Genomic DNA, 56,146 nt, shown 5'->3' with positions numbered 1-56,146 from the left:
GCCGGTTTCGACGGAGTCGAACTCCACGGCGCCAACGGCTACTTGATCCACCAGTTCCTCTCCGCCAACGCCAACCTCCGGACCGACGAGTGGGGCGGCGACACCGTCGACAACCGCATCCGGTTCGCCGTCGAGACCGTCCGGGCCGTCGTCGCCGAGATCGGCGCGGGCCGGACCGCGATCCGCCTCTCCCCCGGCAACGCGTACAACGACATCACCGAGACCGACGTCCCCCGGACGTACGAGGCGCTGGTCGACGCCCTCTCGCCGCTGGGCCTCGCCTATCTGCACGTCACCGAGGCGACCGACGCGTTCCGCGCGCTCACCCCGGTGCTGCGGGCGAAGTTCGACGGGGCCTTCGTGCTCAACCCGTTCACGGACGGGCCGACCGACCACCGGGCGCTCGGGCTCATCGACGAGGGGGCGGCGGACGTGCTCGCGTTCGGCGCGCTGTTCCTCGCCAACCCGGACCTGCCCGCCCGGCTCGCCACCGAGGGCCCGTACAACACCCCTGACCCGGCCACCTTCTTCGGCGGCGACGAGAAGGGCTTCACGGACTATCCCGCACTGAACAAGTAGTCCCGCAAACGACGTCGTGGGGCCGGTCCTCCCCAGAGGACCGGCCCCACGACGCACGACCAGAGCCGAACGAGCAAACCAAACAGAACGAGCAGAACGAGCTACCGCACCGGCGTGAAGTCCCCCGCCCCGATGAAGTCGGGACGCCGGACCGGGGCCGCGAAGGGCTCCACCGCCGTGTTCTCCACGCTGTTGAACACGATGAAGACGTTGCTGCGGGCGTACGGGGTGATGTTGTCGCCCGAGCCGTGCATGCAGTTGCAGTCGAACCAGGTCGCCGACCCGGCCCGGCCCGTGAAGAGCCTGATGCCGTGCGCGTCGGCCATCCGGGTCAGCGCCGCGTCGGACGGGGTGCCCGCGTCCTGCATCTGGAGCGACTTCTTGTAGTTGTCCCTCGGCGTCTCGCCCGCGCAGCCCAGGAAGTGCTTGTGCGAGCCGGGCATGATCATCAGCCCGCCGTTGGTGTCCAGGTTCTCGGTCAGGGCGATCGAGACGGACACGGTCCGCATGTTCGCGAGGCCGTCCTCGGCGTGCCAGGTCTCGAAGTCCGAGTGCCAGTAGAAGCCGGAAGCGCCGAAGCCGGGCTTGACGTTGATCCGGGACTGGTGGACGTAGACGTCCGAGCCGAGGATCTGGCGGGCCCGGCCCACCACCCGCGGGTCGCGCACCAGCTGGGCGAAGACCGTGCTCAGCTTGTGGACCTCGAAGACCGACCTGACGTCCTGCGACTGCGGCTCGATGATGGAGCGCTCGTCGGAACGTACCGCCGGGTCGGTGACCAGTCGGTCCAACTCGGCCCGGTACAGGGCGACTTCCTCGTCCGTGATCAGCTGGTCGACGGTGAGGAATCCGTCCCGCTCGAAGCCGGACAGGTCCTGCGCGCCGATCGGCCCCCCGGCGCCGGGCGCCGACCAGACCACCGGGTCCTGGCGGGGCGTGGTGACCTCGACGGCTCCGCGCGTGGGGTAGAGATCTCCGGTGGCGGAGCCCGCGGGGTTCGTCAGTACGTCAGTCATACGGCTCAGACCTCCTCGGTCAGCAGCGGGTAGACGCCGTTCTCGTCATGGTCCTCCCGTCCGGTCACGGGCGGGTTGAACACGCACACGCACCGGAAGTCGGTCTTCGGGCGCATGGTGTGGCGCTCGTGTCCGTCCAGCAGGTACATGGTGCCGGGCTCGATCCAGTGGGTCTCGCCCGTCTCGTCGTTGGTGAGCTCCGCCTCGCCCTCGACGCACAGCACGGCCTCGATGTGGTTCGCGTACCACATCTGGGTCTCCGTACCCGCGTAGAGCGTCGTCTCGTGCAGGGAGAAGCCGACCTTCTCCTTGGCGAGCACGATGCGCTTGCTCTCCCAGGTGCCGGTCTTCGCCTTCACATGGCGGTCGGTTCCTTCGATGTCCTTGAACGAGCGGACAATCACGGTGACGTGGACCCTTCTCTCGCGTGAGTACGTACGGCGTGCGTACGTACGGAATGTGTGGGGTGACGAGGCGTCAGGCGGTCTCGCGGACCGCGCGCGCCAGGATGCGCAGCCCCTCGTCGAGTTCGTCGGCCGGGATGGTGAGGGCCGGGAGGAGCTTCACGACCTCGCTCTGCGGGCCCGAGGTCTCCAGGAGCATGCCGAGTTCGAAGGCGCGGCGGCACACGGCGGTGGCGCGGTCCTTGTCGGTGAACTCGATGCCCCAGACCAGCCCGCGGCCCCGGAAGCTGACGCCCGCCTCGGCGTTCTCGTCGGCGATGGCGAGCAGCGCTCGCTCGACCAGCTCGCCGCGCGCCAGGGTCTGCTTCTCCATCTGGCCGTCGGCCCAGTAGGCGTCGAGGGCGGCGGCGGCCGTCACGAAGGCGGGGTTGTTGCCCCGGAAGGTGCCGTTGTGCTCGCCCGGCTCCCAGACGTCCAGCTCCGGCTTGAACAGGCAGAGCGACATGGGCAGGCCGTAGCCGCTGATCGACTTGGAGAGGGTGACGATGTCCGGCGTGATGCCCGCCTCCTCGAAGGAGAAGAACGCGCCGGTACGGCCGCAGCCCATCTGGATGTCGTCGACGATCAGCAGCATGTCCTGGCGGTGGCACAGGTCCTGGAGGGCGCGCAGCCACTCGGCGCGGGCGACGTTGATGCCGCCCTCGCCCTGGACCGTCTCGACGATCACGGCGGCGGGCTTGTTGAGGCCCGAGCCCTGGTCCTCCAGGAGGCGCTCGAACCACAGGAAGTCCGGGACCTGGCCGTCGAAGTAGTTGTCGAACGGCATCGGCGTGCCGTGGACGAGGGGGATGCCCGCCCCGGCGCGCTTGAAGGCGTTGCCGGTGACCGCCAGCGAGCCGAGCGACATGCCGTGGAAGGCGTTGGTGAAGGACACGACCGACTCGCGGCCCTTGACCTTGCGGGCCAGCTTCAGCGCGGACTCGACGGCGTTGGTGCCCGTCGGGCCCGGGAACATCACCTTGTACGGGAGGTCGCGGGGCCGCAGGATCACGTTCTGGAAGGTCTCCAGGAACGCACGCTTGGCGGTCGTCGCCATGTCGAGGCCGTGGGTGACCCCGTCGCGCTCGATGTAGTCGATCAGGGCGCGTTTGAGGACCGGGTTGTTGTGCCCGTAGTTGAGGGAGCCCGCACCCGCGAAGAAGTCCAGGTAGGTGTGGCCGTCCTCGTCGTACATGCGCGAGCCCTGCGCACGGTCGAACACGGCGGGCCAGCTGCGGCAGTAGCTGCGGACCTCGGACTCAAGGGTTTCGAAGACGCTGAGGGCGGGGGGTGTGATGGTCACTGCGGTCTCCTGGGATGGGGAGAGGGCGGGTGTACGAAGAAGGAGTTCAGGGGGTCCCGGAGCGGACGCACGTCCGGCGGGACGGCGCGCGACGGTGCGCGGACGGCTCAGGCCACGGGCACGGGGGTGCGCGGACGGCTCACGCCACGGGCGCGACGGTGCGCGGACGGCTCAGGGCGCGACCGGCGTGATCCGGTACAGCACCTCGGGCAGGTGGCTCTCGCCCGTTTCGGCCGGGAACACGCCCTCGTCGAAGAGGACTTCGCGGCTCACGGTCGCGCCGCGGCGCTCCGCGTACGAGGTGAACAACCGGTCGGACGGGACGTTGTCCGGGGTGATCGTCGTCTCGACGGTGCTGATGCCGTGGCTGGCGGCGACCTTCAGGGTCAGCGCGTCCAGCAGGGTCCCGGCCAGCCCGCGACCGCGGTGCTCGTCGTCGACCGCGACCTGCCAGACGACCAGCGTCTCGGGGCGCTCCGGGCGGACGTAGCCGGTGATGAAGGCGATCGGGTCGCCGCCGGGCCGGTCGCGGGCGACCACCGAGGTCGTCGCGAAGTCGCGACACCACAGGAGGTAGCTGTACGAGGAGTTCAGGTCCAGGACCTGGGAGTCGCGGGCAATGCGCCAGATCGCAGCTCCGTCCTCCACTCGTGGGCTGTCGATCTCCAAAACTGACGTGGTTACTGGGTCTGCTTGTGCGGCAGTCATGTCGGTGAAATTTACCGAGGGAATTCAAAAAATGCATGGAGGGACGGGGTTGGCCAAAAGCGCCGAATATGTTATCGCGCGAGCGCGAGGCGGCGGTGAACCGGTCGCAAATGAAGCCGATTTGCCCGGTAATTTCCGGGCAAATCGCCTTGCGTGTGGGGTCGGTCACACGTGCGAAACACCCGCGAACCCCTGTCGAAACCTTGGCGTTTAACCTTCTTGATCGCGGGCATAAGAAAACGGGAAGCTGCGGTGAATAAGCAGCTTCCCGTTTTCTGTGAACTTCTTTGAATTACGGGGAATGCGCCGTAATCCCATCACCCATTGCTGGTGAATTATTCGCCCGGCCAGGTTTCCGTCACGGCACTCCGGGCAGAAGCGGTCTCCACGCCCGGAGCGCCGAGCTCCTCCAGCGCACCGGCCAGCGCCTCCAGCGAGGCGAGCACCGCCCCGCGCGTGGCGTCCGCGCCGTAGTGGTTGACCCGGATCATCTCCTTGGCGAGCGCGCCCCCGCCCGCGATCAGCGGTGCCGAAGGGGCGAGGGCCAGGGCCTTCGCGACGACCTCGGACGCGTCGAGCCCGCCGGTCACGCGCAGCGTGGTGGCGACGGGGGCCGCGTCCCGGGCCTCGTGCACGAACGGCTCGATCCCGCCGCCGAGCGCGAGGGCACCCGCCCGCGTCGCGGCGGCGGCCCGGGCGTGCCGCGCCATGACGGCGTCGAGGCCCTCCGCCTCGATGCGGTCGAGGCACGCCTCCAGCGCGAGCATCTCCAGCTGAGCGGGGGCGAACATCAGCGCCTTGCGTCCGCCGTCGATCCAGCGCGCCTTCCAGTCCAGGAGCGAGAGGTACGAGGCGCGGGGCGCGTCCGGGTTGGCGGCGAAGCGCTCCCAGGCGCGGGCGCTCACGGAGACGGCGGACACCCCGGCGGGGCCGCCCATCGCCTTCTGCGCGCCGATGACGCACAGGTCGACGCCCCACGCGTCGGGGCGCACCGGCTCCGCGCCGACCGAGGCGACGGCGTCCAGGTAGAACAACGCGCCGTGGGCGCGCACCACTTCGCCGATCGAAGCGACCGGGTTGGTGTTGCCGGTCGCGGCCTCGGCGTGCACCAGCGACACGAAGCCGATCTCGGGGTGGGCGGCGAGCGCCTCGCGCACCGCGTCGGCGGTGACCGCCGTCTGGAAGGGCACCGCGAGGTCGTGGACGGTCGCGCCGCAGTCGCGCAGCCAGTTGCCGAAGGTCTGTCCGTAGGGACCGGTGACGATGTTCAGCGCGTGCGAGCCGCGCGGTGCGCCCGCCCGGATGCACGCCTCCAGGGGCAGCAAAGCCTCGCCCTGCATGATCACGACGTCCTGCCCGGTGCCGAGGAAGGCGGCGACCTTGGCGTCGATGCGCGCGACGTCCTCGGCGGTGAGGGCGGGCAGGTCCAGCAGGTTCGGCTTCAGCGGAGGCTGTGTCACGGCGGCGCTCTCTTCGGATCAGTGTTCGGCCTTACCCGGCCGAGGGTAGTCCCCCCTTCCGGACCCGGGCGTGTGCCTGTCCGCTGAGCCGCTCGACGGCCGCCCGCAGCCACCGGTGCGCCGGGTCGGCGTCCACCCGCAGGTGCCATGCCTGCGCGGACTCCGCCTCCGGCAGGTCGAGCGGGATGTCCAGGGCGACCAGCCCCATCTCCCGTACGGCGTGCACGGCGTACCCGGACGGCACCAGCGCGAGCACGTCCGCGCCGAGCGCCATGAAGCAGGCCGCGCCGTACGTGGGCACGGTCGCGCGGACGTCCCGGGTGAGCCCGAGCGCGCGCAGCCGGTCGTCGACGACGCTGTGGGCGCGGCCGTGCCGGGAGACGGTGACGTGCGGGACCGCCGCGAACTCCTCGACGCCGAGCGGCCGTCGGGCGAAGGGAGCGCTCTTCCTGGCCACCGCCGTGTAGCTGCCGCTGCCCAGCGGGCTGCTGCGCACGTCGGGCGGCAGCGGGGGCAGCACCCCGACGTCGAGGTCGACCCGGTCGCGCAGGTCGGCGGGGTCCTCGTCACCCTCGGGCAGCAGGCGCAGCCGTACCCCGGGGGCCGCTTCGGCGGCGTACGCCACGAGCCCGGAGCCGACCGACACGCAGAAGGCGTCACTGCACCGGATGGTGAACTCCCGCTCCAGCGTGTCCAGTTCGAGGGGCAGTGGCGGCTGGAGGGCCGCCGACGCCGCCTCCAGCGCGGCCCGTACGCCCGGCCGCATGGCCCGCGCGGCAGGGGTCAGCACGAGCCCCCGCCCGGCCGGCACGAGCAGGGCGTCGCCCACCACCCGGCGCAGCCGGCCCAGCGTGCGGCTCATCGCGGAGGCGGAGACCCGCATCTCGGCGGCGGCCCCGGCGACGCTGCCGGTGCGCAGGAGGGCGTCCAGGGCGGGGAGGAGGTTCAGGTCCGGGAGCTGCATGGAACGCAATCCTAGGTTGCTCATTCGGAACTTGTGGTCAGCAGTCACGGAGCCGACGATGGACATCTCCCGACGGCCGCGGGGACATCCGCCTCTTCCTCACTCCTCCCTTCGGAGAGTCATGATCGACGCACGTCAACGCAGCATCGCGCTCCTCGTCGCGGGCTGCTTCTTCATGGAGAACCTGGACGGCACCCTGGTGTCGACGGCCGCTCCCGACATCGCCGCCTCCCTGCACACCACCCCCGCCACCGTCGGTCTCCTGGTCACCGCGTACCTGGTGACGCTGGCCGTCCTCATACCGCTCAGCGGCTGGCTGACCGTACGGCTGGGGGCCCGGCGCGTCCTGCTCGGCGCGATCACCGTCTTCACGCTCGCCTCGCTGGGGTGCGCGCTGGCCACCGACGTGGGGCAGCTCGTCGCGCTGCGGGTCCTCCAGGGGGCGGGCGGCGCGATGATGGTGCCGGTCGGACGCCTGGTCGTGCTGGGCGGGGCGGCGAAGCCCGACATTCCGCGCCTGGTGGCGTTCATCGTGTGGCCCGCGCTGATCGCGCCGGTGATCGCCCCGCTCCTGGGCGGTCTCCTCACCACGTACGCGAACTGGCGCTGGCTCTTTCTGATCAACGTGCCGCTCGGGCTGCTCGCCCTCCTGGTGACGCGCCGTCTGATCCCGGCGGGCGGACGCGGCACTCCCCCGCCGCTGGACCTCGCCGGAACGGTCCTGGTCTGTGCGGGCCTCGGCGGGATCACCTGGGCCGCGCACCTGGTGTCGGAGCCGGTGGGCCCGTGGGGCACGACCGTGGCGGTGGCGGCGGCCTCCGCGCTGGCCCTGCTCTTGGTCGTACGCCATCTGCTGCGCACCCGGCACCCCCTGATCGACCTGCGGACCCTGCGCGTGGCCACCTTCCGGGCGTCGGTCACGGGCGGCTCGCTCTTCTGGATCGTGGTCGGGGCGGTGCCCTTCCTGCTGCCGCTCCTCTTCCAGGACGTGTTCGGGTGGAGTGCGGTGAAGTCGGGGGCGGTGGTCCTCTTCGTCTTCGTCGGCAACATCGGGATCAAGCCGTCGACGACGTGGCTGCTGCACCGTTTCGGCTTCCGGACGCTGCTGGTGGTGGCGACCGTGGGTCTGGCCGCGACGACCGCCGCCTGCGGCTTCCTGACGGCGGACACCCCGGTCGCCGTGATCGCCGCACTCGCCGTGCTGAGCGGGGCGGCCCGCTCCCTCGGCCTGACCTGTTACATGACGATCTCGTTCGGCGACGTGCCGCCGGAGCGGATGCGGGACGCCAACACTCTTTCCGCGACGAGTCAGCAGCTGATGGCGGGCCTCGGCGTCGCGGTCGGCGTGCTGGCACTGCGGGCGGGCGGCGCGGTGAGCGCGGAGGCCGCGTACCCGGTCGCCTTCGGGCTGCTGGCCGTGGTGGCGCTGGCCGCGACGGCGGGGGCGCTGCGGCTGGGCGGGGACGCGGGCCGGGCGGTGCTGGGCGGGCGCGAGAAGGCCGCCGTCGCAGCGGACTGAGGGGCAGGGGCGGGGGCTCGTACAGTGCTGGGCATGAGCGATCACGAGGTGCTGCACGTGAAGGGCCGGGTACTGGCCGGACCCGACGACGTACGCGACGAACTCTGGGCGGTGGACGGCCGGATCACGTACGAACGCCCGCCTTCCGCGACGGAGTTGACCACGGTCACGGGCTGGGTGATGCCCGGGCTGGTCGACGCGCACTGCCATGTCGGGCTCGACCGGCACGGTGCGGTGGACGCCGGGACCAGCGAGAAGCAGGCGCTGACCGACCGGGACGCGGGCACGCTGCTGATCCGGGACGCGGGGTCGGCGGCGGACACCCGCTGGATCGACGACCGGGACGACCTCCCGAAGATCATCCGGGCGGGCCGCCACATCGCCCGCACCCGCCGCTACATCCGCAATTACGCGCACGAGATCGAGCCAGGCGACCTGGTCGCGTACGTCGCGAGGGAGGCCCGCCGCAGTGACGGCTGGGTGAAGCTCGTCGGCGACTGGATCGACCGCGAGGCGGGCGACCTGACCCCCTGCTGGCCGCGCGGCGAGGTCGAGGCGGCGATCGCGGAGGCGCACCGCCTAGGCGCGCGGGTGACGGCGCACTGCTTCGCCGAGGACTCCCTGCGCGACCTGGTCGAGGCCGGGATCGACTGCGTCGAGCACGCGACGGGCCTGACCGAGGACACCGTCCCGCTCTTCGCCGAGCGGGGCGTGGCCATCGTCCCGACCCTGGTCAACATCGCGACGTTCCCGCACCTCGCGGACGGCGGCGAGGCCAAGTTCCCGCGCTGGTCGGCGCACATGCGGGAGCTGCACGCGCGCCGGTACGACACGGTGCGCGCCGCGTACGACGCGGGCATCCCGGTCTTCGTCGGCACGGACGCGGGCGGCTCCCTCGCCCACGGGCTGGTGGCGCAGGAGGTGGCGGAGCTGGTGAAGGCGGGCATCCCGCCCCGGGACGCGCTCGGCGCCACGGCGTGGGCGGCGAGGGAGTGGCTGGGCCGCCCGGGGCTGGCGGAGGGCGCTCCGGCGGACCTGGTGGTGTACGAGGCGGATCCTCGGGCGGACGTACGGGTGCTGGGCGCGCCCCGGCACGTGGTGGTGAACGGGCGCGTACTGAGCGGGCGTTGACGCGCCGGTGACGCGGGGACGTCCGCTGTCGTTGTACGCCCTCATGAACTCCTGGGCGCTCCCCCACTCGGGGGTGACGGGCACCTCAGCGCCGAACTCCCGTACCCAACACGACACTTCGGCCCGAACGCACTCCCGAGAACAACCCGTTGGAGTGAACTCACGCTCTGCGCCTCCCCCTTCACCCTCCGTGCGTAAAGATTCCCCTGTCTCGGTCGCCCGACCGCGGCCTCCCCGGTGTCCCCCGTGACGGACGGCCGCCGGTCGGGCGACGTCATTCACTTGTGGGGGTTCCACCGCCTTGAACAGCTCTCTCTTCCGCATGCCCGCGTTCGGTCCCGTCGCCGGGGCGGTGACGCTGCTGGCCCTGACGGCGGGCCCCGCGCAGGCCACCGACCACCCCTCGGAGAAGGGGACCGCCCAAGCCTCCGTGCTGAAGGCGGGCCTGGAGGTCTCGCTCCTCAACAAGACGCTGCACGTGCCGGTGACGACGTCCCTGAATGAGGTACGGGCCCCGGGGAGCGCGGCGCGGACGGCGCTGACGGTCACCGTCGACGGGGTGAACCAGGGGCAGCCGGTGTCGATGCTGCGGGCGGAGGTGGCGAAGGCGGCGGCGGACGTACAGGCGGAACGGGCGGAGGCGCGGGCGGAGTTGGCGCGCGCGAAGGTGCACGTCCCGGGCCTGCCCCTGCTCTCCCTCATCGAGGTCGAGAAGGTCACCTCGCGCTCCTCGTGCGTGGCGGGCGCGCGCCCGGAGGCGGAGGCGAACGCGCTGGGGCGGGTGACCGTACTGGGCAAGCGGGTGACGCTGACGGCGGGCGGCCCGACCCGGGTGCGGGTCCCGGCGGTGGGCGAGGTGTCCCTGACCCTCTCGAAGACGCACACGACGACCCGGGAGGCGGCTGCGGCGGCGCTGGAGCTGAAGGTGTCGGTGAACCCGCTGAAGCTGAACGTGGCGGAGGTGGAGGGCGTGGTGACGCTGGCGTCGACGGCCTGCACGGTGCCGAACGTGCAGACGCTGAAGTCGCCGCCGTCCGAGGCCCCGCTGCCGCAGACGGTGACGGCGGACCCGGTCAACCTGGCGGAGACCGGCGGCAGTTCGACGACGCCGTACCTGGTGGGCGGGGGCCTCCTGCTCCTGGCGGCGGGCGGGGTGGCCGTGGCACGGGGCCGGAGGGGCTAGCGGGCCCCCTGCCCGAGCACCGCGAGTACCCGCTGCACGTCCCCCACCCGGTTGTACAGGTGGAAGGACACCCTCAGGTTCCCCGCCCGCGCGGACACCTTCACCCCGGCCTTCCCCAGGCCCTGTGCCCGCTCTCCCAGCCCCGGCACGGCCACCACCGCCGACCCCGGCGCGGGCACCGGAAGGTGCCCGCGCTCAAGGAGCCCCGCCCGCAACCGGTCCGCCAGCGCCACGTTGTGCGCACCCAGCACCCCGACGCCCACCGACTCGACGAGGGCGAGCGACTCCACCGCGGCCTCGTAGCAGAGGAAGGGAACCGACGTGTCGTACCGCCGGGCCGACCGTGCCAGTTCGGCGATCGGCCCGTACGTGCTGTTCCAGATGTCCTCGGCCGCCGACCACCCCGCCTGGACCGGCAGCGTGACCTCCTGGGCCTCCTGCGACACCGTCAGGAAGGACGTCCCGCGCGGGCACAGCAAGTACTTGTACCCCACCGACACCGTGTAGTCGTACGCCCCAGCGTCGACCGTCAGCCACCCCGCCGCCTGCGACAGGTCGGCCAGCGTGCGCGCACCGTGCGCGGCGGCGGCCGCCCGTACCGCCCCGTCGTCGGCGAGGCGGCCGTCCGAGGACTGCACGACCGACCACGCCACCAGTGCGGTCTCCGGCCGCACCTCGGCGGCGAGTTCGTCGAGCGGAACGCAGCGCACCTTCAGATCGGGACGCACCACGAACGGCTGCACCAGCGACGAGAACTCCCCCTCCGGCAGCAGCACTTCCGCCCCCGGAGCCAGCGAGGCCGCCACCACCGACACCTGCGCCGACGCCGAAGCGCCGACGGCGACCCGCTCCGCCGCGACGCCGACCAGGCGTCCGTACGCGGCCCGGGCCCGCTCGACGGACTCGTACGTGCTCGCGTCGGGCCGGACGCCGAGGGCGCACCGCTCGGCGAGCGTCGTGACGGCCTCGACGGTGCGGCGCGGCAGGAGCCCGGCCGAGGAGGTGTTCAGGTACGTGCCGTCGGGCGCGAACTCACCGGCCGCGAGCTCCACGCCGGCGGGGGAAACACTGGAACGGGAAGGAGAGGTCATACGGCAGACTCTGCCCCGCCCCCGGCCCCCCGTCCACAGCGTTTCACCCAACGGCCCCGTGCTCAGGAGCAGTTGCCGTCCACGTCACACGTCTCCCCCTCGGCAGCCCCCGTCGCCCCCGTCACCTGGACCAGCGGGGAGCGCCCCCGCCACGCCTGCTCCAGCGCCTGCGTGAAGACCTCGGAGGGCTGCCCGCCGGACACCCCGTAGCGGCGGTCGAAGACGAAGAACGGCACGCCGTTCGCCCCCAGTTCGGCCGCCTCGCGTTCGTCGTCGCGCACGGCGTCGGCGTACGCGGCCGGGTCGGCCAGCACCGCGCGCACCTCGGCCTCCTCCAGGCCCGCCCGTACCGCGAGGCCCACGAGGACCTCGTCGTCGAAGACGGACTCGGTCTCGGCGAAGTTCGCACGGTAGGCGAGGTCGAGCAGCTCGCTCTGGAGGCCGCGCTCCTTGGCGAGGTGCAGGACGCGGTGGATGTCGAAGGTGGAGCCGCTGTCGCGGCCCTCGGTGACGTAGCCGAGACCCTCGGCGTGCGCGTTGGAGGCGACGGTCTCCTCCATGGCGCGCACCTGCTCGTGGGTGCGGCCGTACTTCTTCGCCAGCAGGTCGACGACGGGGACGACGTCGCCCTTGGCCCGGTTCGGGTCGAGCTCGAAGGAGCGGTGGACGACCTCGACGTCGTCCCGGTGCGCGAAGGCTTCGAGACCCTTCTCGAAACGGGCCTTTCCGACATAACACCAAGGGCAGGCGATGTCCGACCAGATCTCTACGCGCAGGGGGGCGGCGGGCGTGGTCATGATTCTTCTTCTCCCGGTCTCATACAAGTACAAGCGTCAACAAAGGGACAACCCCGCCGCCGCCTTCCTCATTCCCGCCCCACCCGCTCCTCTGTTCGATAATCTGCGGGATCCGCGTCTCGTGCCGTACCGCCCGGAGGAACATCGTGCTTCCGTCGAATCCGCCGCCGCATCTCCCGCCGAACGCCCGGTCCCGGCCCCTGCGGATCTCCCTGCGCGAGGTCCGCGACAGCGACCTCCCCGTCTTCTTCCAGCAGACCAACGACGCCGCCGCCGCCGCGATGGCCGCCTTCACCGCCGAGGACCCCGCCGACCGGGAGCACTTCGCTGCGCACTGGCGGCGCAACCTCAGCGATCCGCGGGTGGTGGCGCTGACCGTGGTGGGCCACGCGGAGGACGGCGAGGAAGTGGTCGTCGGGAACGCGGCCGTGTTCGGACCGCCCGAGGAGCGGGAGATCACGTACTGGATCGGGCGGGAGTACTGGGGCCGGGGGCTGGCCACCCAGGCACTGCGAGCCCTCCTGGAACGGGTGCCCGACCGGCCGCTGTACGGGCGGGCCGCGGCCGACAACAGCGGGTCGATCCGGGTCATGGAGAAGTGCGGCTTCGTGCTCTCGCACCGGGAGAAGGGGTACGCGAACGCGCGCGGCGCGCGGATCGAGGAAGCCGTCTTCACCCTCTCCTCCTGAACGGTCTCCCCCGCCCGGGGGAGACGGTTCCGCCAGCAGCAGGACGTGCGGGAACGGCCGGGACGGGAGCGTGGAGGCATGACCTCGACACCGCTCGCCCCGACCGGCCGCGCCGTACCGGCCCACCGGCCCGCCTCCACGACCCGCCGCGTCCTGCGCGTCCTGTCGGCCGTCGCCTGCCTGCCGTACCTCGCGATCAAGATCACCTGGATCGCGGGCGGCCGGCTCGGCATCCCCGACGGCAGCGCACTGCTCGACAACCGGGCCCTGATGATCATCGCCAACTCCGCGACCGTCCTGATGGACGCCGGCGTGATCGTGCTGGCGATGCTGCTCACCCAGGCATGGGGGCGGCGGGTGCCCGCCGCGCTCCTCGCACTGCCGATGTGGGCGGCGTCCGGGCTGCTCGCCCCGATCATGACGGGCTTCCCGCTGCAACTGGTCTTCGGCGAGTCCGGCGGCGTCGAGGCGGAGGGGCACCCGCCCTTCCTCGACCCGTGGGTGTTCACCGTGGTGTACGGGGGCTTCCTCCTCCAGGGCATCGCCCTGGGCGGGCTGTTCGTCCCGTACGCGAAGGAGCGCTGGGGGCACCTGTGGCAAGGCCCCGTCGCCCGCGCCCCCCGGCCGGGAGCGGCACTGCGCACCCTCGGGATCACGGGCGCCGTACTGGCCCTGGCCTGCGCCGTACCGCACTTCATGACCGCCTTCACCGGGAACGGGGCCGGGGTCGTGGAGCCGGTCACCGTCAACGCCCGCCTGGTCTCCGGCTCGCACGGCGCCTTCGCCCTGGCCGCCTGCGCCGGGCTGCTGATGCTCGCGCTGCGGATCGGCGGCCGTACGCCGCTGAAGGCGGCGCTGGCGATGGCCTGGACGGGGTCGGGGGCGCTCGGCTGCTGGGGCGCGTGGATGCTGGTCACCGGCAACCTCCTCGGCAACCGGGAGCCCGCCCCGCTCCCGGACCTGCTGACCTACGCTGTCCAGGTGATCATCGGTCTCCTCGCCCTGGTGGGCGGCACGCTCCTCTTCGCCCGGCTGAGGCGCGCGGAATGAGCCAACGGCGCCTGTGGGCACGGCTGTTCGGGTGGGCCGCGCGCATCGGCTGGCTCCATCTGGTGGTGGGCGGTGCGCTGTTGATGCCGTTCCACCTGCTGGCGACCGTGGCCGTGGGCCCGTTGACGGGGGGCGACGGCCTCTTCCGCTCGATGTCGGGGCAGCTCTGGGCGTTCGCTGCGGCGCTGCCGCTGGTCGCCGTGTTCGGCCTGCTGGCCCCGGCCCGGCCGCTGTCGGTGGCGACGATCCGTTCGCTGGGGCTGCTGCCGGGCCGTCCTGGCCGGGGCGACGGCTTCCCGGAGGGTCCGGCCAGGACCCGGGCCGCGCGGGTGCGGACCTCGGGGTGGTTCACGCTGCACCTCGCGCTCGGCGGCGTCATCAGCGGGGCTTCGCTGGCGCTGACGCCGTTCGTGGGCCTGCTGATCGCCCTGCCCTTCGTACCCGCCCTGCGGAACGCCGACTGGGGCCTGACGGAGGTCGCCGGGAAGCCCTGGCTCGTGGCGCTCATGCCGCTCGCGGGAGTCCTGGCGTTCCTGCTGCTGGCCGCGGCGAGCGCGGGGGCCTCGGCGCTGCTGGCCCGGTGCGCCCCCGTCCTGCTCGGGCCGACCCCCGCCGACCGTCTCGCGGCGGCCGAGCGCAGGGCCGCCGACCTCGCCGTGCGCAACCGGCTGGCCCGCGAACTGCACGACTCGGTGGGGCACGCACTGAGCGCGGTGACCCTCCAGGCGGGGGCGGCCCGCAAGGTCCTGGACAGCGGGCGCGTCTCGGACGTGGAGTTCGTCCGGGAGGCGCTGGCCGCGATCGAGGACACCACGCGGCGCACGGTCGGCGAACTCGACGCCGTACTCGGGGTGTTGAGACGGGCCGAGGACGCCCCCGAGGGGCAGTCGGACCTCATGGGGCCCACCCTCGGCTCGCTGGAAGGACTGCTCGCCCGCAGCGGCGTCCCGGTGACCCGCACCGGAGACGGGGACGACGCGCTGGCGAAGGTGGCGGACGCGGTGTCCCGGGAGGCGTACCGGATCGTTCAGGAGGGCCTGAGCAACGCGCTGCGGCACGGCGGCGGGCAGCCCGTGGCGCTGGCCGTGCGGCTGAACCATGACGCCGTACGCGGCGAGGAGCTGGAGATCGAGATGGCGAACCCCCTGCCGGAGCGCCCCGCCCCGGTCCGCCCCGGCGGCGGCCGGGGCCTGCGCGGCATGGCCGAGCGGACCGTGCTGCTGGGCGGGCGCACCGAGGCGGGGCCGCACGAGGACGAGGGTGTCTGGCGGATCACCGCCCGGCTGCCGCTCGCCGACGACACCGCAAGAGGCACCCGATGAACACCCCGTCCGCCGCGCAGGCTCCCGACGGGCGGGCTCCCGTCCGCGTCGTCCTCGCCGACGACGAGCGCATGGTCCGCACCGCCCTGCGCGTCATCCTGGACGCCGAACCCGACCTGGAGGTCGTCGGCGAGGCCGCGACCGGCGCGGAAGCCGTGTCCGTGGTGCGCTCCGTGCGCCCCGACGTCGTCCTCATGGACGTACGGATGCCCGAGATCGACGGCATCCGCGCCACCGAGCAGATCCTCGCCACGCTCCCCGACCCGCCCCGCATCGTCGTCGTCACGACCTTCGAGAACGACTCCTACGTGTACGACGCGCTGCGCGCGGGCGCGGCCGGGTTCCTGCTGAAGCGGGCGGCGGCCGAGGACCTGGTGCAGGCGGTGCGCCTGGTGGCCAGGAGCGACAGCCTGCTCTTCCCGGCGGCGGTGCGCTCGCTGGCCGCCGAGCACGGCCGCAGGGAAGCGGCCCCGCCCGCGTGGGCGGCCAGGCTCACCGAGCGGGAGTCGGCGGTCCTGCGGCTGATGGCGAAGGGCCTGACGAACGCGGAGATCGCCGCGTCGCTGGGCTTCGGGGCGGCGACCGCCAAGACCCATGTGGCGGCGGTCCTCGCGAAGACCGGGGCGAGAGACCGGACGCAGGCGGTGATCGTGGCGTACGAGACGGGCTTCATCCAGCCGGGCTGACCCGCCTCCCACGGGACTCCGACCGCACCACACGCCCCTCCCGCACCTGAGAAAAGGATAAGAACCACCACAGAACGGAACTCCCGCCCGATCTCCGTTCGTCCTCCCCCACAGGATGAACAAGACGATCAGGCGCGCCGCCGTGTTCTGTCTGCTCCTCGTCCTCGCGCTGCTGGTGCGGGTGACGTGGGTGCAGGCGTACCAGGGAAAGGCGCTCGCAGACGACAAGCACAACCGGCGGAACGTGATCGCGCAGTACGCGAACCCGCTCGGGAACATCATCGTGGCCGGTTCGCCGGTCACCGGATCGGCGAAGACGTCGGGAGGCGACCTCGCGTACAAGCGCACCTACACCGACGGGCCGCTCTACGCGCCCGTCACCGGCTACACCTCGCAGGTGTACGGATCGACGCAGCTGGAGGGCATCTACGGCAAGGTCCTCGACGGCACGGACGACCGTCTGAAGAACCCCTCCGACCTGCTCCAGGGCAAGGCCACCCGCCCCGGGAACGTCGTCACGACCATCGATCCGGCGGTCCAGAAGGCCGCGTACGAGGCGCTCGGCAAGAAGAAGGGCGCCGTCGTCGCCATCGACCCGAAGACCGGCCGCATCCTCGGCATGGTCTCCACCCCGTCCTACGACCCCTCGACGATCACCGGTTCGCACGACGGCGACGCGTGGAAGAAGCTGACGGCCGGGGACGACGAGGACAAGGCGATGACGAACCGGGCGATGCGCCAGCCGCTGCCGCCCGGCTCCACGTTCAAGCTGGTCGTCGCGTCGGCCGCCCTGGAGGACGGCCTGTACGGCTCGGTGGACACGGCCACGGACAGCCCCGACCCGTACACCCTCCCCGGCACGCGCACGGTCCTGCACAACGAGAACCGGTCCGCGCCGTGCGAGAACGCCACCCTGCGCACCGCCCTCAAGTACTCCTGCAACAACGTCTTCGCGAAGCTCGCCGTGGACCTGGGGCAGGACAAGGTGAAGGCGACGGCGGAGAAGTTCGGCTTCAACACCGACAAGCTGGACGTGCCGGTACGGGCGTACCCGAGCGTGTACCCGAAGGGCATGGACAAGGCGCAGACCGCCCTGACCGGCATCGGCCAGTTCGACGTGACGGCCACCCCGCTCCAGATGGCGATGGTCTCGGCCGCCCTGTCCAACGGCGGCGAGCTGCCCGCCCCGCACATGGTGTCGGAGGTGACGAGCGCGGGCGGTGACGTCTTGGAGAAGCACGAGGACGGCGCGGACGCCAAGCGGGTCGTCTCGGAGCGCACCGCCGAGCAGCTGCGCAGCGCGATGGTGACGGTCGTCGAGGACGGCACGGGCACGAACGCCCGCATCGCGGGGGCTGAGGTCGGCGGCAAGACCGGCACCGCCCAGCACGGCGTGAAGAACAGCAAGACGCCGTACGCCTGGTTCACCTCGTACGCGAAGGACAAGCGGACCGGCAAGGAGGTCGCGGTGGCGGTCCTGATCGAGGACTCGGGCGCGGCCCGCTCCGAGGTCAGCGGAAACGGTCTGGCCGCGCCGGTCGCACAGAAGACGATGAAGGCCGCGCTGGGCGGCTGAACCGCCCCGCACGACGGCCGACGGACCGTGCCCGAGGGAGACGAGTTGAGCGCGGCCTCGTGTGCCGCGCTCAACTCCGTTGCCCAGCGGGCTACTTCACGCCCGCCCAGCGCTTGACCGTCGCCTCCGCCTCAGCGCGCTGCTCCGGGACCAGCTTGGAGATGAGCGCGCCGTGGTTGGTGTTCGGGGCGACGTACAGGTGCGAGTCGCGCTTCGAGGGGCGGTAGCGCTCCGCGCTCCACGGGTCGTTCTGGCCGTACACGAACATCATCTGACGGCCCTTCCTGTTCACCCAGCGGTCGACGTCCTTGGCGTCCCAGCCGCTGTAGCGGGTGCGCATGTCGGCGGGGAGCAGGGAGTTGGGCTGGTAGATGTCCGGGTAGTTGCGGACGTCGCGCAGGTGCTTGAACTTCAGGTCGGCCCAGCCCAGTTGGGCGGCTGCCTGGCGGTAGTACGGGCCGGTTCCGGCGGGGCCCGCGTCGGCGTCGGAGTAGATCGACAGGCCGTGGCCGAGCGACCAGTCGTACAGCTCCTTGTCGGTGGCCTTCTTGGCGTCCGGGACGGTCGGGCAGTCGGTGTACGTGCCGGACTGCCAGAAGTTCCAGACCTGGTCCAGGACGGAGAACTCGTAGGCGCGGTCGGTGGTGCCGAGCTGCTGGAAGGTGAGGCCCTGCTCCTTGGAGGTGGCCTCGAACATCGGCAGGAGCGCCTTCCGGCGGACCAGCATCTCGCGCTGCACGGCGTCCAGCGCGGTGCGGCACTCGGCCGTGCCTACGGTCTTGAAGAAGTCGTCGTAGACCCGGTCGTCGCGGTTGTCGGCATCGTTGGGGGCGACGTACGCGACGACGGCGTCGAGGTCGTCCGGGTAGAAGCGCTCGTGGTAGGTCTGCGTCATGCCGCCCTTGCTGGCGCCCGTGCCCAGCCACTTCGCCGGGTAGATGCGCTTCATGGCCTGCACGATGTTGTGCTCGTCGGCGGCCTGCTGCTGGATGGTGAGCTTGCTCCAGTCGGTCGTGCCCGCCGGGACGGACTTGCCGAAGAAGCGGTGCTCGACGCTGATCTGGTTCGCCCCGAGGAGGGTGGTGATCTCGCGGGTGCCGGAGGAGAGGGTGTAGCCGCCGGTGTAGTGGACCACGGGGGCCGTCTCGGCCTTGTGCCACAGGGTGAACTGCTGCTCGAAGCTGCCGCGCCACGGCTTGTCGTGGTCGATGGGCTGTCTCAGCATGAGCGTGAAGAAGGGGCGGCCCTCCTTCTGGGCCTCCGAGACGATCCGCAGGCCGGGGATCTCCTCCAGCTTCTCGCGGAGGGTGGCGTCCTGGGCGGCGGCCTCCTGGGCGGCGGACGCGCCGCTGGGCGCGGCGCTGGCTGCACTCCCTGCGAGCACGCTGGTGGTTGCTATGAGTCCGGCACAGAACAGGGCGGGAAGTACCTTCGTACGCACGCTGATTCCCCTCGGGCGGCTGGTGACGCAGTGATGTATGCGCCACAGCCACGCATCGTATGCACGGCGGCCCGCCCCACGTCAGCCCTTGGTGACCCCCTGATCGGATTCCGGTGTCCGCTATGTGCGGTGCCGGGCGATGCGGGCGGTCCCCGGGTGCGTCCCCGGGTGCGTCACTGGGTGGATCACTGGGTACGTCACCGGGCGCGTCACCGGGTGTGCCTCTCCGCCGCCCGCGACGACCACCGGGGGTCCCGGCCGCCCAGCCCCACCACCCGGTCCAGGAAGGAGGATCCGTCCGGTACGTCGACGACGGGGCCGAACATCGGGGCGCGTGCCGGGTTGTCCGCCTCGGGGGCGAGCAGCGCGTACACCACCTGGAGGCTCGACCGGTCGCAGGCGAAGGTCTGCCCGGTCGCCCGCGCCAGGTCCCAGCCGTGCAGGACCAGTTCGTCCAGGGCGATCTGTGCGGCGACCCCGGCGGGCACGACGGTGCCGCCGACGGCGGTCTCACCGGCCCAGGAGTCCCGCTGGTGCCAGGCGTCCACGAGTGCGGCCAGCTGCTGGGGCAGCAGCCACCGCCAGCTCCCGGGAAGCACCGGGGGCGCGGGCGTCCGGGGCAGCCCAGGCTCGGACCCGGGTCGCTTGCGTGCGGCGTCGCGGAACGCCGCCGTCAGGTCGACGAGATGGGCGAGGAGGTCTCGTACGGTGAACTCTTCGCACGGGGTGGCCGCTTCCAGATCCGCGTCGGTCACGCCGTCGAGGAGGCGGTCCAGACGGCGGGCCGCAGGTTCGAGGTCGAACACGACGCAGGTGGGGGCGGCGGTCGCGGTGGTCGTCATCACGGTCCCTCTCCTCAAGCACCCGGAGCCGCTACGGCAACCGGCGTCGCGGCAGCGACGAAGGGAAGACCCCGAGCGTCCCGGAAACTCATCGACCGGGGCCGGGATTCTTCAAGATTTCCGCGAAACCCCTTGCCACCATGGGTCCATGAACGACACTTTCGCGATACGCCGCCTCGACCTGGGGCACTTCGTGCGCCCCGCGAGCGAGACCGGCACCGGCCGTCCCCGCACCGAAGCCGTCCTCGCCTACCTGGTGCGGCGGCCCCAGGGACTGCTGCTCTTCGACACCGGAATCGGCCGGGGCTGCGCGGAGACCGACGCCCACTACCGCCCGCAACGGCGGGAGTTGACCGACGCCCTGACGGACGCGGGAGTGTCCCCCGGCGACCTGTCCGCGGTCGTCAACTGTCATCTCCACTTCGACCACATCGGCGGCAACCCCGCGCTCGCCGGTCTCCCCGTCTTCGTGCAGGCGCAGGAACTGGCCCTGGCCCGGGCGGGCGACCACACGATCGACGCACTGGTGGACCCGCCAGGACCACCCCTCGCGTACGAGGTGCTGGACGGCGAGGCGGAGGTGTGGCCCGGGGTGCTGATCGTCCCCACGCCTGGCCACACCCCGGGCCACCAGTCGCTGGTGGTCTCGGGTCCCGACGGTGCGACCGTGCTGGCGGGCCAGGCGTACGACGTCGCCTCCGAGTACAGCCACGCGGAACTGGAGGCCCGCACCGGGACGGCCCCGGCGGAACGGCCGTGGCTGGACCGGCTGGCGGAACTCTCCCCGCAGCGGGTGCTGTTCGCCCACGACCGGGCGGTGTGGACCCCGTAACGCGCGGGAGGCGATCCCGATCGCACCGGGCTCCGTCCAGGAAACGCCGTACACCGCCCATCACTTGACTCGCCCCGACCCGCTCCCTAGCGTCGCGACGGTCGCCGCCCCCACACCGGCGTACCGTCGCGGAACCTCCCGAGGAGCCCCTCCCATGCCCGCTGCTTCCCGCACACTCCTGCTCACCGGCGCGGCCGGAGGCATCGGCACCCTGATGCGCGGGCTGCTCCCCGCGTACGGCTACGCGCTGCGGCTCTTCGACGCGACGCCCATCGAGGGCGAGCCGACGGCGGTGACCGCCGACCTCGGCGACAAGCACGCCCTGCGCGAGGCCGTCGAGGGCGTGGACGCGATCGTGCACCTGGCGGGCATCTCCCTGGAGGCCCCCTTCGAGAAGATCCTCCGCTCGAACATCGAGGGGACCTACAACCTCTACGAGGCGGCCCGCGAGGAGGGCGTGCGGCGGATCGTGCACGCCTCCAGCAGCCACGCGATCGGCTTCGCCCCGCTCCCGCGCCCCGGCGGCGCTCCGCTGCCCGTCGAGACCCCGCACCGCCCGGACACCTTCTACGGTCTCTCCAAGGCGTTCGGCGAGGACCTGGCGCAGCTGTACTGGGACCGGGACGGCCTGGAGACGGTGTCGGTGCGCATCGGCGAGTGCGCCATGGAGCCGTCGACGGTGCGGACGCTGGCACTGTGGCTGAGCCCCGGTGACGCCGCGCGCCTCTTCGACGCGGCGCTGACCGCTCCGCGCGTGGGGCACACGGTGGTGTTCGGGTCGTCGGACAACACCCGTCTCGGCTGGGACCTGTCGTCGGCGCGGGCGCTGGGTTACGTACCGCAGGACGACTCGGAGCAGTACGCGCAGAAGCTCCTCGCCGAGCACGGAGAGCCGACTCCCGGCGACCCCGAACACGACTTCCTGGGAGGGGTGTTCTGCACCGATCCGCCGCAGTGGCCGTACTGACGCGTAGGCGCCTCGGGCCAAATTCACTCGCGCGGGGGGTCTCCGGCACGAAACCATCACCCCATGCCGAAACCTCATGGATTCCGATACGAGCAGCGTGGCGACGGAACCGTCGTGATCACGCACCACCAGCGCGCCGCCTCCACCCTGCGCGGCGGCCGGGCCGAGAAGTTCCTCGCCGAGGTGACGGGCGGCGACGAGCAGCTGGTGATGGCCCGCTGGACGGGCGCGTACAAGTTCGGCAACGAGCGGATGGCCCGCAACCACCCGCGCAACCGCTGAACACCCTCGGCGCCGCTGCTCCGGCCGCGAAACCGCTGATCACGGCGCTGCTGCCGGGCCGGGCCCGAACAGTGCGCTGGGCCGTCCGGGCGGCTCCGCAAATTCGTCCGAAGGTAAGGGAACGGCAAAGCCGTCCCGGTCGTTACCTGTGACATGACCGCAATGACCCCTGGCTCGAACATTCCGCTTCCCACCGCCCGCGTGGCCGTGGACGTCGCCGCCCCGGTGCGGCTCGACGTGTCGGGCCTGCTGCTCACCGCCGACGGCAAGGTGCGCTCCGACGACGACTTCATCTTCTACAACCAGCCCGCCGGGCCCGGTGTGACGTACCGCTCGGGCGGCGGTACGGCCCCGGACGCGATCGTGGTGGACACGGGCGCGCTGCCGCCGGGCATCGAGCGGGTCGTGGTGACCGCGAGCCCGGACGCGGCGGGCCAGACCTTCCAGGGCGTCGAGCCCACGGCCACGGTGCGCGGCGCGGACGACAACGCCGTGATCGCCACCTTCACCCCGCCGCAGCTGGGCACCGAGACCGCCCTGGTCGTGGTCGAGGTCTACCTCCGCAACGGCGCGTGGAAGGTCCGCGCGGTCGGCCAGGGGTACGCCAACGGGCTGGCGGGCATCGCCACCGACTTCGGCGTCTCGGTCGAGGAGCCCGCCCCGGCCCCCGCGGCCCCGGCCGCCGCCCCGGTCCCGCAGGCCGCCTCCGCCCCCGCAGCCCCGCCGTCGGCGCCCATGCCGTCCTACGACCCGAGGGTGGCCGCCCCGGCGGCCCCGGCCGCTCCCCCGGCCCCGGCTCCGGCCGCCCCCGCCCCGGGCAACGGCAAGATCAACCTGGACAAGGGCCGGGTGAGCCTCCAGAAGAACCAGACGGTGTCCCTGGTCAAGGGCGGCCGTCCGCTGCTCTCGCAGGTCAAGATGGGCCTGGGCTGGGAGCCCGCGTTCCGGGGCAAGGACATCGACCTGGACGCCTCGGTCATCGCCTACGACGGCAACCGCAAGATGATCGACAGCTGCTACTTCGGCAAGCTGTCCATCCTGAACGGTGCGATCAAGCACTCCGGCGACAACCTCACCGGCGAGGGCGCGGGCGACGACGAGGTGATCGTGGTGGACCTGGGCCGCATCCCGGCGGAGGCCACGGGCCTGGTCTTCACGGTGAACTCCTTCACCGGCCAGAAGTTCACCGACGTGGCCAAGGCGTACTGCCGCCTGCTCGACGGGACGACCGGCGAGGAACTGGTCCGCTTCGACCTGACGGGCGCCGAGCCCCAGACGGGCGTGATGATGGCGAAGCTGATCAAACAGTTCAGCGGCGAGTGGGAAATGACCGCGATGGGTGACTTCGTGAAGTCCCGCACGGTGCGCGGCATGGTGAAGCCCGCGGCCCAGGCGCTGTAGGGACGGGAGCGCCGGCGGGGGCCGGAGAGGCCGGACGCGTGATGGATGCCACGTGCCAGAAGGGTTTGGTCACGGGTGCCCGAACGTAGCCTGGAAGGCATGTCCACCACCTCTCCGTCCGCCGCCGCCCCCGAGCCCACCGGGCCCGAGGTCTCCGATGCGGACCAGGCGAACGCGGCGATCCGCCGCCTCGTGGACGCGCAGACGACGGACGGGGCCTGGCCCTCGGAGGAGTACGAACTGCTCCTCGTCGAGTGGGCGGACGCGATGCGCGACGACGCGACGGAGCCCGTTTCCTAGGGCGCCTTTCCCACGCGTCTCCCAGCCCCGGGACACTCCGGACCCCCGGAACGTACCGAAACGCCTCCGCCCCGTATCCCGATCGTGATGATCGAAGTACGGGGCGGAGGCGTTTTCCCGGAGCCTCGGAGGCTCAGAGCTTGGTCAACTTGGAGTAGGGGCTGAGAATCCGCCCCTGACGTCCGGAGAAGTCGATGAGCACGGCGAGGTCTCCCTCGACGCCTACGACTCTTCCGAGTCCGAATTGATCATGCGAAACCCGGTCTCCCACCTCGTAGTTCTCAATGGGCGGGGCGGCCGGGGCCGGGACGTTGAAGGGACTGGACGGCAGGTGTCGCCGGGCTCCGGCTGGCTTTGTCATTACCTTCAGTATGCGCCCACCGGAGGCCAGATGCCATGCCCGCCTCCCAGCGGCCACCCCCGCCCACCTCGTCGCACCTCCCCCGCCCGTCCCGGGACGCCTCCCTCGTCAGCCGCACATCAGCGCCGTCCCGGGCCTTCCACGGCCGGTCGGCGGACGGCCCGCCGCAGGCGCGGCGGCCGGGCGTGCCGGACCGACGCACCGGAGGCCGGAAGGGGTGTACGGCATGATTCCTGGGCCCCGGCCCCGGTGCGGTACGTCACAGCACGCGTACCGGCGCAACCGTGGGCCCCACGCCAGGCGTCGCAATCAGCGTCCGGCACCGTCCGGGCCGTCGGGAGGGGAGCCGAGGGAATGTCAGCCGCAGCGTCCGCAGCCGGGTCGGCCGGGCCAGGGGGTTCGCTGGACCGGTACCACGTCGTCGCACCGCTCGGGGAGGGCGGCATGGGACGGGTGGAGTTGGCCCGCAGTCCCGCCGGGCGGCTGGTCGCGCTGAAGACCCTGCATCCCCGGCTGGCCGGTGACGCGCGCTTCCGGGAGCGGTTCCGCCGGGAGGTGGCTGCGGCACGGGCGGTGGACGACGTGTTCACGGCGGCGGTCCTGGACGCGGACACCGAGGCCGAACTCCCTTGGCTGGTCAGCGAGTTCTGCGCCGGGCCCTCCCTCGTCGACGTCATCAGCACGCTCGGCCCGCTGGACTCGGAGGCGCTCGGCACGCTCGGCGCGGCGCTCGCGGAGGCCCTCGCGGCGGTGCACGCGGCCGGTCTCGTGCACCGGGACCTCAAGCCCGCGAACGTCGTCGTCACCCACGAAGGGCCCAAGATCCTCGACTTCGGCCTGGCGAAGGGCGCGGCCGACGAGGCCGGGGAACCGCTGACGGGCACCGGAGACCTGGTGGGCACGCTGGGCTTCATCGCGCCCGAGCAGCTGTCCCGGGACGGCCGGGTGGGGCCCGCCGCCGACGTGTTCGCGTTCGGCGCGCTGCTGGTGCTGTCGAGCACGGGCCGCAACCCGTACGGCTCGGGCACCGTCCCGCAGGTCCTGCACCGCACCCTGAACGAGCCGCCCGACCTGCTGGGCGTGCCGGACGGGGAGTGGGCGGGCTTCCTGCGCGGCTGCCTGTCCCTCGCCCCTGCGGACCGGCCGACCGTGGCGCAGGCGCTGGAGTGGTGCGCGGGGCGGGCCGCCGCGCGGCCGTGGTGGGAGGAGGAGCCCGTCGCCGGTCTCGTACGGGAGCACGAGGAGGCGACGGCGGAACTGGTCGCCGCGGAGGAGGAGTGGGAGGACGAGATCCCGACCGCCTTCCTGGCGCCGCCCGCACCGCACGCACCCCGGGAGCCCCGCACGCCCCCGGGGCCCTCGGAGGCGACGCCGGTCGCCCCCCTCGACGTACCGCCGAAGCCGTTGCCGACACCTCGGCCGGACCCGCACTCGCCCCCGCGCCGCCGTCGCTTCCTGGCCTGGGCGGGGGCGGCCGTGACCGCCGTCTCCGGGTCGACCACGGCCGCCGTGCTCCTCCTGGACGACAGCGTGCACCCGCCCGACCCGCGGCCCTCCGTCCGGAAGTGGACGTCCGGCCGCACCCTCTGGTCGCTCGACTTGGACTCCTCGCCGCAGTACGGGGGCGAGGTGCTGCGCCACGGCGACGCCCTCTACGTGCGTACCGCCGAACGGCTCGTCTGCCTCAACGCGGCGTCCGGAGAGGCGCGTTGGGAGTACGAGGGCAAGAACGTCCAGGGCGTACGGCCGATGGGCGACGCGGTGTACGTGCTGGCCGAGCCGGACGACGGCCCGGGGATCGTGGCCCTCGACGCGAAGTCCGGAGCCCGCCGGTGGACGACCAGGCGCCTGGGCATGAGCCCGTTCCGGCCCTTCGTTCCGGGCGCGCCCGCCAGCGAAGGGGAGGGCCGGTCCGCCCAGCTGTCGGCCGACTCCTCGGTGGTCTGCCTCGTCACCTACGCCGCCGCGAACACCCTGTGGGAGCAGCGCACGGCTCAGGGCCGCCGCTGGCGGGCGTACGGTTTCGACCCGCGCGACGGCAAGCCGCTCTGGCACCGCGCGGGCACGGCGACGGGTGTGTCCACCGTCCACCAGCGGGGCGGCCGACTGGCCGTCGCCACCTCGGAGCACGCGGTGTCGCTCCGCGCACCGGCGGACGGCCCCCTGGTGGTGCTGCGCGACCGCGACGGCACCCCCGAGCGGGAGATCCCCGGCGGCTCCGCCCACCCCGAGGCGCACCCCGGCTCCTCGGGCGTACGGCACTATCCGGGGCCCGAGGCGGTCGCGGCCGTCGACCTCGCCACCGGCGAACGGCGCTGGTCCCGTCCGGCGGGCAGCGAAGCCGCGATCACGCCGACGGCCACGAACGGCCTCGTCCACACCGGCACGTGGGGCGATCTGCGCGCCCTGGACGCGGCGACCGGCCACCAGCTGTGGATACGGACGGACGTGCGCCGCCTCGACGACGACAACGCGACCCCGCCGCTGGTCTCGGACGGCCTGCTCTACGCGTCGGGCTCCGACCCGTCCCTCCCGGCCGACCCGGACCGCCGCTCGACCGGCTGGGGCGTGCACGCGCTCGACGCCCGTACGGGAAAGCTGGCGTGGGCGGTGCCGGTGCCCCGGCTGAGCCGGGTCCGTACGGCGGCGGGCGGCGGCCTCCTGCACCTGTGCGTGGACCGCACCCTCATGACGCTGCGCGGGCCGGGGGCGGCGTGAAGAGGGACGGGGCGGGTCCGAGAGCCGCCGGGGGCGCGGGATGACCGGTCCCCTGCTGCCCGGCGACCCCGAACGGCTCGGCCGGATACGGCTGTTGGGCCGTCTCGGCGCGGGCGGCATGGGGCAGGTGTTCCTGGGGCGGACGGCCGGGGGTCGTCTCGTCGCCGTGAAGACCGTCCACGCGCACCTCGCCGCCGAACCGCACTACCGGGAACGCTTCCGCCGCGAGGCCGCCGCCGCCCGCGCGGTGACGGGCGCGTACACGGCGGCGGTCCTCGACGCCGACCCGGACGCGGAGGTGCCGTGGCTGGCGACGGCGTACCTCCCCGGCGTCACCTTGCGCCGTACGGTCGCGGGGGCGGGCCCGCTGCCCACCCCTGCCGTACGGGCCTGCGGGGCGGCCCTCGCCGAGGCCCTGGCCGCGATCCACGCGGCGGGCATCGTCCACCGCGACCTCAAGCCGTCGAACGTCCTCGTCACGGTGGACGGCCCGCGCGTCATCGACTTCGGCATCGCCCGGCTGACGGGTGAGTCCCGCTCCCCGTTCTCGGCGCTGACGGCGGCGGAGGACATCATCGGCACGCCGGGCTTCATCGCGCCGGAGCAGATCACGGAGGGCATCGCGATCACCCCCGCCACGGACGTGTTCGCCCTGGGCGCGGTCCTGGTGTTCGCGGCGACGGGCGAGGGGCCCTTCGGGCGGGCCGGTGCGGCGGTGATGCTGTACCGGGCGGTGCACGACGAGCCGGACCTGAGTGAAGTGCCCTGGGAGATACGGGAATTGGCGGCCCGGTGCCTGGACAAGTCGCCGCCCCGCCGCCCGGCCGTCCCGGAGGTACTGGCCGAGCTGAAGGAGGCAGGGGCTCCGCTGTGGTGGCGGGAGGGGCCGGTGGGGGACCTGGTCCGGGAGTCGGGGGCGGTGCCGCCCGGGGTGGGGGCGGAGGCACGGTCCGGGCCGCCCGGGGCCGAGGCGAGGCCCGACGCCGACCGGGCGGCGGGAGCGGCGGGAGCGGCCGCCGCCGCGCGGGTCCGGCGGCGGGCGGTCGGGCGGCGGACCCTGCTGGGCGCGGCCGGGGCCGGTTCCCTCGGGCTGGTGGCGTGGGCCGGGATACGGGCCTTCGGGAAGGGCGCGGAGCAACCCCCGGCGCTGGACTGGGCGTTGACCGGCGGGTCCGAGGCGGCCGGGGCCGTCCGGTGGTCCCGTACCGCCCAGGACGCGGTGGTCGACGGAGTGCTGGTCCCCGGCGGCACGGCGGGGGTGCTGCTGGCGCACGGGTCGGACGGGACGGGCTCGTCGGTGGGCGCGGTGCACGCCCTCGACACCTCGGACGGGTCCCGGCGGTGGTCCGTGGAGAGCCGGGCCGAGGTGCCCCGGATGTGGGGCGTCGTCGGCGGGGTGCTGGTGGCCCCCGAGGTGCGGTCGGCCGGGGAGGTGGCGGCCGGAGTGGGGCTTCGGGGCGGCGGGGACGTGCGGGTGAAGGGCATCGGGACGGTGCCGCCGAAGTGGTTCGTGGGGTCCGGGGACGGCGTCGTGGCGTACACCGAGAGCGGCAGCAAGAACCTGACCGGACCCTCCTGGGAGGTCGGCCTGTCCCCTCCCTGGGGCCGGCCGGCACTCGCCGGGAGCTCGCTCCTGGTGGTGCCGTCCGAGCCCGGGCCGCAGCCCGTGACCTGCTTCGACGTGTCCGATGGCGGCGTGCGCTGGAAGCACCGGCAGATCGAGGAACCCGTCGTCGCCACCGGCACCGACGGCCGCCGCTTCCACCTCCTCACCGCCTCGGGCGACCTGCACGTCCTCGACGTACGGACGGGCGTACGACTGGCGGAGCGGTCGCTCCGGCTGCGCCCCGGAGCCGGGGCGAGCGCGCTGGCGTACGCGAACGGGACGGGTCTGGCCCACGCCGACGGGTTCGTGACCGGTTTCGACCCGGTGAGCGGCGAGCGGCGGTGGCAGGTGCCGAGCACCGGACTGGAGTCGAGCTGGCGGCTGCTGCCGGGCGGCACCGGGTACGCCCCGACGGTCGCCGGGGGCCTGCTCCTGGGCTGGTCGGACGCGGACACCGTCCACGCGGTGAAGCTCGCCGACGGCACGCGGCAGTGGAAGGGCGCGGTCAGGGGCGGCGGAGCAGGACCGCGCCCGCCGGTCGTCGCGGGCGGCACGGTGTACGCGGCGGCGGGCGCCGCCTGTACGGCGTTCGCCCCGGACACCGGCGTCCCGGCCCGCACCTGGGGCACGACCGGCACGATCACCGACCTGGCGGCGGACGCGACGGGCTGGTACGCCCGCCTGGACAAGCGCACCGTCCAGGCGGTGAATCGCGTCTGACCGGGGACGGCGGCCCCCCGGCCTCCCGTCGCCACTCCCCCGTGCATGATCGTCGGGCGGAATCCCCCGCGCCCCGTCCCGCCTCACCTCGCCTCGCCGGAAGGTCCCCATGTCGCCCACCACCCCCTTCCCCGCCACCCGCCGCCGCGTCCTCGTCAGCGGTGCCTCACGCGGGCTCGGCCGGGCCCTCGCGCAGACCTTCGCCGCCAACGGGGACCTGGTCGCCGTGCACTTCGGGGCGCGGCGCGCGGAGGCGGCGGAGACCCTCGCCTCCCTGGAGGGGACGGGGCACGTGCTGACCGGGGGCGATCTGGCCACCCCCGAGGGGGCGAGGGCGGTCGCCGACGCGGCGGCGGAGGGGCTCGGCGGGATCGACGTACTCGTCAACAACGCCGCCGTGAACACCCCGCACCCGCTCGACAGCACCCCGTACGAGGACTGGGCGGCCGCCTGGCAACAGCACGTTTCCGTCAACCTCCTCGCGACGGCGAACCTCAGCCATCTCGCCGCCCGCCGCATGATCGGGCAGGGCGGCGGCGGGCGCATCGTCAACGTCGGCTCGCGGGGGGCGTTCCGGGGCGAGCCCGACCACCCGGCGTACGGCGCGACCAAGGCGGCGGTGCACGCGCTGGGCCAGTCACTGGCTGTGCACCTGGCTCCGCACGGGATCGCGGTGGCGTCCGTCGCGCCCGGGTTCTTCGAGACGGAACGCGTCGCGCACCGGCTGTCGGGGGCGGAGGGCGAGGCGATCCGGGCGCAGAGTCCGTTCGGGCGGGCGGGCACCCCCCGGGAGATCGCGGAGGGTGTGCTGTGGCTGGCCTCCCCGGCGGCGGAGTGGGCGTCGGGGACCGTACTGGACCTCAACGGGGCTTCGTACCTGCGGACGTGAGTCATCACTGCATAGAAACAAGGTCAACTCGGGCAGATCACCTCTCTTCCCAAGATTTCGTGTGGAATGCCTTGACCCCCGGTGGTAGTGGGAATAGACATGCCGTACCGGCCGGGGTCGGGGGAAGCTCCCGGCGGTGGCAGCGATCGCGAGGGGGCGAGCCATGTGGATGCCGGACAGGCCCGTGACCTCCATGAGAGCCGGTTGCTCCAGCTCTCCAACGTGACCGGAGTCAGCACCGGCAGGGACGAGTACACGGGCGAGGACGTGATCGTCGTCTTCGTGACGCGGATCGTGTCCCGCGACGGGCTCCGTTCCACCGACGTGGTGCCGGGAGAACTCGAAGGCGTGCCGGTCCGCGTGGTGGCGATCGGGGACGTCGAGGCTCAGGACGACCCCGAGGAGTTCTGAACCGGAGGCCAGGCGTCGGCCCTCCGTCCGCACTCCCCGCAACGCCGCTTGAGGCGTCTGGGTGCACCCGTGCTGCGGGACTCCGCGCTCCGCGACTCCGTAGTCCGTACTCCGTACGACACACACCCCACACACTCACCGGGGAAGAGGTGGTCTGGCGTGAGCCAGCCCGAGATGATGCGAGGACCCACCGGCGGGCAGATCACCGACAGTGCGCGCCAGCAGGCGCTGTCGGACTTCCTGCGCCCGCAGTCTCCGCTCGCGAACGTCGTCGGCTTCGGCCACGGCGTGAAGTGGATCAACGGCGAACCGACGGGCGAGCCCGCGGTGCTCGTCTTCGTGAACCAGAAGGTTCCCGAGTCGATGCTGCCCGAGCGCGACGTCGTGCCGCGCACGATGGACGACGGCACGCCCACCGACGTGGTCGCGGTCGGCCACATCTCCGCACAGCGCTTCCAGCAGCGCGCTCAGCAGCGCAGGGGCCTGCACGAGCAGGACCAGTACCGCTCCGACGGCAGCGTGAGCGAGCAGTCGGGCCTGCTGTCGCAGCCGATGCTCGAAGAGATGAGCGGCCTCGGCACGTTCGAGCCGCAGCTCCTCAAGCGCCGGATGCGCCCCTGCCCGTCCGGCTTCTCGGTCGGCAACGTGCGGGTGACGGCGGGCACGCTCGGCAGCGTCGTGTACGACTTCCTGCCCGGCGCGACCACCGACCCGCCCGGCGCGGGCCTGGGCACGCCCGCGAAGTTCTACATCCTCAGCAACAACCACGTCCTCGCCGACTCCAACCGGGCGCCGGTGGGCAGCTCCATCGTCCAGCCCGGCGTCCACGACGGCGGCCAGGACCCGGCGGACAAGATCGCCACGCTGGACCGGTTCATCACCATCCAGTTCGCTCCGCAGATCCCGCTGGAGCGGCAGAACAACATCGTCGACGCGGCACTCGGCACGGTCGAATTCCAGGACGCGACGCGCGAGCAGTACTTCAGCGGCGCACCGCGCGCCTGGCGGCGGCGGACCAACGTGGCGGTCGGCGACCGGGTCAAGAAGACCGGCCGGACCACCAACATCAGCTTCGGCCGTGTGATCGCGACCGACGCGACCATCGACGTGAACTACGGCACGGCGGGCACCGCCCGCTTCAAGGACCAGATCCTCACGACGAACATCTCGGCGGGCGGCGACTCCGGTTCGCTGGTCACCTCGCTGGACAACGTCGCCGTCGGTCTGCTCTTCGCCGGTTCCCAGGTCGTCACCGTGGCCAACCACATCGAGCACGTCCGCGCGCTGCTGCGCGTCGAGATCGCCGAGCAGCTGGCCTGAGAGCCCGCGCCCGGCGGAAGGAAGGTCCACCACCATGACCACCCAGTCACGCAAGTCGCCCAAGGCCGAGTCGGAGCAGCGCCGCGAGCACCGTTACCTGAACGCGCAGGGCGCCGAGGTCAAGACCCGCGACGAGGCGTTCGCCACCCCCCTGCAGGGAGCGGGCGCGGAGGCCGTCGCGATCACGACGCGGCTCCAGCTCAACAACGGTGCGACGACGTTCGAGATGCAGGTCCAGATCAACCCGAACACCTACCCGTTCGTGGTGACCGGCGGGCAGATCACCTCCGGCATCTGCGGCGCCCCGTGGAACATCACGGGCGGTTCGATCGGCAACCAGCTGCGGCTGGAGGCCAGGCGGGCCGGTCAGGGCAGCTGCGCCAACACCATCACGATCGTCGGGCAGTACCAGAACCCGCCGTCCTACCGTGGCACCTACGGCTTCGACGGCTCGTCGTCCTCCTTCAACCACACGACGATGTACCAGATCTGACGGTTCGTCAGCTCTGGTCGTCCGATCGTCCGCAAGGGCCCGGGGTGCGCACCCCGGGCCCTTGCGCGGCGCTCACTCCTTCTCGTGCTCCCACCACCAGTCCAGTGCGGACACCCCGGGGACCGGCCCCTCCTGCTCCCCGCCGGGCGCGGGGCGGTCGGTGACGGTGATGCCGTACGAGGCCCCGGGGACCGGCGCGGCATGCCGGTTGCGGGGGCTGGCGTACCGGGGGGCGTCGGCCATCCAGCGCATGCACCCGGCCACGTACGTCTCCAACGCTGCTGTGTAGCGCGGGAGTTCCGGGTGCAGGCGACGTGCGACGAGCCGGTCGGCACGGGTGCTGAAGTACGTCATCGCGCGGTCCCGCAGAGCGACCGCCTCGGGCAGGACCTCGCGCGGGGTGCGGCCCCGCTGGTGGGCGAGGACGTTGACGAGGTTCTGGGCGGGCGGGTGCAGGTGGTCGTCCATGGCGTACGAGAAGAGGTCGTTGTCGCAGCTCACGATGAAACCGGCGGCGTCGGTCAACGCCTGCACCGCGGGGGCGAACTGGAGGTCGGACGGGAGCTGTATCCCGTTGGCCACCTCGCTGAAGGCGAGCGAGAAGCGGGTGCCGTTCACCGAGACCCGCTGAGCCACGTAGTCGTTGAGGGAGGGCATCCGGCCGCGTTCGGTGTTGGCGGTCTGCCCGGCGACCCCGGCGAGCCAGTCCCGGGTGCCGGTGGTCAGCCGGTGCAGCTGGGTCGGCGTGAACCGGGAGCGGGTCCGGGCGACGAGGTCGTCCAGGGCTGCGGAGAGCGCGCCCGGCGGAAGCAGTCCCGACCCGGGGGCCTCCAGCGCGCGCACCACCCGCTGCCCGTGGTCGACGACGACGGCGGTGCGTCCGGCGGCACTGCCGGAGTCCTGCCAGTCGTCGACGGCCCACGCCCAGTAGTTCCACTCCATGAAGAGCAGGAGGGTCTCCGCGTCGCCGTGCGGGATGGCCCGGCAGACGAAGTCGGGGTTGTGGATGGCCTGCGCCCAGGCCCGCTCGGTGGCGTCCGGGTACAGGTCGTACTGGTCGGCCCAGGCGAGCGCGTGCGCCCCGAGCGTGTCGGCGTCGGGGTGGGCCCCGGCGTCGGGGAGCGGGCAGTAGAAGGCGGGCAGGCTGTCCCCGAGCGCGGAGCGCGGCCCGGTGGCCCCGCGCCGCGCGGCGTCCGCGGCGGTCCGCCCGAACCGCTGGACGACGACGGCCGGACTTCCCGAGAGGGACGGGCCCCCCGGGACGGCCGGGCTTCCCGGGACGGCCGGGCTTCCGGCGGCTGCCGGGCTTCCGGAAGCCGCACCGTCCGGGACGGCCCGCCCCGACTCCTCGACGGCCGGTGCCGTACGTCCTGACGCCCCGGCGGCCGGCACCGTACGACCCGACGACCCGGCCGTGCCCGCGGCGCGGGCGGGCGGCCCGGGAGACGGCGCCGGTGCCGAGGCGGGCGGGCCCACCAGACGGAAGAGCAGAAGCCGCGTCTCCAGGGCGTGGTCGCGCCAGGCGCGGTAGAACTTGCCGTGCGACAGCGCCGATTCGACCAGGCGGTCCCGGGCGATGGGCGAACCCCGCCCCTGGTCGATGCCCTCCAGCTCCGCCGCCGTCCACGCCATCGACTGCACCCAGAACTCGGCGACGCGGTCGGTGATGTCCTCGTCCAGCTCCAGTTCGAAGCCCGCCGCCCGGGCGGCGGAGATGTACTCGGTGAGGGTGCCGAGCCGGGTCCGGTAGTAGCCGTCGACGAACTCCGTCCACTCCGGGCGGCACAGGAAGTGCTCCTGGATGCCGAACCAGCCGCCCGGCTTCAGGGACTTCGCCATCACCGCGAAGAGCCGCTCACGGTCCATGTAGCCGGAGCTCTCTATCGCGACGGCCGCGTCGTACGTCCGGTCCGCCTCCCACGTGTGCACGTCGCCGAGTACGGCGGTGATCTGGCCCTGCGCGCCCGCCCTGCGGGTGAAGTCCTCGATCACCGGTATGTGGTCGGGCGTCACGGTCAGCCCGGTGACGCGGGCCCCGTACTCCTGCGCCCAGAACAGCGAGCCGCCGCCGAGGCCGCAGCCGACGTCGAGGAGGGTGTCGGGCGGCGCGGACGCCACGTCCCACAGCTCTGCCGCGTGGGCGAGCACGGCCTCCTGCGAGGCGAGGATGCGGCGTTTGATGACCCGCTGCGCCACGGTGGTCTGCGGGTGCTCGCCGACGCCGAACATGCCCACGTGGAAGTGCGTTCGGGGCCCTGGCCCGTACTTGTGCAGGATGTCGGAGGTCTTGCGTGAGTAGTACTGGGGCACCTGGCCTGAGTCAAAACCCGCCCGGCCTATGAGGGCCGGGCCTGCGGTGGCGGGCGTCATGGAGGAATCCTTCTCGGAGCCGTGGACGACAAGGATGCGCGGGGAATCGCGCCGGGCCGCTCGCGCGCGCGAAGGCGCCCGTGGGTGAGCAGCGGACGGGCGCCCCGTCCCCGAGGAGGTTCCGGATGTTCCGGAAGTCCGGAGTTCCGAGGCGCCGAACAGCCGTGCAGGGGAAGGAACGACGGGACCCTTCCGCTACCGGTTCCACGGTGGGGGGCCATGGGCCGGGGGCATCGTCATCGCAAACTGCCTCTCGGCCGGCGCACAGCCCTCGGAGGTACGCCACACCCTGCGGCATTCAACCGATACCCATCACGAGGGAACGTGAACCGGTCATGGTGCGCCCCCCGTGCACCGTTTTCTTCCAGCCACACGGAAGGACGCACTCCCCTCCCGGCCTGCGGCAATGGGCACATGCCCCGGGCACAGGACTGCCCCCGAGTGCTGTGCACCCGGGGGCAGTTCAGGACAACCGTGAAGCGGCGGGCCGCACCGGTAGAGCTACGCGCCCGTCCGCGAAGAAGCTACCCGCCCGTCCGCGAACGCGCCTTGAAGGCCGCCTTCTTCGCTTCCTTGGCGATCTTCTTCTCGGGGTGCAGCCGCCCCATCGCCTCCAGCACCGCCCCGGTCGCCGGGTGCTCCACCCGCCAGGCCGAGTCGAGGAAGCCGGTGTGCTGACCCACCAGGCCCACCACCAGCTCCTGCAGCTCGGGCGTCTCGCCCGCCGCGTCCAGCTGGGCGGCGATCGTGTCCACCGCGAGCCAGAACACCATCTCCTCCGGCGGCACGGGAACGTCCGACACGCCCCGCTCGGCGAGCCACACCCGGGCGAGGCCGCCCAGTTCGCGGTCGTCCAGGACGGCCCGCACCGACGGCTCCGCCCCCCGGTCGACCAGCAGGAGGCCCTGCTGGCAACGCAGCCTGCGCAGCGGTGCACCCGGGTCGTCGCCACGGGCGGCGGCCAGCAACTCCGTCGCCGCCACGGCCGGTTCGCGACGGGCGAGCCACTGCTCCAGCTCGTCGCGGCCCGCCTGCTCGGGGAAGTACGCGATGCCGTCGAGGAGCGCGTCCGCCCCCTTCTCGGCGAGGTCGCCGACCGCCGGGGCGTCCACCCCGGCCTCCAGCATCCGGGCCCGTACGCCGTAGAGGCCGAGCGGGGTGAGCCGCACCATGCCGTACCGGGCGACGTCGTCCTCGTCGAGTTCGTCGACGGCGGGGGCGTCGGCGGACTCCTCCGCCATCAGCGCCTCGTCCACCGGCCGGTACGCCACCAGGCCCACCGGCTCCAGCACCCGGAACTGGTCGTCCAGACGCATCATCGCGTCGGAGACCTGTTCCAGTACGTCATCGGTGGGCTCGCCCATGTCGTCGGGCACGATCATCGAGGCGGCCAGGGCGGGCAGCGGCACCCAGCCGTCGTCGAGGCCGTCGGCGGGGCCTTCGGCGGCCACGGTGAGGAGGTAGAGGTTGCCGAGGACACCCTCCAGGAAGTCCGCTTCCTGCTGCGGGTCCCAGTCGAGCGCCCCGAAGTCGAGTTCGCCGTCGTCGCCGAGGAGCGCGCCGAGGTCGTCGAGCACGGGTGCGGTGGCGTCCGCGAAGGCCGTGTCGAACGCCTCCAGCCACAGGCCGAGCACGTCCTGCGGGCTGCCGCCCGCGACCACCGCGAGGGCCTCGCCCGGCGCGGCCGTGCCGTACGCCCCCTCCGTCGCGGAGTCGTCGGATTCCGGCGGATCGATGACGTCCACGAGGCCGGTGTCGACGGCCGTGCGCCACGCCTCGCTCGCGAACGCGGCGGCGTCCTCCTCGTCCTCCACCCCGTCGGCCGGGCCCAGCTTCAACACCGCTGCGGCATCCGGCAGTTGCTCCTCCACCAGCTCGCCGCCCGCACCGACCCGGGTGTCGGGCGAGGCCCAGCGGGCGAGCGTGACGGCGCGGGCGAACAGCGGCGCGGCCAGCGCGTCCCGCGCGAGCGACGCGTCCGAGTGCAGCCGCACCGGCGGCAGGGTGGGGCGGTCTTCGGACATCTGGGGGCTCTCCTCGGGGCACACACGGGGGACAAAGAGGGTGGGGCGGCCCCCAGCGTAGACGCATTTGCACCGATCCCTTCGGGTTCATGTACCCGTCAAGTTTCGTGCACCGACAGGTCGTCCCGGGAACCTTGACAACACCCCCGCACAGGCAAGAGATTGACGCGCGTAGAACTCTTTCGTCGCGGGCCCCTGCGGTCCGCGCACAGCCCTCACCTCCGGAGTCCCCTGATGACGTCCCGCTCCCTGCCGAGAACCACCGCGGTCGCCACCCTCCTCACCACGGCCCTCGCCGCGGGCCTGCTCGGCGGCGCCGCGTCGGCCACCGCCGACAGCGCGGCCGCCGCCCCGGTCCGCATCCACGACATCCAGGGCTCCACCCGGATCTCCCCGCTCGTCGGCAAGCAGGTCGCCGACGTGGAGGGCATCGTCACCGGAGTCCGTACGTACGGCTCGAAGGGCTTCTGGTTCCAGGACGCCACGGGTGACGGCGACGCCGCCACCAGCGAGGGCGTCTTCGTCTTCACCTCCGCCGCCCCGACCGTGGCGGTCGGCGACGCGGTCAAGGTCTCCGGCACGGTCACCGAGTACGTCCCGGGCGGCCTGAACTCCGGCAACCAGTCCCTCACCCAGCTCTCCAAGCCGACGGTGACGGTCGTCTCCTCCGGCAACGCCGTCCCGGCCCCCGTCCTCATCGACTCCCGTACGGTGCCCAGCCGTTACGCCCCCTCCGGCGACCCCGCCGCGGGCGGCAGCATCAACGGCCTGGCCCTGAACCCGCGCCGCTACGCCCTCGACTACTACGAGTCCCTGGAGGGCACGAACGTCCGCGTCGGCACCTCCCGCGTCGTCGGCGCGACCGACGCGCACGCCGAGCTGTGGGTGACGGTCAAGCCGCACGAGAACGACAACCGGCGCGGCGGCACCGTCTACGGCTCGTACGACGCGCAGAACACCGGCCGCATACAGATACAGCAGCTGGCCCCGCTCGCCCAGCAGCCGTTCCCGAAGGCGAACGTCGGCGACGTGCTGTCCGGCGGTGCGACCGGCCCGCTCGACTTCAACCAGTTCGGCGGCTACACCCTCACCGCGCAGAGCCTGGGCAAGGTCGTCGACAAGGGCCTGAAGCGCGAGAAGACCCGCAAGCAGGGTCGCGGCGAGCTGGCCGTGGCCACGTACAACGTGGAGAACCTCGACCCGACCGACCCGCAGGAGAAGTTCGACGCCCTCGCAAAGGCGGTCGTCGACAACCTCGCCTCGCCGGACATCCTCGCCCTGGAGGAGATCCAGGACGACAACGGCGCGAAGAACGACGGCACGGTGGCGGCGGGCCAGACGGTCAAGAAGTTCACGGACGCGATCGCCGCCGCGGGCGGTCCCGCGTACTCCTGGACCTCGATCGACCCGGAGAACAACAAGGACGGCGGCGAGCCCGGCGGCAACATCCGCCAGGTCTTCCTCTACAACCCGGCCCGGGTCTCCTTCACCCACCGCGCGGGCGGCGACGCGACGACCGCCACGGGGGTCGTACGCGAGAAGGGCCACGCGGCGCTCACCCTCTCCCCCGGCCGCATCGCCCCCTCCAGCACCGCCTGGGAGAACAGCCGCAAGCCCCTCGCGGCCGAGTTCCGCTTCCGTGGCGAGCCCGTCATCGTGATCGCCAACCACTTCGGCTCCAAGGGCGGCGACGAGGCCCTGACCTCGCACCACCAGCCGCCGGTGCGCTCCTCGGAGGTCCGCCGCCTGGCGCAGGCGCAGACGGTGAACACCTTCGTGAAGGACGCCCTGAAGGCGGACCGCCGGGCGAACGTCCTGGTCCTCGGCGACATCAACGACTTCGAGTTCTCCGCGACGACGAAGGCCCTCACCGACGGCAAGGCCCTGCGCGCCGCCGTCACGTCCCTGCCCCGCTCGGAGCGTTACTCCTACGTCTTCCAGGGCAACGCCCAGGTCCTGGACCAGATCCTGACGAGCCCCGCGATCGACGACTTCCGTTACGACAGCGTGCACATCAACGCGGAGTTCGCCGACCAGAACAGCGACCACGACCCGCAGGTGCTCCGCTTCCGCCCGTAGTCCCCGTGAGGAGAGGCGTGCCGCCGGGGTCCCGGCTTCCCGGCGGCCGCCGCTCCAAAGCCCGGACCGCTCGCCGCGCGCACGCCGTACGCGTCACTGCGGGCGGGTCAGCGCCCACGGGGTGACGTCGAAGGCGTCGACCATCCGCACGTCCTCCTCCAGCGGGAAACTGCGCACGTCGTGCCCGGGTCCCGCGGCGATCTTCAGCGTCTGCGCCTTCTCGACACCGTCGTACGGCCGCCAGTCGAGCCGGGAGTACGCGACCCCGCCGGGCGGCAGCAGCACCACGGCGTCCGCCCGCTTGCCCTCCTCCTTGACGTCGACCTCGATGTCGACGGCCGTGCCGTCGGCGGCGTACGCCTTCACGGAAGGGCGGCCGGAGAGCTCGTAGGGCGTGTCGCCGCAGTTGGTGAGGGTGAGGACGGCGAGCCGGTGCATCAGGGCCGCCTGGATCTCCCCCATGTCCACGCGCACACCGGCGGGGCAGTCCGCGTCGTACGCGGCCCCGGCGGACGGCGCCGCGACGGCGGGCGGCACGGTGGCGGTGGGCGGGGCCGTGGGACGGCCGGGGTCCGAGGGGGAGGGGGAAACCCCGGACTCCTCGGCCTGCTGCTCACCCTCGCCCGACGGAACCAGGAAGCCGTCGCACCCGGACAGGAACAGCGCCCCGAACAGCGCCGCCGCAGCCACTTTCGTCCCCGTACGCACACTCACGTCGCCGCTCCCCCGGACCCGCGCGGAACGCTCCGCGCCTCCCCTGCCCGGGATCATGCCAGAGCCGGACAACCGTCCACTTCCGCTTACCTTTCGAGCGGAGAAGTTCTAAGTGGACCTGAACGGTGGACGCCCCCGAGACTGCGCACATGACGACGCCCACCGCCTTCGGCCGCGCACTCTGCGCGATGATCACCCCCTTCTCCCCCACGGGCGAAGCCCTCGACCTGCCCGGCGCGCAGAAGCTGGCCGACCACCTGGTGTCCGTCGGCGGCTGCGACGGCCTGGTCCTGAACGGCACGACCGGGGAGTCCCCCACCACCTCCGACGCGGAGAAGCTCGCGCTGCTGCGGGCGGTGCGCGAGGCGGTCGGCCCGGGCGTGCCGCTCCTCGCGGGGGTCGGCAGCGCGCACACCGCGCACACCGTGGAGCTGGCCAGGGCGGCCGAACAGGCGGGCGCGGACGGCCTGTTGGTGGTCGCCCCGTACTACAGCCGTCCCCCGCAGGCGGCGCTGGAGGCGCACTTCCGCCGGGTCGCGGACGCCGTCGGCATCCCGGTCGTCCTGTACGACATCCCGGGCCGCACGGGGGTGCGGATCGAGGTCGAGACGATGCTGCGGCTGGCCGGGCACCCGCGCATCACGGGCGTGAAGGACTGCGCGTACGACCTGCTGGGCAGTGCGAAGGTCATCGCCCGCACGGGCCTCGCCTACTACTCGGGCTGCGAGGAGACGAACCTGCCGCTGCGTTCGGTGGGCGGCACGGGCTTCATCAGCACGGTGGCGAACGTCGCCCCGCGGGCGATGCGCGCCCCGCTGGACGCGTACGCGCGCGGCGACGTGGCGGCGGCGGCCCGCCTGCACCACCGCACGCTCCCCCTCGCGGAGCTGATGATGGCGTCCGGGCTGCCCGGCACGGTCACCGCGAAGGCCCTGCTGAACGCGGTCGGGCTCCCGGCGGGACCGGTCCGCGAACCGTTGCAGCCCGCCGCCACCGAGGTGGTCGACGGGCTGCTGGCGGCGTACGGGGAGCTGATGCGCATAGATCACCACATTCCGGTTGAATGTGGTCATGAACGACGACACGGACGAGTTCTGGCTGACCAGGCGCACCGGGCTGACCCCGACCAGCCCGCCCGCCGAGCGGATCAGTGACCGCACGGTCCTGGACGAGCCGACCCGCCCCGGCGCACCGGAGCCCGACGGCTCGGTGGTCTTCGACGAGCAGGGTCTCGCGGCGGCCAGGCACTTCCGCGACATGCACGACATGTACCGCAAGGAGATGCGCCAGGTACGCGAGAGCCTGCGCCAGGTGGAGGAGGGCGCACGGTCGATCGGCGACGCCCGCGACGACCTGAACCGGATGTCCGTCCGGGCGAACAACTGGGCGCTGGGCGGCATCTGCCAGCGCCAGTGCCTGGGCATGACCGGCCACCACACCCTGGAGTCGGACTCGATCTTCCCTTACCTGGCCGCCTCGCAGAAGGACCTGGCCCCGGTCGTCGAACGGCTGAACAGCGAGCACCTGGCGATCCACGGCCTGATCGAGGACGTCGACGAGGCCCTGATCCGCCTGGTGACCCACCCCGGCGAGTTCGGCCCGCTGCGCGAGACCCTGGACCTGCTCAGCGACACCCTGCTCTCCCACTTCGCGTACGAGGAGCGGGAACTGCTGGGCCCCATCGCCCGGTTCGGCCTGAACTGACCAGACGGCACCGGGGCGGTAGGGTGCCTGCGCCCGGGGGAAACCGGGGAGACCTGCGGGGGGGACCGGGCAGCGATGCAGACGTCACAGGCGCGGCGTGCGGTCGCCGCAGCCCTGTCGATCACCACGTCGCTCGGTCTGAGGGCCGACGAGGCGGTCGTGCTCCAGGACTCGAACAAGCTCACTCTGCGACTGCTGCCCTGTGACGTACTGGCACGGGTGGCGTCCGAGGCCGAACAGGTCGCGCACGTCGAGGTCGGCCTCGCCCGGCGGCTCACGGCGGCCGGCTGCCCGGTGGCGCTGCTCGATCCCCGGGCCGAGCCCCGCGTCCACGAGCGGGACGGCTTCGAGATCACGCTGTGGACCTACTACGCGCCCGCTCCCGACGAGGTCCCGCCCGCCGCGTACGCCGACGCGCTCGCGCGGCTGCACGCCGGGATGCGCACGCTCGACACCCTCGGCGTCCCGGTGCCGCACTTCACGGCCCGCGTGGAAGAGGCCCGGCGGCTCCTCGCGGACCGCGACCGCACTCCGGCGCTCGCCGACGCCGACCGGGAGCTGCTCGACGGTACGTTGCGGAGTCTGGGCCGCGCGATCGACGAACGCGGCGGCCCCGGGCAGCTTCTGCACGGCGAGCCGCATCCGGGCAATGTGCTCGCCACGGCGGACGGGCCCCTGTTCATCGACCTGGAGACGTGCTGCCACGGCCCCGTCGAGTTCGACCTCGCCCACGCCCCGGAGGAGGTCGACGGGCACTACCCGGGGGCCGACCCGGAGCTGGTGCGGCAGTGCCGGATCCTCGTACTGGCGATGATCACCACGTGGCGTTGGGACCGGGACGACCAGTTCCCCGACGGGCTGCGGCTGGGCACGGAGTGGCTCGGCCGCCTCCGGACGGCACTCGGCCGCGACGCGCAGCCGCAGCCCGGGGGCACACTCCCGTAAACCGGCGACGCCCAGCGGCAGACCGGCGCCACCCAGCCGCAGACCGGCGACACCCAGCGCCAGACCCGCGACGCGCCCTCCGCAGGGCGAGACCGGTTCGCCCGCGCGGGCCGCCGCCGGTTAGGTTTCCTGTCATGACCGATACGACTGCTACTCGCACCACCGGCGCCGTCGCCGCCGGACTCGCCACCCTCGCCGCCGACGGCACCGTCCTCGACACCTGGTTCCCCGCCCCCGAGCTCGTCGCCGAGCCCGGCCCGGCCGGTACCGAGCGCCTCAGCGCCGAGCGCGCCGCCGAACTCATCGGGGCCGCCGCCCCCAAGGCGCTGGGCCCCGACGCCCGTCGCGGCGTCGAGGTCGTGGCCGTCCGTACGGTCATCGCCTCGCTCGACGACAAGCCGCTCGACGCCCACGACGCGTACCTGCGCCTGCACCTGCTCTCGCACCGCCTCGTCACGCCGCACGGCCAGAACCTGGACGGTCTCTTCGGCCTCCTCGCCAACGTCGCCTGGACCTCGCTCGGCCCGGTCGCCGTGGACGCGGTCGAAGAGGTGCGGCTGAACGCCCGCGCCGAGGGCCTGCACCTCCAGGTCACCTCGATCGACAAGTTCCCGCGCATGACGGACTACGTCGCACCCAAGGGCGTACGGATCGCCGACGCCGACCGGGTGCGCCTCGGCGCGCACCTCGCCGAGGGCACCACCGTCATGCACGAGGGCTTCGTGAACTTCAACGCGGGCACCCTCGGCACCTCCATGGTCGAGGGCCGCATCTCGGCCGGTGTCGTCGTCGGCGACGGCTCCGACATCGGCGGCGGCGCGTCCACCATGGGCACCCTGTCCGGCGGCGGCAACGTCCGCATCGTCATCGGCGAGCGCTGCCTCGTCGGCGCGGAGGCCGGGGTCGGCATCGCGCTGGGCGACGAGTGCGTCGTGGAGGCGGGGCTCTACGTCACCGCCGGTACGCGCGTCACGATGCCCGACGGCCAGATCGTGAAGGCCCGCGAGCTGTCCGGAGCCTCGAACATCCTCTTCCGCCGCAACTCCGTGTCGGGCGCCGTCGAGGCCCGCCCGAACAACGCGGTGTGGGGCGGACTCAACGAGGTCCTGCACAGCCACAACTGACCGTCAGGTCAGGCCCCCGTGCCCTCCCGCGTCCCTGCGGACCGGGAGGGCACGGGCACGCCCGCCCCCACACCGGTACGTCCGGCGAGGGACCGGGGCCTCATCCGCCCCGCCCCCACCACCGCGCACCCCGCCAGCACCGCCACCACCGTGCACAGCGGCCACAGCACGCCCGGCGCGGCCTCGTACAGCGCCCCGCCCAGCGGCGGCGCGAGCACCACGCCGCTCACCGACACGCCCGCGTACAGGCTCTGGAACCGGCCCTGCGCGTGCGCGGGCGCCTGATCGGCGACGTACGCGTTCGCCGGGGTCTTGTAGAGGATCTCGCCCAGGGTGATCAGCAGCATCGTCGCCGCCGCGAGCGCGAGGCCCGCCCCGAACATCAGAAGCCCGTACCCGAGCCCGACCAGCATGAGCCCCGCGCCCACGATGGCGAGCGGGGGCCGCTTGCGCAGGGCGGCGGTGACGGGGAGTTCGAGGAGCAGGATCAGACCGCCGTTGATGGAGAACATCCAGCCGTAGACCTGGGTGGCGTGGCCGTGGTCGGTGAGGAAGACCGGGTAGGTCGAGAAGAGCTGCCGGTACACGATGTCCGCGAAGAAGCTCGCCACGAGCAGTACGGCCACGGCGGGCCGCGCCCGCAGCTCCCGCCAGAGCCCCCGCTGCTCCCCCGGGCCCGGCTTGGCCCGTTCCCTGCCGCGCGCGGGCAGCACCCGGGCCGCGTACACCGCGAAGAGAAGCGTCCCGACGCCGTCCGCCACGAAGATCACCGTGTACGAGAACTGGGTGGCGAGCAGCGCCCCGAGCGGGGCGCCCACGGTGAACCCGGCGTTGCTCGCCGACCGCATCAGCGCGAAGCCCTGTCGGCGTACGGCGTCCGGGACGGTGACGGCCACCAGCGCCCCGTTGCAGGCCCGGACGGCGCCCTGCGCGTAGTTGCACAGCGGCAGGAGCGCGTACAGGGCGGCGATCGGGATGAGCGGCAGCAGGACGAGGGTGACGCCGGAGAGCACCGCCGCGCAGAGCAGTGCCCTGCGGTGGCCGAAGCGGTCGCCGAACCAGCCGCCAGTGAAGTTGCCCGCGACGAGGCCGACACCGCCGATGCCGGTGAGCACGCCCGCCTGCGGCACCGACATTCCGCGCTCGTCGGTGAGGTAGACGAAGAGGTAGAGGAAGGTGAAGGCGACCACGCTGTTGAAGAAGATGCCGAGCACCAGCATCCACACGGCTCTCGGTATGTCCTTGAACGTCCCCAACATCCCCTGCCCCCTGGTCACTTCCTGTCAGTTCCTTTTCGGAACTGACTATGGCACCCTCGTCCCCGCAGGTCAACGATGCGAGGACGGAAGCGGGCCCATGAACAACACCTCAGACGTCACGAAGGCCGATGCCACGAAGGCCGAGGCCACAGAGACCGACGCCACGGAAGCCGACGCTCCGGAGGCCGAGCAGGTGCGCGCACTGCGCGGGGCCCGCGTCCCGGAGCTGCTGCTCCCCGCCTCCGACGGCGGGCACCGCGACCCGGTCGCGCCCGGCACCCCGTACACGGTTCTGTACTTCTTTCCCGGCGCGTACGCCGACGCCGCCGACTACCCGCCGGGCTGGGCCGGAATCCCCGGCGCGAAGGGCTGCACGCGCCAGTCCTGCACCTACCGCGACCAGCTCGCCCACTTCACGGCCGCGGGAGCGACGGTGCACGGCGTGTCGACCCAACTCCCGCACGAACAGCGCACGTTCAGCACCAAGGAGCAGCTGCGCTTCCCGCTCCTCTCGGACCCGGGACTCGCCCTGGCGGGCCCGCTCGGCCTGCCGGTCTTCGAGGCGGGCGGCCTGATCCGGCTGCGGCGGGCGACGCTGGTGGTGGACCGCGACCGCACGGTCCTCGACGCGATCCCCGCGACCACGGACATCGAGAAGGGAGTGCGGGCCGCGCTCGCCGTCGTCCTCAGCGCGCCCCGAACCGGTCGGCCGGCCAGTCGCTGAACGCCTTGACGCGCGGGCGGCTGCGGGTGTTGTGGAAGGCGCGGACCAGCCGTGCGTCGCCGCCCGTACCCGGGACCCGCACCATCACGTACGCCTGGACGGACAGCCCCCGCCCGGAGGGCCTGGTCCGCAACGGCTGGGCCCGCCGCGTCCCCGACCCGGACGACCGCCGCCGGGTCGACGTCGAGGCGGTGTCACTGACCGCGCGGGAGCTCCAGGACCCGCTGGGTCCGGTACGACACCGGATCGGCGCGGTCCTCGCGTTGTTCGGGCCCGACGAACTCCGCGTGCTCCAGCGCTACTTCGAGCCCGCCGCCCCGGCCCTGCGCGAGGCCGCGGCGGACACCGGGGCCGCCGGGCTGGCCGCCCGGAGCGGAGCTACTCCGTCACCGTGAAGGTGACCGCCCGCGCCTTCTTCCACGCCGCGTGCGGCAGGTCCCTGGCCTCCACCCCGGTCCCGTACCAGTCCACCGACCCGCAGTCCGCGATCACCTGCACGCGCGCGCCCGGCACGTCGAGGTCCGGCACGTCGACGACGCACTCCCAGCCGCCCGGATCCCCGGTCGGCAGGTCCATCAGCCGGACCGCCCCGTGCCCCGGCTGCCCGTCCCACGCGTAGAGGGCGTACGGATCGGAGCTGTCGTCGGCGGCCCACGACCCCGCCACGATCAGGTACTGGTCGGCGGAGTTGCGGCAAAGGTCCCGGACGCCGAGCCCGTCCAGATCCAGCAGCACGGGCTCCCCGAACTCGGCCCGCGCTCCCCCGCCCACCAGTTCGTCCACGTTCATCACGGGCACGAGCAGCGCCGCCCCGCCCGTCTTCGCGGGCACCAGCGGGGCCCGGAACCCGATGTACGCGATGCTCGTGCTGCCCGGCGCGAACGCGAAGCCCTCCGCGTTGAACGCGTCGATCCGCTGCGGCTTCCGCCCTGCGGCGGCGCCCGCCGCGAACCCCAGCTCACCGCCCCGGGACTCGTCCCAGGCGATCAGGTCCGTACGCAGATCACGGTACGAGCCGTCGAGAACCAGCTCGACTCCCGCGCCCGCACCGCGTAGCCGCGTGCGGAACAGCAGCGACCGGTCCGGCCTCGGCTTCCCCTCCTCGCTGTTGGACATCGAGCCCAGCCAGTACACGCTGTCGGTGTCCCCCGCGCGGGCCACGCCCTCGATGTCGATCTCCCGGCGCGCCCCGAGCCGCTCCCCGAAGTCCCAGCCGCGCACCGGTCCGCCGGACACCCCGCGCGCGTACAGCCGCAGGGTGTTGGACTCGTCGTCGGCGAGGACGAGGTGGCCGCCGCCCACGTCGACGGCGGCGGACGCGTCGCACGCGCCCGTGAAGTACCGGGTGTCGGCGGCGTGCTGGACGGGCCCCGAGGCCGCGTAGTGCAGGACGGCGGTGGCGGTACGTCCGCCGAGCCCGGTGACGCACAGCGTCAGTTCGCACAGACCCCGCCCCCTGGCCCGTACGGACACTTCGCGCTCCGCGCCCCGCCCCCGCACGGTGACGTCGCCCGCGCCCGCGATCCGGGAGTCGGAGGAGGCGACCGCGACGACGGACAGGTCGGCGGGCCTCGCCCCGGCCTGCGAGACGAGGACCCGCACGGTCGGATCGGCGGTGGCGCCGACGGCACCGGAGAGGTGATCGGCAGCGAGCGAGACGACCGGAGCAGCAGGCGGTGGTGTCATGGCAACGCCCTTCGACGGCACGGCTGTTGAGCCACAACCTAGGACCGATCGGCCACGGAGGACACGCCGGCCGCACAGTTCCCCGCTCGCCGTTTCCTTCCGTGGTCCGACGCTCTCCCCCTCCGCCGTTCCCCGTACCGTACGGACCCGGATACGGTGACCCCCCATCACCCTGACGCACGGAGCACGACGTGACACACCCCGGCGGCCCCCACGGAAGCCCCCCGCCCGGCCCGGCAGGACCCGGCTGGGGCGGCGCCTGGGCCCCGCCCCCGCAACCCCCGCAGCCCGGGGTGATCCCGCTGCGCCCGCTCGCCCTCAGCGACATCCTGAACGGCACCTTCTCCGCCTTCGGCCGCTACTGGAAGCCCCTCCTGGGCACCGCCGTACTCGCGTACGGGGCCGCCCTGCTGGTCACGGGCGCAGCGGTGGCCATCGGCATCTGGGCCAACCAGGACACCTTCCACGCGGCGGAAGCCGCGGACCGCGCCAACGACGACGCGGCCCTCGCCTCCGAGCTCATTGCCCTGGCCGTCGGCTTCGGCGTGGTCGCCGTCGTCGGCATGGTGTGCATGTTGCTGGCCACCGCCGTCACCCAGGCGGCGTCCCCCGCCGTGCTCCAGGAGGCCGTGCTCGGCCGCCCGGCCACGTTCGGCGTGGTGTGGCGCAGGGCGGTGAACCGCGCCCCCGCGGTGATCGGCGTGCTGCTGATCCCCTGGCTGGTCGGGTTCCTCATGGTGGCCCTGCTGATGACCGGCTACGTCGCCCTGATGCTCTCGGTCGTGGAACACCAGGGCGGCGGCCTCGCCAACGTCCTCGCCGGAGTGGGCCTCATCACCGGACTCCTGCTGATGCCGGTGGCGATCTGGCTCTGGACCCTCTTCAGCCTGGCCCCCGCCGTCGCCGTCTTCGAGTCGGCGAGCCCGATGCGGGCGCTGCGCCGGTCGGCCCGGCTGGTGAAGGGCTCCTGGTGGCGGATCTTCGGAATCACGCTGCTGGTGTACGCGATGGCGATGGTGGCGGGCTCGATCATCCAGGTGCCGTTCAGCTTCCTGGGCATGTTCTCGATGATCCCCAGCTTCGGCCTCACCACCCAGGCCGACGAGAGCACGGCCGTGGTGCAGGTGTTCCTGTCCGTGGGCGGCTACGTGCTGATCACCCTCCTCGGCAGCTTCGTCAGCCAGATCATCACGACCTTCTTCCCCCAGCTCTCCACCGGCCTGCTGTACGTGGACCAGCGCATCCGCCGCGAGAACCTGGCCCCCGCCCTCGCCGAGGCGGCCCACCTGCCGCCCCCGCCGCCGTACCAGCAGCCCCCGCAGCACCCACAGCACCCACAGCACTGAGAAACGGCTGTGCCCCCGGCGCTCGCGAGGAGCACCGGGGGCACAGCCATACCGTACGGACGAACAGCGGATCTCAGACGTTGAAGCCGAGCGCGCGGAGCTGCTCGCGGCCGTCGTCGGTGATCTTGTCCGGGCCCCACGGCGGCATCCAGACCCAGTTGATCTTGAGCTCGTTGACGATGCCCTCGGTGGCCGACTTGGCCTGGTCCTCGATGACGTCGGTCAGCGGGCAGGCCGCGGAGGTGAGCGTCATGTCGATGGTCGCGATGTTCGCGTCGTCGACGTGGACTCCGTAGATGAGGCCCAGGTTGACGACGTCGATGCCCAGCTCGGGGTCGACCACGTCGTACAGGGCTTCGCGCACCTCTTCCTCGGAGGCGGGCTTGGTCGTCAATGTCGTCTCGTCACTCATGCCGTCTCCTTCTTCGCGCTCTCGCCCAGGGCCTGGGCGGTCGCGTCCTTCCATGCCATCCAGCTCAGCAGGGCGCACTTGACCCGGGCCGGGAACTTCGAGACTCCGGCGAACGCGACCGCGTCCTCCAGGACCTCTTCCATCGCCTCGTCGGGCTCGACAGCGCCCTTCGACTGCATCAGCTCCAGGAAGGTCTCCTGGATCTTCCGGGCCTGGTCCAGGTCCTTGCCGACCAGCAGGTCGTTCAGCACCGAGGCGCTGGCCTGGCTGATGGAACAGCCCTGCCCCTCGTAGCTGACGTCCTCGATGCGCTCCCCGTCGTACTTCACCCGGAGCGTGATCTCGTCGCCGCAGGTGGGGTTGACGTGATGCACCTCGGCATCGCCGTCGCGCAGGCCGCGCCCGTGCGGGTGCTTGTAGTGGTCCAGGATGACTTCCTGGTACATCGAATCCAGCTTCACTGTCGCTCCCCGCCTACCCGAAGAAGTTCCGTACGTGCTCCAGGCCGTCGACCAGGGCGTCCACCTCGGCCGGCGTGGAGTACAGATAGAACGACGCCCGCGTGGTCGCAGGAACTCCGTAGCGGAGGCAGACCGGGCGCGCGCAGTGGTGACCGACGCGTACCGCGATGCCTTCCTCGTCGAGGACCTGGCCCACGTCGTGCGGATGGATGTCGCCGAGCGTGAAGGAGATCGCCGCACCGCGGTCCTCGGCCGTCGCCGGGCCGATGATCCGCAGGTCGGGCACCTCCAGGAGGCGCTTGACCGCGTACTCGGTGATCGCGTGCTCGTGGCGCGCGATGTTCTCCATGCCGATCGCCGAGAGGTAGTCCACGGCCGCGCCGAGGCCGACGGCCTGCGCGATCGGGGGCGTACCCGCCTCGAACTTGTGCGGCGCGGGAGCGTACGTCGAGGAGTGCATCGACACGGTCTCGATCATCTCGCCGCCGCCGAGGAACGGCGGCAGGTCCTCCAGCAGCTCCTGACGGCCCCAGAGCACGCCGATGCCCGTCGGGCCGACCATCTTGTGACCGGTGAAGGCCACGAAGTCGGCCTGGAGGGCCTGCACGTCCAGCACCATGTGCGGCGCGGCCTGCGAGGCGTCGATGCAGACCAGCGCGCCGACCTGCTGCGCACGGCGCACGATCGTCTCGACCGGGTTGACCGTGCCCAGCAGGTTGGAGACCAGCGTGAAGGAGACGATCTTCGTCTTCTCGGTGATGATCTCGTCGATGTTGGAGAGGTCGAGGCGGCCGTCGTCGGTCAGCCCGAACCACTTCAGCTTCGCGCCCGTGCGCTGCGAGAGCAGCTGCCACGGCACGATGTTGGAGTGGTGCTCCATCTCCGTGATGACGATCTCGGTCTCGCGGTCCACGCGGTAGGGCTCGTCGGCCCAGCCCAGCATGTTGGCGACGAGGTTGAGCGACTCGGAGGCGTTCTTCGTGAAGATGACCTCGTCGCGGCTCGGCGCGTTGATGAAGGCGGCGACCTTGTCGCGGGCGCCCTCGTACAGCGCCGTGGCCTCCTCGGCGACCGTGTACACACCGCGGTGCACGTTGGCGTTGTGCCGCTCGTAGTACTCGTTGAGCGCGTCGAGCACCTGGCGCGGCTTCTGGGAGGTCGCCGCGGAGTCCAGGTAAACGATCTTCTTGTCCCCGTGGACGATGCGGTCCAGCAGGGGGAAGTCCTTGCGGATCGCGTCCGTGTCGAGGAGGCCCGGCAGCTGTGTCACGCGGCTGCGCCACCCTTCGTGTCGACTTCGTCGCGCGTTGCGTACTTCTCGTAGCCCTCGGCCTCGAGCTGGTCGGCCAGCTCGGGGCCACCGGACTCGACGATCTTGCCCGCCGAGAAGACGTGCACGAAGTCCGGCTTGATGTAGCGCAGGATGCGCGTGTAGTGCGTGATCAGCAGCGTGCCGACCTCACCGGTCTCGCGGACGCGGTTGACGCCGTCCGAGACCTGGCGCAGGGCGTCGACGTCCAGACCGGAGTCGGTCTCGTCGAGGATGGCGATCTTCGGCTTCATGAGCTCCATCTGGAGGATCTCGTGACGCTTCTTCTCACCACCGGAGAAGCCCTCGTTGACGTTGCGCTCGGCGAAGGACGGGTCCATCTGGAGCTGCTCCATCGCGGACTTGACCTCCTTCACCCAGGTGCGCAGCTTGGGGGCCTCGCCGCGCAGCGCCGTGGCCGACGTACGCAGGAAGTTGGACACCGAGACGCCGGGGACCTCGACCGGGTACTGCATGGCCAGGAACATGCCGGCGCGGGCGCGCTCGTCGACGGACATCTCCAGGACGTCCTCGCCGTCGAGGGTGACGGTGCCGCTGGTGATCGTGTACTTGGGGTGACCCGCGATCGAGTACGCGAGGGTGGACTTGCCGGAGCCGTTGGGGCCCATGATGGCGTGGGTCTCGCCCTGCTTCACGGTCAGGTCGACGCCCTTGAGGATCTCCTTGGTGCCGTTCTCGACATCGACGGAGACGTGCAGGTCGCGGATTTCAAGCGTTGCCATGGGGTACTCAGGACTCCTGGGTGACGGAGACGAGCACATCGTCCCCTTCGATCTTTACGGGGTAAACGGGGACGGGGCGCGTCGCGGGAAGACCGGACGGCTTGCCGGTGCGGAGGTCGAAGCTCGAACCGTGCAACCAGCACTCGATCGCACAGTCCTCCACCTCCCCCTCCGACAGCGAGACGTTCGCGTGCGAGCAGATGTCGTTGATCGCGAAGACTTCGCCCTCGGTGTGTACGAGAGACACCGGCGTGCCGTCGACCTCCACCCGCTTGGGGGTGTCGGCCTCCAGCTCGCTCAGCGCTGCCACCTTCACGAACGCCATCAGACGGACGCCTCCAGCTCCGCGTCGATCTTCGCGAGCAGCCGCTCCTCGACGTCCGTGACGCCGATCTGCTGGACCAGCTCGGCGAAGAAGCCGCGGACGACCAGGCGACGGGCCTCGTCCTCGGGGATGCCGCGGGACTGGAGGTAGAAGAGCTGCTCGTCGTCGAAGCGGCCGGTCGCCGAGGCGTGGCCCGCTCCGGCGATCTCGCCGGTCTCGATCTCCAGGTTGGGGACCGAGTCGACGCGCGCGCCGTCGGTCAGCACCAGGTTGCGGTTCATCTCGTACGAGTCGGTGCCCTCGGCGGCGGCCTGGATCAGCACGTCGCCGATCCACACCGCGTGCGCGTCCTGCCCCTGGAGCGCGCCCTTGTAGGCCACGTTCGACTTGCAGTGCGGGACGTTGTGGTCGACCAGGAGGCGGTGCTCCTGGTGCTGTCCCTGGTCGGTGAAGTACAGGCCGAACAGCTCGGCCTCGCCGCCGGGACCGGCGTACGAGACGCGCGGGTGCAGCCGTACGACGTCGCCGCCGAAGGTCACGACGACCGACTTGAACGACGCGTTGCGCCCGACGAGCGCGTTGTGCTGCGCCACGTGGACGGCACGGTCGTCCCAGTCCTGCACGGACACGACGGTCAGCTTGGCACCGTCGCCCAGCACGTAGTCGACGTTCGCGGCCAGCACACCGTCACCGGTGTGGTCGATGACCACGACGGCCTCGGCGAACGCGCCGAGTTCGAAGACCTGGTGGCCGTACGCCGTGCCGCCCTCGCCCTGCACCGACACGCGGATCGGCTCGGTCAGCACGGTCTCCTTGGGCACCGAGACGACCGATGCCTTCTCGAAGGAGCTGTACGCCTGGGCCGCGACCCGGTCCACCGGCTTCCCGGCCCTGCCGAGGCGGGCGTCGCTGCGGTCGACCGTCTCGACGGTGACACCGGCGGGGGCGTCGACCCGGACGGTCAGCACGCCACCGGCGGTCGCGGTGCCGTCGTGCAGCCCGCGCAGCCGGTCGAGCGGCGTGAACCGCCACTCCTCCTCGCGGCCGTGCGGCACGGGGAAGTCCGCCACGTCGAAGGACGGCGGCGCACTCATGCGCGTGGCGACGGTGGACTCCGCCGCCACCGCGATGGAACCGGCGGTGGTGGAACCCACCGGGATGTTCTGAGCCTCAGCCATGGCTGTCGTAGCGCTCTCTCTCTGGATCAGGAAGTCGGTTGCTGCTGACAAGGGGGTTCGGGTCAGCCGACCGAACCCTCCATCTGCAGCTCGATCAGCCGGTTGAGCTCCAGGGCGTACTCCATCGGGAGCTCCTTGGCGATCGGCTCGACGAAGCCTCGGACGATCATCGCCATCGCCTCGAACTCGGTCATGCCGCGGCTCATCAGGTAGAAGAGCTGGTCCTCGGAGACCTTGGAGACGGTCGCCTCGTGGCCCATGGACACGTCGTCCTCGCGCACGTCGACGTACGGGTACGTGTCGGACCGCGAGATGGTGTCGACCAGCAGCGCGTCACAGAGCACGTTGGACTTCGACCCCGGAGCGCCCTCGCCGATCTCGATGAGACCTCGGTAGGACGTCCGACCGCCACCGCGCGCCACCGACTTGGACACGATGTTGGACGACGTGTTCGGCGCCATGTGCACCATCTTCGCGCCCGCGTCCTGGTGCTGGCCCTCGCCCGCGAAGGCGATGGACAGCGTCTCGCCCTTGGCGTGCTCGCCCATGAGGTAGACGGCCGGGTACTTCATCGTCACCTTGGAGCCGATGTTGCCGTCGACCCACTCCATGGTCGCGCCCTCGTACGCCACGGCGCGCTTGGTGACCAGGTTGTAGACGTTGTTCGACCAGTTCTGGATCGTCGTGTAGCGGCAGCGGCCGCCCTTCTTCACGATGATCTCGACCACGGCGGAGTGCAGCGAGTCCGAGGAGTAGATCGGAGCCGTGCAGCCCTCGACGTAGTGAACGTACGCGTCCTCGTCGACGATGATCAGCGTGCGCTCGAACTGCCCCATGTTCTCCGTGTTGATACGGAAGTACGCCTGGAGCGGGATCTCGACGTGCACGCCCTTCGGCACGTAGATGAACGAGCCGCCGGACCACACGGCCGAGTTCAGCGACGCGAACTTGTTGTCGCCGACCGGGATGACGGTGCCGAAGTACTCCTGGAAGAGCTCCGGGTGCTCCTTCAGCGCGGTGTCGGTGTCCATGAAGATGACACCCTGCGCCTCCAGCTCCTCGTTGATCTGGTGGTAGACGACCTCGGACTCGTACTGGGCCGCGACGCCCGCGACGAGGCGCTGCTTCTCCGCCTCGGGGATGCCGAGCTTGTCGTACGTGTTCTTGATGTCGGCGGGCAGGTCCTCCCAGGACTGTGCCTGCTTCTCCGTGGAGCGCACGAAGTACTTGATGTTGTCGAAGTCGATGCCCGACAGGTCCGAGCCCCAGTTCGGCATGGGCTTCTTGCCGAACAGCTTCAGACCCTTGAGACGCAGCTTCAGCATCCACTCGGGCTCGTTCTTCTTCGCCGAGATGTCGCGGACGACAGCCTCGGACAGACCTCGCTTGGCCGCGGCACCCGCCACGTCCGGGTCGGCCCAGCCGAATTCGTACGTACCCAGGCCCTCAAGTTCGGGGTGGGCAGTCTCCTCGATAGGGAGAGTCATGCGGGGTTCCTCCCGGCCGTGCTTGCCGATGCTGAATGACTGGTCTGACTGGTGTCACTGGCGTGACTGGTGTGACTGCTCTTCGGGATGTACGTCGTGCAGACCCCGTCGCCGTGGGCGATGGTGGCCAGCCGCTGGACATGGGTCCCGAGCAGCGCGGAGAAGACCTCGGTCTCCGCCTCGCAGAGCTGCGGGAACTGTTCCGCGACGTGGGCGACAGGGCAGTGGTGCTGGCACAGCTGCTCTCCGACCGGTGCGCTTCGCGCCGTAGCAGCGTACCCGTCGGCACTCAAGGCCCTCGCCAGAGCCTCCGTGCGCTGCTCGGGGGGCGCCGCCTCGACGGCCTCGCGGTACGCCTGTGCCTGCGCGGCGATCCGGGCGCGCGCGAAGGCGGTGACGGCCGCCTCCCCCTGCTCGCCGCCGCCGGCCGCCCTGGAGATCCAGGTCAGAGCGTCGGCCGCGAGCTGGTCGTAGGACTGGTCGAAGGCGTCCCGGCCGCAGTCGGTGAGCGCGAAGACCTTCGCGGGCCGCCCGCGCGTACGCGCCCCGTAGACCCTCTGCTCCTTCGCCTGCACCACGTCGTCGGCGGCGAGGGCGTCGAGGTGGCGGCGCACGGCGGCCTGCGTGAGGCCGAGGCGCTTCGCCAGGTCGGCGACCGTCGACGGGCCGTGGTCCAGGATGGAGCGCGCGACACGGTTGCGGGTGGACCGCTCACCGGTCGCGACGTCCGTCTGGGGGACCTCGCCTTCGTATTTCACAACGCCATTGTTGCGTAATTCCCCTGAGCCTGACAACCCGGATCTTGACCAACATCGGTGGACTGCATCACTTAGGTAAACCTAAGCTGACCTGCGGAAACGATCACGGGGAAGGCGATCCGGAGACCCCCTCCGCACCCTCGGCCCCCTCGCCCACAATGGGCGTGACCTGGGAGTAAGGGGCCAAAGGCGCCGTCAGCGCGCTGCCGGGCCCCGCCCCCTGCCGGGCCGTTCCCCGCCGGGACCTAGACTCGCTCCCATGTCACAAGAGCCCGTCGTCCAGGTCAGCGGCCTGGTCAAGCGGTACGGATCCAAGACCGCGGTCGACGGCCTCGATCTCACCGTCGCCTCCGGCACCGTCACCGCCGTCCTCGGCCCCAACGGAGCCGGGAAGACCACGACCGTCGAGACCTGCGAGGGCTACCGCAAGCCCGACGCGGGCACGGTCCGCGTCCTCGGTCTCGACCCGGTCGCCGACGCCGCGAAGCTCCGCCCGCGCATCGGCGTGATGCTCCAGTCCGGCGGCGTCTACTCCGGCGCCCGCGCCGACGAGATGCTCCGCCACATGGCGAAGCTGCACGCGCATCCGCTCGACGTGGACGCCCTGATCGACCGCCTCGGGCTCGGCAGTTGCGGCCGTACGACCTACCGCCGTCTCTCCGGCGGCCAGCAGCAGCGCCTCGCGCTCGCGATGGCCGTGGTCGGCCGCCCCGAGCTCGTCTTCCTCGACGAGCCGACCGCGGGCCTGGACCCGCACGCCCGCCGCTCCACCTGGGACCTCGTACGCGAACTCCGGGAGTGCGGCGTGAGCGTCATCCTCACCACGCACTTCATGGACGAGGCCGAGCAGCTCGCCGACGACGTCGCCATCGTGAACGCGGGCAAGGTCATCGCCCAGGGCTCCCCCGCCGACCTGTGCCGAGGCGGCGCCGAGAACACCCTGCGCTTCACGGGCCGCCCCGGCCTCGACATGACCTCGCTCCTCAAGGCGCTCCCCGCCGACACCCTCGCGGAGGAGCTGATCCCGGGGACGTACCGCATCAGCGGAAAGATCGACCCGCAGCTCCTCGCCACGGTCACCTCCTGGTGCGCCCAGCACGGGGTGATGCCGGACGGCATCTCGGTCGAACGCCGCACCCTCGAAGACGTCTTCCTGGAACTCACGGGTAAGGACCTGCGCCCATGAACTCGCCCCACGCCACCGCCGCCACCGGCCGGGGGTCCGGGGGCCGTCCCCCGGGCAAGCACAGCCTGGAACTCACGGGTAAGGACCTGCGTCCATGAGCACCGCCCCTTACACCCCCATGCCGGGAGCGGCCCCGCTCGGCCGGATGATCGCGGCGCAGACCGCGCTCGAAACGAAGATGCTGCTGCGCAACGGCGAGCAGCTTCTCCTCA

53 protein-coding genes and 1 pseudogene (2 of these 54 cut by a window edge) are annotated in these 56,146 nt (G+C 72.1%); 30 read left to right on the top strand and 24 right to left on the bottom strand.

All coding sequences use genetic code 11. The features are described 5' to 3' along the window. Positions 1–579, top strand: partial view of an alkene reductase gene (locus OG897_RS11240; protein ID WP_266655333.1) — the 3' portion only. Its footprint begins 498 nt before the window's first position; only the last 579 of its 1,077 coding nucleotides appear in the window; the start codon falls outside the window, past its left edge; it ends in the stop codon at positions 577–579. A gap of 101 nt (positions 580–680) precedes the next feature. On the opposite strand, the gene thpD is transcribed toward OG897_RS11240, so the two are convergent. The 6 genes from thpD to OG897_RS11210 form a co-directional block, all read right to left on the bottom strand. Beyond that, entirely contained in the window at positions 681–1,595 is a 915-nt protein-coding gene (gene thpD / locus OG897_RS11235) for an ectoine hydroxylase (RefSeq protein WP_266655331.1), read from the bottom strand. A gap of 5 nt (positions 1,596–1,600) precedes the next feature. Beyond that, positions 1,601–1,999, bottom strand: a complete 399-nt coding sequence (locus OG897_RS11230) for an ectoine synthase (RefSeq protein WP_189821483.1) — start codon at positions 1,997–1,999, stop codon at positions 1,601–1,603. Positions 2,000–2,072: 73 nt separating this feature from the next. After that, positions 2,073–3,341 (bottom strand): diaminobutyrate--2-oxoglutarate transaminase, encoded by a 1,269-nt coding sequence (gene ectB / locus OG897_RS11225; protein ID WP_266655328.1) that lies wholly within the window; start codon positions 3,339–3,341, stop codon positions 2,073–2,075. A gap of 171 nt (positions 3,342–3,512) precedes the next feature. Then, positions 3,513–4,049 (bottom strand): diaminobutyrate acetyltransferase, encoded by a 537-nt coding sequence (gene ectA, locus OG897_RS11220; protein WP_266655326.1) that lies wholly within the window; start codon positions 4,047–4,049, stop codon positions 3,513–3,515. Between the two features lie 335 nt (positions 4,050–4,384). After that, positions 4,385–5,509 carry an alanine--glyoxylate aminotransferase family protein gene (locus OG897_RS11215; RefSeq protein WP_266655324.1) on the bottom strand — a complete coding sequence of 375 codons (1,125 nt, stop codon included), beginning with the start codon at positions 5,507–5,509 and terminating at the stop codon, positions 4,385–4,387. Positions 5,510–5,540: 31 nt separating this feature from the next. After that, positions 5,541–6,473, bottom strand: a complete 933-nt coding sequence (locus tag OG897_RS11210) for a LysR family transcriptional regulator (RefSeq protein WP_266655322.1) — start codon at positions 6,471–6,473, stop codon at positions 5,541–5,543. A 121-nt stretch (positions 6,474–6,594) separates the two neighbouring features. On the opposite strand from OG897_RS11210, the gene OG897_RS11205 reads away from it, so the two are divergent. The 3 genes from OG897_RS11205 (at position 6,595) to OG897_RS11195 (ending at position 10,306) form a co-directional block, all read left to right on the top strand. Then, entirely contained in the window at positions 6,595–7,992 is a 1,398-nt protein-coding gene (locus OG897_RS11205; RefSeq protein ID WP_266655320.1) for an MFS transporter, read from the top strand. A gap of 33 nt (positions 7,993–8,025) precedes the next feature. After that, positions 8,026–9,123, top strand: coding sequence for an amidohydrolase family protein (locus OG897_RS11200; protein WP_266655318.1), 1,098 nt, complete (start codon positions 8,026–8,028; stop codon positions 9,121–9,123). 301 nt (positions 9,124–9,424) lie between these two features. Beyond that, positions 9,425–10,306, top strand: a complete 882-nt coding sequence (locus tag OG897_RS11195; protein WP_266655316.1) for an SCO1860 family LAETG-anchored protein — start codon at positions 9,425–9,427, stop codon at positions 10,304–10,306. Here OG897_RS11195 and OG897_RS11190 read toward each other — a convergent pair. Beyond that, positions 10,303–11,397, bottom strand: coding sequence for an aminotransferase class V-fold PLP-dependent enzyme (locus tag OG897_RS11190; RefSeq protein WP_266655314.1), 1,095 nt, complete (start codon positions 11,395–11,397; stop codon positions 10,303–10,305). The genes OG897_RS11195 and OG897_RS11190 overlap by 4 nt on opposite strands. A gap of 62 nt (positions 11,398–11,459) precedes the next feature. Continuing rightward, entirely contained in the window at positions 11,460–12,173 is a 714-nt protein-coding gene (locus OG897_RS11185; RefSeq protein ID WP_323188059.1) for a DsbA family oxidoreductase, read from the bottom strand. 221 nt (positions 12,174–12,394) lie between these two features. Here OG897_RS11185 and OG897_RS11180 point away from each other — a divergent pair, with 221 nt between their 5' ends. The 5 genes from OG897_RS11180 (at position 12,395) to OG897_RS11160 (ending at position 17,517) form a co-directional block, all read left to right on the top strand. Next, on the top strand, positions 12,395–12,883 hold the full coding sequence (locus OG897_RS11180) for a GNAT family N-acetyltransferase (protein WP_266656750.1): 489 nt from the start codon (positions 12,395–12,397) through the stop codon (positions 12,881–12,883). Between the two features lie 78 nt (positions 12,884–12,961). Further along, positions 12,962–13,933 (top strand): hypothetical protein, encoded by a 972-nt coding sequence (locus OG897_RS11175; protein WP_266655310.1) that lies wholly within the window; start codon positions 12,962–12,964, stop codon positions 13,931–13,933. Then, positions 13,930–15,255, top strand: coding sequence for a sensor histidine kinase (locus OG897_RS11170; RefSeq protein ID WP_266655308.1), 1,326 nt, complete (start codon positions 13,930–13,932; stop codon positions 15,253–15,255). Before OG897_RS11175 ends, OG897_RS11170 begins: the two co-directional genes overlap by 4 nt. After that, positions 15,252–15,941 (top strand): response regulator transcription factor, encoded by a 690-nt coding sequence (locus tag OG897_RS11165; RefSeq protein WP_266655306.1) that lies wholly within the window; start codon positions 15,252–15,254, stop codon positions 15,939–15,941. Before OG897_RS11170 ends, OG897_RS11165 begins: the two co-directional genes overlap by 4 nt. Positions 15,942–16,056: 115 nt before the next feature. Further along, positions 16,057–17,517, top strand: a complete 1,461-nt coding sequence (locus OG897_RS11160) for a penicillin-binding protein 2 (RefSeq protein ID WP_266655304.1) — start codon at positions 16,057–16,059, stop codon at positions 17,515–17,517. A 91-nt stretch (positions 17,518–17,608) separates the two neighbouring features. On the opposite strand, the gene OG897_RS11155 is transcribed toward OG897_RS11160, so the two are convergent. Both OG897_RS11155 and OG897_RS11150 read right to left on the bottom strand, forming a co-directional pair. Then, positions 17,609–18,958: a S28 family serine protease gene (locus tag OG897_RS11155; RefSeq protein WP_266655302.1), complete on the bottom strand. Its 1,350-nt coding sequence runs from the start codon at positions 18,956–18,958 to the stop codon at positions 17,609–17,611. Between the two features lie 209 nt (positions 18,959–19,167). Then, positions 19,168–19,800 (bottom strand): TIGR03086 family metal-binding protein, encoded by a 633-nt coding sequence (locus tag OG897_RS11150; protein WP_266655300.1) that lies wholly within the window; start codon positions 19,798–19,800, stop codon positions 19,168–19,170. Positions 19,801–19,948: 148 nt separating this feature from the next. Here OG897_RS11150 and OG897_RS11145 point away from each other — a divergent pair, with 148 nt between their 5' ends. From OG897_RS11145 to OG897_RS11125, 5 genes are all read left to right on the top strand, one after another. Beyond that, positions 19,949–20,632, top strand: a complete 684-nt coding sequence (locus OG897_RS11145) for an N-acyl homoserine lactonase family protein (RefSeq protein ID WP_266655298.1) — start codon at positions 19,949–19,951, stop codon at positions 20,630–20,632. A gap of 154 nt (positions 20,633–20,786) precedes the next feature. Then, a complete protein-coding gene (locus tag OG897_RS11140) occupies positions 20,787–21,599 on the top strand; it encodes an NAD(P)-dependent oxidoreductase (protein WP_266655296.1) in 813 nt (270 codons plus the stop codon). A gap of 63 nt (positions 21,600–21,662) precedes the next feature. Then, positions 21,663–21,881: a hypothetical protein gene (locus OG897_RS11135; protein WP_266655294.1), complete on the top strand. Its 219-nt coding sequence runs from the start codon at positions 21,663–21,665 to the stop codon at positions 21,879–21,881. A 153-nt stretch (positions 21,882–22,034) separates the two neighbouring features. Then, a complete protein-coding gene (locus OG897_RS11130; protein ID WP_266655292.1) occupies positions 22,035–23,282 on the top strand; it encodes a TerD family protein in 1,248 nt (415 codons plus the stop codon). A 99-nt stretch (positions 23,283–23,381) separates the two neighbouring features. Next, complete coding sequence (locus tag OG897_RS11125) at positions 23,382–23,582, top strand: hypothetical protein (protein WP_266655290.1); 201 nt, start codon at positions 23,382–23,384, stop codon at positions 23,580–23,582. 133 nt (positions 23,583–23,715) lie between these two features. On the opposite strand, the gene OG897_RS11120 is transcribed toward OG897_RS11125, so the two are convergent. Continuing rightward, positions 23,716–23,943: a hypothetical protein gene (locus tag OG897_RS11120; protein ID WP_185025425.1), complete on the bottom strand. Its 228-nt coding sequence runs from the start codon at positions 23,941–23,943 to the stop codon at positions 23,716–23,718. Between the two features lie 354 nt (positions 23,944–24,297). On the opposite strand from OG897_RS11120, the gene OG897_RS11115 reads away from it, so the two are divergent. The 6 genes from OG897_RS11115 to OG897_RS11090 all read left to right on the top strand — a co-directional run bounded on the left by OG897_RS11115 (position 24,298) and on the right by OG897_RS11090 (position 32,100). After that, entirely contained in the window at positions 24,298–26,661 is a 2,364-nt protein-coding gene (locus tag OG897_RS11115; protein WP_266655287.1) for a PQQ-binding-like beta-propeller repeat protein, read from the top strand. Positions 26,662–26,701: 40 nt separating this feature from the next. Beyond that, positions 26,702–28,987 carry a protein kinase gene (locus OG897_RS11110; protein ID WP_266655284.1) on the top strand — a complete coding sequence of 762 codons (2,286 nt, stop codon included), beginning with the start codon at positions 26,702–26,704 and terminating at the stop codon, positions 28,985–28,987. Positions 28,988–29,096: 109 nt separating this feature from the next. Continuing rightward, positions 29,097–29,876: an SDR family NAD(P)-dependent oxidoreductase gene (locus tag OG897_RS11105; RefSeq protein ID WP_266655282.1), complete on the top strand. Its 780-nt coding sequence runs from the start codon at positions 29,097–29,099 to the stop codon at positions 29,874–29,876. Between the two features lie 165 nt (positions 29,877–30,041). Further along, positions 30,042–30,287, top strand: coding sequence for a hypothetical protein (locus OG897_RS11100; RefSeq protein WP_266655280.1), 246 nt, complete (start codon positions 30,042–30,044; stop codon positions 30,285–30,287). A gap of 159 nt (positions 30,288–30,446) precedes the next feature. Further along, the gene (locus OG897_RS11095) at positions 30,447–31,607 is read left to right on the top strand and encodes a hypothetical protein (RefSeq protein ID WP_266655278.1); all 1,161 of its coding nucleotides are present in this window, start codon (positions 30,447–30,449) and stop codon (positions 31,605–31,607) included. Between the two features lie 34 nt (positions 31,608–31,641). Next, the gene (locus OG897_RS11090) at positions 31,642–32,100 is read left to right on the top strand and encodes a hypothetical protein (RefSeq protein ID WP_266655276.1); all 459 of its coding nucleotides are present in this window, start codon (positions 31,642–31,644) and stop codon (positions 32,098–32,100) included. Positions 32,101–32,172: 72 nt separating this feature from the next. On the opposite strand, the gene OG897_RS11085 is transcribed toward OG897_RS11090, so the two are convergent. Both OG897_RS11085 and OG897_RS11080 read right to left on the bottom strand, forming a co-directional pair. Next, complete coding sequence (locus tag OG897_RS11085; protein WP_266655275.1) at positions 32,173–34,470, bottom strand: methyltransferase domain-containing protein; 2,298 nt, start codon at positions 34,468–34,470, stop codon at positions 32,173–32,175. A gap of 524 nt (positions 34,471–34,994) precedes the next feature. Continuing rightward, positions 34,995–36,494 carry a hypothetical protein gene (locus OG897_RS11080; protein WP_266655273.1) on the bottom strand — a complete coding sequence of 500 codons (1,500 nt, stop codon included), beginning with the start codon at positions 36,492–36,494 and terminating at the stop codon, positions 34,995–34,997. A 234-nt stretch (positions 36,495–36,728) separates the two neighbouring features. Between OG897_RS11080 and OG897_RS11075 the strand changes: the two genes are divergently transcribed. Then, on the top strand, positions 36,729–38,573 hold the full coding sequence (locus OG897_RS11075) for an endonuclease/exonuclease/phosphatase family protein (RefSeq protein ID WP_266655271.1): 1,845 nt from the start codon (positions 36,729–36,731) through the stop codon (positions 38,571–38,573). A gap of 93 nt (positions 38,574–38,666) precedes the next feature. Here OG897_RS11075 and OG897_RS11070 read toward each other — a convergent pair whose 3' ends face one another. Then, positions 38,667–39,287 (bottom strand): DUF4232 domain-containing protein, encoded by a 621-nt coding sequence (locus OG897_RS11070; RefSeq protein ID WP_266655269.1) that lies wholly within the window; start codon positions 39,285–39,287, stop codon positions 38,667–38,669. Positions 39,288–39,436: 149 nt separating this feature from the next. Between OG897_RS11070 and dapA the strand changes: the two genes are divergently transcribed. The 4 genes from dapA (at position 39,437) to dapD (ending at position 43,060) form a co-directional block, all read left to right on the top strand. Beyond that, complete coding sequence (dapA, locus tag OG897_RS11065; RefSeq protein ID WP_266655267.1) at positions 39,437–40,441, top strand: 4-hydroxy-tetrahydrodipicolinate synthase; 1,005 nt, start codon at positions 39,437–39,439, stop codon at positions 40,439–40,441. Further along, complete coding sequence (locus OG897_RS11060) at positions 40,359–40,991, top strand: hemerythrin domain-containing protein (protein ID WP_266655265.1); 633 nt, start codon at positions 40,359–40,361, stop codon at positions 40,989–40,991. Before dapA ends, OG897_RS11060 begins: the two co-directional genes overlap by 83 nt. A 75-nt stretch (positions 40,992–41,066) precedes the next feature. Then, entirely contained in the window at positions 41,067–41,936 is an 870-nt protein-coding gene (locus OG897_RS11055) for an aminoglycoside phosphotransferase family protein (RefSeq protein WP_266655263.1), read from the top strand. Positions 41,937–42,070: 134 nt separating this feature from the next. Beyond that, positions 42,071–43,060, top strand: coding sequence for a 2,3,4,5-tetrahydropyridine-2,6-dicarboxylate N-succinyltransferase (gene dapD, locus OG897_RS11050; protein WP_266655261.1), 990 nt, complete (start codon positions 42,071–42,073; stop codon positions 43,058–43,060). 8 nt (positions 43,061–43,068) lie between these two features. Here the strand turns inward: dapD and OG897_RS11045 are convergent, their stop codons facing one another. After that, the gene (locus OG897_RS11045; RefSeq protein WP_266656748.1) at positions 43,069–44,316 is read right to left on the bottom strand and encodes an MFS transporter; all 1,248 of its coding nucleotides are present in this window, start codon (positions 44,314–44,316) and stop codon (positions 43,069–43,071) included. Between the two features lie 166 nt (positions 44,317–44,482). Here OG897_RS11045 and OG897_RS11040 point away from each other — a divergent pair. Then, a pseudogene (locus OG897_RS11040) lies at positions 44,483–45,043 on the top strand (peroxiredoxin); the annotation flags it as partial. A gap of 5 nt (positions 45,044–45,048) precedes the next feature. Further along, a complete protein-coding gene (locus tag OG897_RS11035) occupies positions 45,049–45,438 on the top strand; it encodes a hypothetical protein (protein WP_266655259.1) in 390 nt (129 codons plus the stop codon). Here the strand turns inward: OG897_RS11035 and OG897_RS11030 are convergent. Beyond that, entirely contained in the window at positions 45,422–46,729 is a 1,308-nt protein-coding gene (locus OG897_RS11030; RefSeq protein WP_266655257.1) for a DUF3616 domain-containing protein, read from the bottom strand. The two genes, OG897_RS11035 and OG897_RS11030, sit on opposite strands and share 17 nt — an antisense overlap. A 191-nt stretch (positions 46,730–46,920) precedes the next feature. Between OG897_RS11030 and OG897_RS11025 the strand changes: the two genes are divergently transcribed. After that, positions 46,921–48,075, top strand: a complete 1,155-nt coding sequence (locus tag OG897_RS11025; RefSeq protein ID WP_266655255.1) for a hypothetical protein — start codon at positions 46,921–46,923, stop codon at positions 48,073–48,075. A gap of 73 nt (positions 48,076–48,148) precedes the next feature. On the opposite strand, the gene OG897_RS11020 is transcribed toward OG897_RS11025, so the two are convergent. The 8 genes from OG897_RS11020 to OG897_RS10985 all read right to left on the bottom strand — a co-directional run bounded on the left by OG897_RS11020 (position 48,149) and on the right by OG897_RS10985 (position 54,748). Next, entirely contained in the window at positions 48,149–48,487 is a 339-nt protein-coding gene (locus OG897_RS11020; RefSeq protein ID WP_266655253.1) for a metal-sulfur cluster assembly factor, read from the bottom strand. Then, a complete protein-coding gene (gene sufU / locus OG897_RS11015) occupies positions 48,484–48,948 on the bottom strand; it encodes a Fe-S cluster assembly sulfur transfer protein SufU (protein ID WP_266655251.1) in 465 nt (154 codons plus the stop codon). Before sufU ends, OG897_RS11020 begins: the two co-directional genes overlap by 4 nt. 13 nt (positions 48,949–48,961) lie before the next feature. After that, a complete protein-coding gene (locus OG897_RS11010; protein ID WP_266655249.1) occupies positions 48,962–50,218 on the bottom strand; it encodes a cysteine desulfurase in 1,257 nt (418 codons plus the stop codon). Further along, positions 50,215–51,000: a Fe-S cluster assembly ATPase SufC gene (gene sufC, locus OG897_RS11005; RefSeq protein ID WP_266655247.1), complete on the bottom strand. Its 786-nt coding sequence runs from the start codon at positions 50,998–51,000 to the stop codon at positions 50,215–50,217. Before sufC ends, OG897_RS11010 begins: the two co-directional genes overlap by 4 nt. Positions 51,001–51,007: 7 nt before the next feature. Beyond that, positions 51,008–51,325: a non-heme iron oxygenase ferredoxin subunit gene (locus OG897_RS11000; RefSeq protein WP_266655245.1), complete on the bottom strand. Its 318-nt coding sequence runs from the start codon at positions 51,323–51,325 to the stop codon at positions 51,008–51,010. Beyond that, the gene (sufD, locus tag OG897_RS10995; protein ID WP_266655243.1) at positions 51,325–52,503 is read right to left on the bottom strand and encodes a Fe-S cluster assembly protein SufD; all 1,179 of its coding nucleotides are present in this window, start codon (positions 52,501–52,503) and stop codon (positions 51,325–51,327) included. The genes OG897_RS11000 and sufD overlap by 1 nt, the downstream gene beginning before the upstream one ends. Positions 52,504–52,565: 62 nt before the next feature. Continuing rightward, a complete protein-coding gene (gene sufB / locus OG897_RS10990) occupies positions 52,566–53,990 on the bottom strand; it encodes a Fe-S cluster assembly protein SufB (protein ID WP_266655241.1) in 1,425 nt (474 codons plus the stop codon). Further along, positions 53,987–54,748 carry a metalloregulator ArsR/SmtB family transcription factor gene (locus OG897_RS10985; protein ID WP_266655239.1) on the bottom strand — a complete coding sequence of 254 codons (762 nt, stop codon included), beginning with the start codon at positions 54,746–54,748 and terminating at the stop codon, positions 53,987–53,989. Before OG897_RS10985 ends, sufB begins: the two co-directional genes overlap by 4 nt. 259 nt (positions 54,749–55,007) lie before the next feature. Here OG897_RS10985 and OG897_RS10980 point away from each other — a divergent pair, with 259 nt between their 5' ends. Beyond that, entirely contained in the window at positions 55,008–55,934 is a 927-nt protein-coding gene (locus OG897_RS10980; protein ID WP_266655237.1) for an ABC transporter ATP-binding protein, read from the top strand. 94 nt (positions 55,935–56,028) lie between these two features. After that, positions 56,029–56,146, top strand: partial view of an ABC transporter permease gene (locus OG897_RS10975; RefSeq protein ID WP_266655235.1) — the start only. It continues 665 nt past the right edge of the window; the window shows 118 of its 783 coding nt (coding positions 1–118); it begins with the start codon at positions 56,029–56,031; its stop codon lies beyond the right edge, outside the window.

This window comes from Streptomyces sp. NBC_00237 (genome assembly GCF_026342435.1).
Lineage (GTDB): Bacteria > Actinomycetota > Actinomycetes > Streptomycetales > Streptomycetaceae > Streptomyces.
Note: the sequence above shows the minus strand (reverse complement) of the source record. Positions and strands in the feature narration are given on the sequence as shown.

What these genes read in the sequence shown, in the direction of transcription:
- OG897_RS11120 (WP_185025425.1), bottom strand. Translation starts at nt 23,943, where the DNA reads ATGACAAAGCCAGCCGGAGCCCGGCGACACCTGCCGTCCAGTCCCTTC.
- OG897_RS11090 (WP_266655276.1), top strand. Translation starts at nt 31,642, where the DNA reads ATGACCACCCAGTCACGCAAGTCGCCCAAGGCCGAGTCGGAGCAGCGC.
- OG897_RS11175 (WP_266655310.1), top strand. Translation starts at nt 12,962, where the DNA reads ATGACCTCGACACCGCTCGCCCCGACCGGCCGCGCCGTACCGGCCCAC.
- OG897_RS11135 (WP_266655294.1), top strand. Translation starts at nt 21,663, where the DNA reads ATGCCGAAACCTCATGGATTCCGATACGAGCAGCGTGGCGACGGAACC.
- OG897_RS10980 (WP_266655237.1), top strand. Translation starts at nt 55,008, where the DNA reads ATGTCACAAGAGCCCGTCGTCCAGGTCAGCGGCCTGGTCAAGCGGTAC.
- OG897_RS11110 (WP_266655284.1), top strand. Translation starts at nt 26,702, where the DNA reads ATGACCGGTCCCCTGCTGCCCGGCGACCCCGAACGGCTCGGCCGGATA.
- OG897_RS11030 (WP_266655257.1), bottom strand. Translation starts at nt 46,729, where the DNA reads ATGACACCACCGCCTGCTGCTCCGGTCGTCTCGCTCGCTGCCGATCAC.
- OG897_RS11145 (WP_266655298.1), top strand. Translation starts at nt 19,949, where the DNA reads ATGAACGACACTTTCGCGATACGCCGCCTCGACCTGGGGCACTTCGTG.
- OG897_RS11210 (WP_266655322.1), bottom strand. Translation starts at nt 6,473, where the DNA reads ATGCAGCTCCCGGACCTGAACCTCCTCCCCGCCCTGGACGCCCTCCTG.
- dapA (WP_266655267.1), top strand. Translation starts at nt 39,437, where the DNA reads ATGACGACGCCCACCGCCTTCGGCCGCGCACTCTGCGCGATGATCACC.
- OG897_RS11060 (WP_266655265.1), top strand. Translation starts at nt 40,359, where the DNA reads ATGAACGACGACACGGACGAGTTCTGGCTGACCAGGCGCACCGGGCTG.
- OG897_RS11170 (WP_266655308.1), top strand. Translation starts at nt 13,930, where the DNA reads ATGAGCCAACGGCGCCTGTGGGCACGGCTGTTCGGGTGGGCCGCGCGC.
- OG897_RS11105 (WP_266655282.1), top strand. Translation starts at nt 29,097, where the DNA reads ATGTCGCCCACCACCCCCTTCCCCGCCACCCGCCGCCGCGTCCTCGTC.
- OG897_RS11020 (WP_266655253.1), bottom strand. Translation starts at nt 48,487, where the DNA reads ATGAGTGACGAGACGACATTGACGACCAAGCCCGCCTCCGAGGAAGAG.
- OG897_RS11150 (WP_266655300.1), bottom strand. Translation starts at nt 19,800, where the DNA reads ATGACGACCACCGCGACCGCCGCCCCCACCTGCGTCGTGTTCGACCTC.
- OG897_RS11055 (WP_266655263.1), top strand. Translation starts at nt 41,067, where the DNA reads ATGCAGACGTCACAGGCGCGGCGTGCGGTCGCCGCAGCCCTGTCGATC.
- OG897_RS11165 (WP_266655306.1), top strand. Translation starts at nt 15,252, where the DNA reads ATGAACACCCCGTCCGCCGCGCAGGCTCCCGACGGGCGGGCTCCCGTC.
- OG897_RS11115 (WP_266655287.1), top strand. Translation starts at nt 24,298, where the DNA reads ATGTCAGCCGCAGCGTCCGCAGCCGGGTCGGCCGGGCCAGGGGGTTCG.
- sufC (WP_266655247.1), bottom strand. Translation starts at nt 51,000, where the DNA reads ATGGCAACGCTTGAAATCCGCGACCTGCACGTCTCCGTCGATGTCGAG.
- thpD (WP_266655331.1), bottom strand. Translation starts at nt 1,595, where the DNA reads ATGACTGACGTACTGACGAACCCCGCGGGCTCCGCCACCGGAGATCTC.
- OG897_RS11200 (WP_266655318.1), top strand. Translation starts at nt 8,026, where the DNA reads ATGAGCGATCACGAGGTGCTGCACGTGAAGGGCCGGGTACTGGCCGGA.
- sufB (WP_266655241.1), bottom strand. Translation starts at nt 53,990, where the DNA reads ATGACTCTCCCTATCGAGGAGACTGCCCACCCCGAACTTGAGGGCCTG.
- ectA (WP_266655326.1), bottom strand. Translation starts at nt 4,049, where the DNA reads ATGACTGCCGCACAAGCAGACCCAGTAACCACGTCAGTTTTGGAGATC.
- dapD (WP_266655261.1), top strand. Translation starts at nt 42,071, where the DNA reads ATGACCGATACGACTGCTACTCGCACCACCGGCGCCGTCGCCGCCGGA.
- OG897_RS11085 (WP_266655275.1), bottom strand. Translation starts at nt 34,470, where the DNA reads ATGACGCCCGCCACCGCAGGCCCGGCCCTCATAGGCCGGGCGGGTTTT.
- OG897_RS11205 (WP_266655320.1), top strand. Translation starts at nt 6,595, where the DNA reads ATGATCGACGCACGTCAACGCAGCATCGCGCTCCTCGTCGCGGGCTGC.
- OG897_RS11160 (WP_266655304.1), top strand. Translation starts at nt 16,057, where the DNA reads ATGAACAAGACGATCAGGCGCGCCGCCGTGTTCTGTCTGCTCCTCGTC.
- OG897_RS11130 (WP_266655292.1), top strand. Translation starts at nt 22,035, where the DNA reads ATGACCGCAATGACCCCTGGCTCGAACATTCCGCTTCCCACCGCCCGC.
- OG897_RS11140 (WP_266655296.1), top strand. Translation starts at nt 20,787, where the DNA reads ATGCCCGCTGCTTCCCGCACACTCCTGCTCACCGGCGCGGCCGGAGGC.
- OG897_RS11190 (WP_266655314.1), bottom strand. Translation starts at nt 11,397, where the DNA reads ATGACCTCTCCTTCCCGTTCCAGTGTTTCCCCCGCCGGCGTGGAGCTC.
- OG897_RS11125 (WP_266655290.1), top strand. Translation starts at nt 23,382, where the DNA reads ATGTCCACCACCTCTCCGTCCGCCGCCGCCCCCGAGCCCACCGGGCCC.
- OG897_RS11000 (WP_266655245.1), bottom strand. Translation starts at nt 51,325, where the DNA reads ATGGCGTTCGTGAAGGTGGCAGCGCTGAGCGAGCTGGAGGCCGACACC.
- OG897_RS11080 (WP_266655273.1), bottom strand. Translation starts at nt 36,494, where the DNA reads ATGTCCGAAGACCGCCCCACCCTGCCGCCGGTGCGGCTGCACTCGGAC.
- sufD (WP_266655243.1), bottom strand. Translation starts at nt 52,503, where the DNA reads ATGGCTGAGGCTCAGAACATCCCGGTGGGTTCCACCACCGCCGGTTCC.
- OG897_RS11075 (WP_266655271.1), top strand. Translation starts at nt 36,729, where the DNA reads ATGACGTCCCGCTCCCTGCCGAGAACCACCGCGGTCGCCACCCTCCTC.